The organism is Romboutsia sp. (assembly GCF_056995035.1).
Genome location: NZ_JBXKIW010000046.1, coordinates 1 through 57,671 on the forward strand (window position 1 = coordinate 1; position 57,671 = coordinate 57,671).

At 30.1% G+C, this 57,671-nt stretch carries 52 protein-coding genes and 1 tRNA gene (1 of these 53 running past the window's edge); 6 read left to right on the plus strand and 47 right to left on the minus strand.

What is annotated here, in order from left to right:
- Nucleotides 1–84: 84 nt before the first annotated feature.
- Nucleotides 85–750 (minus strand): HEAT repeat domain-containing protein, encoded by a 666-nt coding sequence (locus AC11VW_RS06020; RefSeq protein WP_484300496.1) that lies wholly within the window; start codon nucleotides 748–750, stop codon nucleotides 85–87.
- An 8-nt stretch (nucleotides 751–758) separates the two neighbouring features.
- Nucleotides 759–2,042: a GTPase HflX gene (gene hflX / locus AC11VW_RS06025; protein ID WP_484300497.1), complete on the minus strand. Its 1,284-nt coding sequence runs from the start codon at nucleotides 2,040–2,042 to the stop codon at nucleotides 759–761.
- Between the two features lie 139 nt (nucleotides 2,043–2,181).
- Here hflX and AC11VW_RS06030 point away from each other — a divergent pair, with 139 nt between their 5' ends.
- A complete protein-coding gene (locus AC11VW_RS06030) occupies nucleotides 2,182–2,445 on the plus strand; it encodes a cysteine-rich small domain-containing protein (protein ID WP_484300498.1) in 264 nt (87 codons plus the stop codon).
- Between the two features lie 35 nt (nucleotides 2,446–2,480).
- On the opposite strand, the gene AC11VW_RS06035 is transcribed toward AC11VW_RS06030, so the two are convergent.
- The 4 genes from AC11VW_RS06035 to AC11VW_RS06050 all read right to left on the minus strand — a co-directional run bounded on the left by AC11VW_RS06035 (nucleotide 2,481) and on the right by AC11VW_RS06050 (nucleotide 6,712).
- The gene (locus AC11VW_RS06035) at nucleotides 2,481–3,116 is read right to left on the minus strand and encodes a TIGR01906 family membrane protein (RefSeq protein ID WP_484300499.1); all 636 of its coding nucleotides are present in this window, start codon (nucleotides 3,114–3,116) and stop codon (nucleotides 2,481–2,483) included.
- 87 nt (nucleotides 3,117–3,203) lie between these two features.
- Complete coding sequence (locus tag AC11VW_RS06040; RefSeq protein WP_484300500.1) at nucleotides 3,204–4,754, minus strand: ABC-F family ATP-binding cassette domain-containing protein; 1,551 nt, start codon at nucleotides 4,752–4,754, stop codon at nucleotides 3,204–3,206.
- A gap of 386 nt (nucleotides 4,755–5,140) precedes the next feature.
- On the minus strand, nucleotides 5,141–5,848 hold the full coding sequence (locus AC11VW_RS06045) for a zinc dependent phospholipase C family protein (RefSeq protein WP_484300501.1): 708 nt from the start codon (nucleotides 5,846–5,848) through the stop codon (nucleotides 5,141–5,143).
- 57 nt (nucleotides 5,849–5,905) lie between these two features.
- Nucleotides 5,906–6,712 carry an N-acetylmuramoyl-L-alanine amidase gene (locus AC11VW_RS06050; RefSeq protein ID WP_484300502.1) on the minus strand — a complete coding sequence of 269 codons (807 nt, stop codon included), beginning with the start codon at nucleotides 6,710–6,712 and terminating at the stop codon, nucleotides 5,906–5,908.
- A gap of 730 nt (nucleotides 6,713–7,442) precedes the next feature.
- Here AC11VW_RS06050 and AC11VW_RS06055 point away from each other — a divergent pair.
- Nucleotides 7,443–8,276, plus strand: coding sequence for a SpoIVB peptidase S55 domain-containing protein (locus tag AC11VW_RS06055; protein WP_484300503.1), 834 nt, complete (start codon nucleotides 7,443–7,445; stop codon nucleotides 8,274–8,276).
- 45 nt (nucleotides 8,277–8,321) lie between these two features.
- On the opposite strand, the gene yunB is transcribed toward AC11VW_RS06055, so the two are convergent.
- Nucleotides 8,322–9,020: a sporulation protein YunB gene (yunB, locus tag AC11VW_RS06060; protein WP_484300504.1), complete on the minus strand. Its 699-nt coding sequence runs from the start codon at nucleotides 9,018–9,020 to the stop codon at nucleotides 8,322–8,324.
- 438 nt (nucleotides 9,021–9,458) lie between these two features.
- Between yunB and AC11VW_RS06065 the strand changes: the two genes are divergently transcribed.
- Nucleotides 9,459–12,128: a transglycosylase domain-containing protein gene (locus tag AC11VW_RS06065; RefSeq protein ID WP_484300505.1), complete on the plus strand. Its 2,670-nt coding sequence runs from the start codon at nucleotides 9,459–9,461 to the stop codon at nucleotides 12,126–12,128.
- A 130-nt stretch (nucleotides 12,129–12,258) separates the two neighbouring features.
- Here the strand turns inward: AC11VW_RS06065 and spoVAE are convergent, their stop codons facing one another.
- The 11 genes from spoVAE to AC11VW_RS06120 form a co-directional block, all read right to left on the minus strand.
- Nucleotides 12,259–12,621: a stage V sporulation protein AE gene (gene spoVAE / locus AC11VW_RS06070; RefSeq protein WP_484300506.1), complete on the minus strand. Its 363-nt coding sequence runs from the start codon at nucleotides 12,619–12,621 to the stop codon at nucleotides 12,259–12,261.
- Between the two features lie 6 nt (nucleotides 12,622–12,627).
- Nucleotides 12,628–13,644 carry a stage V sporulation protein AD gene (gene spoVAD, locus AC11VW_RS06075; RefSeq protein WP_484300507.1) on the minus strand — a complete coding sequence of 339 codons (1,017 nt, stop codon included), beginning with the start codon at nucleotides 13,642–13,644 and terminating at the stop codon, nucleotides 12,628–12,630.
- 12 nt (nucleotides 13,645–13,656) lie between these two features.
- Complete coding sequence (spoVAC, locus tag AC11VW_RS06080) at nucleotides 13,657–14,097, minus strand: stage V sporulation protein AC (RefSeq protein ID WP_484300508.1); 441 nt, start codon at nucleotides 14,095–14,097, stop codon at nucleotides 13,657–13,659.
- A gap of 4 nt (nucleotides 14,098–14,101) precedes the next feature.
- Nucleotides 14,102–14,518, minus strand: a complete 417-nt coding sequence (locus AC11VW_RS06085; RefSeq protein WP_484300509.1) for a stage V sporulation protein AB — start codon at nucleotides 14,516–14,518, stop codon at nucleotides 14,102–14,104.
- An 8-nt stretch (nucleotides 14,519–14,526) separates the two neighbouring features.
- Nucleotides 14,527–15,114 (minus strand): stage V sporulation protein AA, encoded by a 588-nt coding sequence (locus tag AC11VW_RS06090; protein WP_484300510.1) that lies wholly within the window; start codon nucleotides 15,112–15,114, stop codon nucleotides 14,527–14,529.
- 136 nt (nucleotides 15,115–15,250) lie between these two features.
- Nucleotides 15,251–16,015 carry a SigF/SigG family RNA polymerase sporulation sigma factor gene (locus tag AC11VW_RS06095; protein WP_484300511.1) on the minus strand — a complete coding sequence of 255 codons (765 nt, stop codon included), beginning with the start codon at nucleotides 16,013–16,015 and terminating at the stop codon, nucleotides 15,251–15,253.
- A 26-nt stretch (nucleotides 16,016–16,041) separates the two neighbouring features.
- A complete protein-coding gene (gene spoIIAB / locus AC11VW_RS06100; protein WP_484300512.1) occupies nucleotides 16,042–16,470 on the minus strand; it encodes an anti-sigma F factor in 429 nt (142 codons plus the stop codon).
- 12 nt (nucleotides 16,471–16,482) lie between these two features.
- Nucleotides 16,483–16,818 (minus strand): anti-sigma F factor antagonist, encoded by a 336-nt coding sequence (gene spoIIAA / locus AC11VW_RS06105; RefSeq protein ID WP_484300513.1) that lies wholly within the window; start codon nucleotides 16,816–16,818, stop codon nucleotides 16,483–16,485.
- A gap of 89 nt (nucleotides 16,819–16,907) precedes the next feature.
- A complete protein-coding gene (locus AC11VW_RS06110) occupies nucleotides 16,908–18,878 on the minus strand; it encodes a molybdopterin-dependent oxidoreductase (protein WP_484300514.1) in 1,971 nt (656 codons plus the stop codon).
- A gap of 124 nt (nucleotides 18,879–19,002) precedes the next feature.
- Nucleotides 19,003–20,652: a DEAD/DEAH box helicase gene (locus AC11VW_RS06115; RefSeq protein ID WP_484300515.1), complete on the minus strand. Its 1,650-nt coding sequence runs from the start codon at nucleotides 20,650–20,652 to the stop codon at nucleotides 19,003–19,005.
- A gap of 130 nt (nucleotides 20,653–20,782) precedes the next feature.
- On the minus strand, nucleotides 20,783–21,742 hold the full coding sequence (locus tag AC11VW_RS06120) for a calcium/sodium antiporter (RefSeq protein WP_484300516.1): 960 nt from the start codon (nucleotides 21,740–21,742) through the stop codon (nucleotides 20,783–20,785).
- Nucleotides 21,743–22,056: 314 nt separating this feature from the next.
- On the opposite strand from AC11VW_RS06120, the gene pflB reads away from it, so the two are divergent.
- Both pflB and pflA read left to right on the plus strand, forming a co-directional pair.
- On the plus strand, nucleotides 22,057–24,288 hold the full coding sequence (pflB, locus tag AC11VW_RS06125; RefSeq protein ID WP_484300517.1) for a formate C-acetyltransferase: 2,232 nt from the start codon (nucleotides 22,057–22,059) through the stop codon (nucleotides 24,286–24,288).
- 374 nt (nucleotides 24,289–24,662) lie between these two features.
- Complete coding sequence (pflA, locus tag AC11VW_RS06130; protein WP_484300518.1) at nucleotides 24,663–25,403, plus strand: pyruvate formate-lyase-activating protein; 741 nt, start codon at nucleotides 24,663–24,665, stop codon at nucleotides 25,401–25,403.
- Between the two features lie 136 nt (nucleotides 25,404–25,539).
- On the opposite strand, the gene thiI is transcribed toward pflA, so the two are convergent.
- Nucleotides 25,540–26,712, minus strand: coding sequence for a tRNA uracil 4-sulfurtransferase ThiI (thiI, locus tag AC11VW_RS06135; RefSeq protein WP_484300519.1), 1,173 nt, complete (start codon nucleotides 26,710–26,712; stop codon nucleotides 25,540–25,542).
- Between the two features lie 114 nt (nucleotides 26,713–26,826).
- Complete coding sequence (locus AC11VW_RS06140; protein ID WP_484300520.1) at nucleotides 26,827–27,978, minus strand: cysteine desulfurase family protein; 1,152 nt, start codon at nucleotides 27,976–27,978, stop codon at nucleotides 26,827–26,829.
- Nucleotides 27,979–29,078: 1,100 nt separating this feature from the next.
- Between AC11VW_RS06140 and AC11VW_RS06145 the strand changes: the two genes are divergently transcribed.
- Nucleotides 29,079–30,074, plus strand: a complete 996-nt coding sequence (locus AC11VW_RS06145; protein ID WP_484300521.1) for an asparaginase — start codon at nucleotides 29,079–29,081, stop codon at nucleotides 30,072–30,074.
- Nucleotides 30,075–30,165: 91 nt separating this feature from the next.
- Here AC11VW_RS06145 and AC11VW_RS06150 read toward each other — a convergent pair whose 3' ends face one another.
- The 27 genes from AC11VW_RS06150 to cooS form a co-directional block, all read right to left on the minus strand.
- A complete protein-coding gene (locus AC11VW_RS06150; protein WP_484300522.1) occupies nucleotides 30,166–32,208 on the minus strand; it encodes an ATP-dependent helicase in 2,043 nt (680 codons plus the stop codon).
- A 442-nt stretch (nucleotides 32,209–32,650) separates the two neighbouring features.
- Nucleotides 32,651–32,741, minus strand: a tRNA-Ser gene (locus AC11VW_RS06155).
- A 300-nt stretch (nucleotides 32,742–33,041) separates the two neighbouring features.
- Entirely contained in the window at nucleotides 33,042–33,896 is an 855-nt protein-coding gene (locus AC11VW_RS06160; protein ID WP_484300523.1) for an ABC transporter ATP-binding protein, read from the minus strand.
- Complete coding sequence (locus AC11VW_RS06165; RefSeq protein ID WP_484300524.1) at nucleotides 33,896–34,978, minus strand: FecCD family ABC transporter permease; 1,083 nt, start codon at nucleotides 34,976–34,978, stop codon at nucleotides 33,896–33,898. Before AC11VW_RS06165 ends, AC11VW_RS06160 begins: the two co-directional genes overlap by 1 nt.
- Nucleotides 34,978–36,006, minus strand: coding sequence for an ABC transporter substrate-binding protein (locus AC11VW_RS06170; RefSeq protein WP_484300525.1), 1,029 nt, complete (start codon nucleotides 36,004–36,006; stop codon nucleotides 34,978–34,980). Before AC11VW_RS06170 ends, AC11VW_RS06165 begins: the two co-directional genes overlap by 1 nt.
- A gap of 155 nt (nucleotides 36,007–36,161) precedes the next feature.
- Nucleotides 36,162–36,452, minus strand: a complete 291-nt coding sequence (locus tag AC11VW_RS06175) for a hypothetical protein (protein ID WP_484300526.1) — start codon at nucleotides 36,450–36,452, stop codon at nucleotides 36,162–36,164.
- A 622-nt stretch (nucleotides 36,453–37,074) separates the two neighbouring features.
- Nucleotides 37,075–37,383, minus strand: coding sequence for a DUF8180 domain-containing protein (locus AC11VW_RS06180; protein WP_484300527.1), 309 nt, complete (start codon nucleotides 37,381–37,383; stop codon nucleotides 37,075–37,077).
- A 13-nt stretch (nucleotides 37,384–37,396) separates the two neighbouring features.
- Nucleotides 37,397–37,813 (minus strand): DUF3842 family protein, encoded by a 417-nt coding sequence (locus tag AC11VW_RS06185; protein ID WP_484300528.1) that lies wholly within the window; start codon nucleotides 37,811–37,813, stop codon nucleotides 37,397–37,399.
- A 59-nt stretch (nucleotides 37,814–37,872) separates the two neighbouring features.
- Nucleotides 37,873–38,061, minus strand: coding sequence for a CooT family nickel-binding protein (locus tag AC11VW_RS06190; protein WP_484300529.1), 189 nt, complete (start codon nucleotides 38,059–38,061; stop codon nucleotides 37,873–37,875).
- A gap of 240 nt (nucleotides 38,062–38,301) precedes the next feature.
- A complete protein-coding gene (locus AC11VW_RS06195) occupies nucleotides 38,302–39,117 on the minus strand; it encodes a lipoate--protein ligase family protein (protein ID WP_484300530.1) in 816 nt (271 codons plus the stop codon).
- Between the two features lie 4 nt (nucleotides 39,118–39,121).
- Nucleotides 39,122–40,066, minus strand: coding sequence for a LipS2 family lipoyl synthase (gene lipS2 / locus AC11VW_RS06200; protein ID WP_484300531.1), 945 nt, complete (start codon nucleotides 40,064–40,066; stop codon nucleotides 39,122–39,124).
- The gene (gene lipS1, locus AC11VW_RS06205; protein ID WP_484300532.1) at nucleotides 40,063–40,929 is read right to left on the minus strand and encodes a LipS1 family lipoyl synthase; all 867 of its coding nucleotides are present in this window, start codon (nucleotides 40,927–40,929) and stop codon (nucleotides 40,063–40,065) included. Before lipS1 ends, lipS2 begins: the two co-directional genes overlap by 4 nt.
- A 3-nt stretch (nucleotides 40,930–40,932) precedes the next feature.
- Entirely contained in the window at nucleotides 40,933–42,861 is a 1,929-nt protein-coding gene (gene acsV, locus AC11VW_RS06210) for a corrinoid activation/regeneration protein AcsV (RefSeq protein ID WP_484300533.1), read from the minus strand.
- A 215-nt stretch (nucleotides 42,862–43,076) separates the two neighbouring features.
- Nucleotides 43,077–43,451 (minus strand): glycine cleavage system protein GcvH, encoded by a 375-nt coding sequence (gcvH, locus tag AC11VW_RS06215; RefSeq protein WP_484300534.1) that lies wholly within the window; start codon nucleotides 43,449–43,451, stop codon nucleotides 43,077–43,079.
- Nucleotides 43,452–43,474: 23 nt separating this feature from the next.
- Nucleotides 43,475–45,601: an acetyl-CoA decarbonylase/synthase complex subunit alpha/beta gene (acsB, locus tag AC11VW_RS06220; RefSeq protein ID WP_484300535.1), complete on the minus strand. Its 2,127-nt coding sequence runs from the start codon at nucleotides 45,599–45,601 to the stop codon at nucleotides 43,475–43,477.
- Between the two features lie 114 nt (nucleotides 45,602–45,715).
- The gene (gene acsE / locus AC11VW_RS06225) at nucleotides 45,716–46,528 is read right to left on the minus strand and encodes a carbon monoxide dehydrogenase/acetyl-CoA synthase methytransferase subunit (protein ID WP_484300536.1); all 813 of its coding nucleotides are present in this window, start codon (nucleotides 46,526–46,528) and stop codon (nucleotides 45,716–45,718) included.
- 50 nt (nucleotides 46,529–46,578) lie between these two features.
- Nucleotides 46,579–47,955, minus strand: coding sequence for an acetyl-CoA decarbonylase/synthase complex subunit gamma (gene acsC, locus AC11VW_RS06230; RefSeq protein WP_484300537.1), 1,377 nt, complete (start codon nucleotides 47,953–47,955; stop codon nucleotides 46,579–46,581).
- A gap of 29 nt (nucleotides 47,956–47,984) precedes the next feature.
- Nucleotides 47,985–48,929, minus strand: coding sequence for an acetyl-CoA decarbonylase/synthase complex subunit delta (acsD, locus tag AC11VW_RS06235; protein WP_484300538.1), 945 nt, complete (start codon nucleotides 48,927–48,929; stop codon nucleotides 47,985–47,987).
- A gap of 19 nt (nucleotides 48,930–48,948) precedes the next feature.
- Nucleotides 48,949–49,719, minus strand: a complete 771-nt coding sequence (locus tag AC11VW_RS06240; protein ID WP_484300539.1) for an ATP-binding protein — start codon at nucleotides 49,717–49,719, stop codon at nucleotides 48,949–48,951.
- A 59-nt stretch (nucleotides 49,720–49,778) separates the two neighbouring features.
- Nucleotides 49,779–51,170: a dihydrolipoyl dehydrogenase gene (gene lpdA / locus AC11VW_RS06245; RefSeq protein WP_484300540.1), complete on the minus strand. Its 1,392-nt coding sequence runs from the start codon at nucleotides 51,168–51,170 to the stop codon at nucleotides 49,779–49,781.
- 47 nt (nucleotides 51,171–51,217) lie between these two features.
- Entirely contained in the window at nucleotides 51,218–52,099 is an 882-nt protein-coding gene (locus tag AC11VW_RS06250) for a methylenetetrahydrofolate reductase (protein ID WP_484300541.1), read from the minus strand.
- Between the two features lie 35 nt (nucleotides 52,100–52,134).
- Nucleotides 52,135–52,809: a methylenetetrahydrofolate reductase C-terminal domain-containing protein gene (locus tag AC11VW_RS06255; RefSeq protein ID WP_484300542.1), complete on the minus strand. Its 675-nt coding sequence runs from the start codon at nucleotides 52,807–52,809 to the stop codon at nucleotides 52,135–52,137.
- Nucleotides 52,810–52,835: 26 nt separating this feature from the next.
- Nucleotides 52,836–53,708, minus strand: a complete 873-nt coding sequence (locus AC11VW_RS06260) for a bifunctional 5,10-methylenetetrahydrofolate dehydrogenase/5,10-methenyltetrahydrofolate cyclohydrolase (RefSeq protein WP_484300543.1) — start codon at nucleotides 53,706–53,708, stop codon at nucleotides 52,836–52,838.
- Nucleotides 53,709–53,781: 73 nt separating this feature from the next.
- Nucleotides 53,782–54,414, minus strand: coding sequence for a cyclodeaminase/cyclohydrolase family protein (locus AC11VW_RS06265; protein WP_484300544.1), 633 nt, complete (start codon nucleotides 54,412–54,414; stop codon nucleotides 53,782–53,784).
- Nucleotides 54,415–54,504: 90 nt separating this feature from the next.
- The gene (locus AC11VW_RS06270) at nucleotides 54,505–56,184 is read right to left on the minus strand and encodes a formate--tetrahydrofolate ligase (protein WP_484300545.1); all 1,680 of its coding nucleotides are present in this window, start codon (nucleotides 56,182–56,184) and stop codon (nucleotides 54,505–54,507) included.
- A 150-nt stretch (nucleotides 56,185–56,334) separates the two neighbouring features.
- The gene (locus AC11VW_RS06275; RefSeq protein WP_484300546.1) at nucleotides 56,335–57,114 is read right to left on the minus strand and encodes an ATP-binding protein; all 780 of its coding nucleotides are present in this window, start codon (nucleotides 57,112–57,114) and stop codon (nucleotides 56,335–56,337) included.
- A gap of 228 nt (nucleotides 57,115–57,342) precedes the next feature.
- On the minus strand, nucleotides 57,343–57,671 hold the end of the coding sequence (cooS, locus tag AC11VW_RS06280) for an anaerobic carbon-monoxide dehydrogenase catalytic subunit (RefSeq protein WP_484300547.1). 1,591 nt of this gene lie beyond the right edge of the window; 329 of the gene's 1,920 nt are visible here — the last part of the coding sequence; its start codon lies off the right edge, out of view; it ends in the stop codon at nucleotides 57,343–57,345.

The following is a 57,671-nucleotide window of genomic DNA, read 5'->3' on the forward strand; positions in this document are numbered from 1 at the left end:
TTTTTATGTTAAATTATGGAGATACACCATAGGTAAATAGTTAATTTGTTAATTATATGTTAAGATTTTTATGTTTATGTTATGTTATTTATCTAAATTTTCTAACATGTCGATAGCTTCTTCATAAGCCCTTAACACATAATCTTTTTCAAATTGCTTTTTACTTTTAAGTTGTCTTAACATTCTCAAACTATTTTTATTTCCTGTCTTAGCAAGTGCCTTTGCACAGTACTGCCTAGTTTGCGGATTTGTATCATAAAGACCTCTTTGCAAATAGTCTCTACTACTTGGTGATTCAATTTTTCTAAGCGCTGAGTAAGTTATTCTTCTTACATCTGAGTGTCTATGGCTAGTGAGTGGGTGTAGTAAATTTAAAAACTTATCGTCTTTTAATTCACCTGTTGCCCAAATTAAAATCATTAAATCTTCAGCATTTTTTTCAATAAGTATTCTCTTGTAAAGTTTTCTCTTTAAATCTAGCAATCTTTCTGAATTTAAACTATTCATAAATTCAAGCCTATCAGATTTATTTAATTCTAGAAATTTATCTATAACATCTTTAGATAATTCTACTTTATCTTTAAGCATTGCCTTTATTTCTAGTTTAGCCATTATTAATTGATCATTGATTTCTGAAGTTGACATATTCCTTATTTTACTGATTTGATATACTGTTTTTGATTCTTTGTATAGAAGATATGTTATGTAATAATCTTCTAAGTTGTCTATATTATCCCAACTTATATTCATACTATTACCTACTTATCTAATACATACTCTTTATATATATTATAATCTTCTTCTGCTAAATTTACATTAAGCATTATTCCATTTTCTACATATTCAAAGTTTGCTACATTATATTTATCTTTAACTCTACTAAATATATCCCCTCTTTCATAGGGTAATAAAAGTGTTACTGGATATGTATTTTCCATTATAGCATTTTCTACAAGCTGTAATAATTCATCCATATTTATACCTTTTTTAGCTGATATATATATTGTATCCTCAGTAGTTTTAGGGTATATATCTAATTCTAATCTATCTATTTTATTATAAACAAGTATAGTTTTTTTATCATTTGCGCCTAATTCTTTAAGCACAGTCTCTGTAGTTTTCTTTTGAAGCTCATAACAACTATTAGTGGCATCTATTACATGGAGAATTAAATCTGCATAATGAACCTCTTCTAACGTTGCCTTAAATGCTTCTACTAAATCATGAGGAAGCTTACTAACAAATCCAACAGTATCTACTACTAAGAATTCTTTTTTATTTGGTAAAAGTGCTTTTCTAAGTGTTACATCTAACGTAGCGAAAAGCATATCTTTTGCTAATACTTCTTTTTCTTTCTCATAATCTTTATGTGTTTTTATCATTTCATTTAATAAGGTAGATTTTCCTGCATTTGTATATCCTACAATTGCAACTATAGGTATATTTGATTTTAAACGTTGAACTCTTTGAGTCTCTCTAATTTTTTTAACCTCTTTAAGTTCACGTCTAATATCTGCTGCTTTGTTAAGTATATGTCTTTTATCTATTTCTAACTTTTGTTCTCCTGGTCCTCTAGCACCTATACCCGCACCAGTTCTACTCATTGCTCCACGCATTCCAGAAAGCCTAGGTAGTCTATATTTCAACTGAGCTATTTCGACTTGAAGCTTCCCTTCCTTAGTTAATGCCCTTTGAGCAAATATATCAAGTATTAAAGTAGTTCTATCTATAACTTTTATTCCTACCACTTCTTCTATATTTCTTATGTGTGCTCCTGATAATTCATCATTGAAAACTACCATCGTAGCATCTAACGATTCACAGTATGCTTTTATTTCTTCTACTTTTCCTTTTCCTATATAAAATGCTGCATCTCTTGTTTGCTTGTTTTGAATTAAACTTCCTACTACTTCAGCACCTGCTGCTTTTGCTAGTTCTTTTAATTCATCCATTGATTCATTTATGTCTATATCATCAATTTTTCTTGTTATAGATGTTATATTAAGACCTACAAGCAATGCTCTTTCTCTTTTTTCTTCCATTATTAACACCTCATTTTTTAATACCTATGTAAATTTTTTATGTTATGCCTATACTTTCGTCACTATTTTTTTTATTATACCACTAATGTAAATATTTAGTATAATTATATTAGTTTCATAAAATTAGGAGGTAAATGATATGAGTGAAAATTATAAATTCTTCAATCACAAAACTTGTGAATATTTCCCTTGTCATAAAACTAATAAACCTGAAGATTTTAATTGTTTATTTTGCTACTGCCCTTTATATGCTTTAGGTAAAAACTGTGGTGGAAACTTTCAATACAGTGAAAAGGGCATTAAAGACTGCTCTAAATGTATGCTTCCTCATAATAAAAATAACTATGAATATATTATGGGTAAATTTCAAGATATTATTAAGATTACCAACAAAGGAGATTAAAATTCACTTTGCATAATATTAAAAAAGAGAGCATATTACTGCTCTCTTTTTTTTCTCAACAATCTATATATACTATAAATTACCACGCTAGATAGTAATGTAAGAACTATTATCATAAGTCCAGCATGAAAGAAAAATTGTTCAGGCAGCATAGTTATAACAGGATCTATTCTTGGATCAAATATCCAATAATCATTGCTAAACATCAATTTATGAAAAATCACAAAACTGTCTTCAAAATTTATTATTATCGGTAATGCTAAAAATATCGGTATACTGATTAAAGCTTTCCATGTTGTATTTAAAAAATCTATTTGTTTATTTTTTATATTTATAAATAAACCTATAATTGAGATAATAAAGCATAGATTAAATAATTTATTTAAATTTTGAAAAATAGCTCTAACTTCTTCAAAGTGTATTTTTCCTTGAGGTGATGATTTTATAGTTGGCATTTCAAAATTAGCCTCATCTTTACTTAAATTATAATCTATTAAGTAATCATAGTTTAACCTTATTTCTTCTTCTGATAGATTTGATAATTCAGGTATATTTAACTTACCTATATCATAGTAATAAATTTCTTTAAATCCTACAGTAAATTTTATTACTCCGATTATTATTAATATGCTAAAACATACCGAAAATATTATATTTAAAATTTTTTTCATCTATACAGTACCCCTAGATTTTTCTACTTATTTTTTAATAATTCTTCAACTTATTTCTATATATATTATTTATTTTATTACCTATGATTATACTATCTTCGTAGTAAAATCTTCTATATTCCAAACGTCATCAACTATGTCCATATAGAACTCAGGTTCATGGCAAACTAAAAGAACTGTTCCTTTGAATTCTCTTATAGCTTTCTTTAACTCATCTTTAGCTTCTACGTCTAAGTGGTTTGTCGGTTCATCTAGTACTAGTAAATTTATACTCTTTAGCATAATCTTACATAACCTTACCTTAGCTGCTTCTCCTCCACTTAAAACTCTCATTTGGCTAGTTATATGTTCATTAGTTAATCCACACTTTGCAAGGTATTGTCTTACCTCAAAGTTTGTAAGACCTGGGAATTCAGCCCATACTTCCTCCATAGGAGTGTTGTAGTTTTCTCTTGAGCTTTCTTGTTCAAAGTATCCAACTTCTAAATAATCACCTAATTTAACTTCTCCATCAAAAGGCTTTATTATTCCAAGTAAAGTTCTAAGTAATGTAGATTTACCTACACCATTCATACCCTTTAATGCAACTTTCTTATTTCTTTCTAACGTAAAGTTAAGAGGCTTAGTTAAAGCTTCATCGTATCCTAATATTAAGCTTTCACTTTCAAATACAAATCTACTTGGTACTCTAGCTTCTTTAAATCCAAACGTAGGCTTTATCTTTTCTTTTGGTTTTTCTAATACTTCCATTTTATCTAATTGCTTTTGTCTACTATTAGCCATACCACGAGTAGCAACTCTAGCTTTATTTCTAGCTACAAAGTCTTCTAGTCTCTTTCTTTCTTCAACTTGTCTATCATAAGCTTGTTCTTCTTGACGTTTCTTTATTTCATTAAGTCTTACAAACTCATCATAATTTCCTTTGTATCTATTTAATTCTCCATTTTCCATATGATAAATTACATTACATGTATTGTTTATAAAGTCTATATCATGAGATACTAATATGAAACTATTTTCATACTCTTGAAGATATCTTGTTAACCAGTTTATATGATCTTCATCTAAGTAGTTTGTAGGCTCATCTAATATTAATATCGTAGGATTTTCAAGTAATAATTTAGTTAAAAGTACTTTAGTTCTTTGACCCCCACTTAAATCAGTTACATCTTTGTCTAATCCTATTTCTCCTAATCCCAATCCATTTGCAACTTCTTGGATTTTAGCATCTATCATATAGAATCCACTATTTTCTAATATAGTTTGTATTTCTGCAGTTTCTTCTAATAATTTTGTCATTTCATCATCATTAGCTTCACCCATTTTATCATACATACCTATCATTTCTTGTTCTAAGTCGAACATTGATTTAAATGCTTCTCTTAATATGTCTCTTATAGTATTTCCTTTACTAAGTACTGTATGTTGATCTAAATAACCTACAGTAGCTCTTGATGACCAATTTATATTACCAGCATCCGGCATAAGCTTTTTTGTTATTATATTTAAAAAACTTGATTTCCCTTCTCCATTAGCACCAACTAATGCTATATGTTCACCTTTTCTAAGTCTAAATGAAACATTTTCTAGTATAGTTCTCGATCCGAAACCATGACTTACATTTTCTACTACTAGCATTCTTCCACCTCTTTGTTAATTTTTATTGTCTGTATATTCTATATTATAATATATTCTTTTTTAACTTAAATCAAGTATAGTGGACAACACTTCTTAAGTTTATTATTATATATTTTACTTTTTACAAATTATATCTATAATTTATATAGTAAATATGAATCATAGAACTCTGATATACAAAAAAATAAAATCAGATTATACATGTATTAATGAACTTATAATACATCTATTTTCTAATTTTACTTATATAAATAGTAAATCATTACTGTAAATATTATTAAAAAGACTTCATTTGAACATTTATAATGAAATCTTTTTTGAAGCACGTATACAAAATTTTAAAATGAATATAATTTCCTATGTGCTATAAAAAATATATACCCTTCTTATATATACATCAAATCTTCAAAGAACATTATCATACAACCAGCGGTAGTTTTTTGGGATAGTGTGATACTCTTAACTGCAGTTAAATAAAACTTAGTATTTAAATCTGTTATATTTCTATACATATAATCTATGCTAAGCGCATGCATAGAATTATAGTCTGCATACTCTTCTATACTATTTAGTATTACCGGTTTTTCATGTGATTTAAATCTTTTTATTTTTCTATAATTTGACTTTACGTAAACTTCAAACTGTCTATGATTATCTAATAATCTTCCCTTAGCATGCTGTGGAATTGTTAAATCTTGTATTATATGACATGCTGCTCCAAAGAAAAACATACTTCTTTCATAATTATCCATTACATAATATTTCAATGCTTTATTGTAATAACTTTTAGCTACTGTCATTGCATTATCATCATATCCATATTTACCTTTACCCTCTTTAGGATTATAAAAGTGGTGATATGATTTAAAATCTTGATCTGCCCAAACTAAACCCTGATTAATTTGTGGTAGATATTCCTTAAACAACTTATATTCCTTCTCGTATCCTTCATTTTTTAATATGTCTATTGAATTTGCTTGGATAAATAAGTGCACTTCACAAGTTGTCTTAATTATACTTTTTTTTATTGGATTTACTGCTTTAAATGTGCTTGCTAATGCTGTTGCATAGGCACTCTCTAGTTTTTTTTTCATTGTCATCACCTAATTTATTTAGTCATAAAAATCTGATTCATTCCTATCAGCTACAACCTACAAGCCATTCTCATTGCTCTTTTTAGCTGTTGGATCTATAAAATACTGCTCTACTCCATCTGCAATACTTTGCATTAATTTTCTTTGATAATCAGGATTAGACATCATTTGATCTTCATTATAGTTACTTAAAAATCCCATTTCTACTAAAATCACAGGTACTTTAGACCAATTAAACCCTGTCAAATCTCCTCTTTCAAATATTCCATTAATTTCTATTCCTGACTTTTTCATTTGCTCTTGAACATATTGAGCGCACTTATTACTTTTTTCATATATATTAGATGTATATTTACTGCCCTTAGCTGGTACTAATACTGATGCTCCTGTTTTTGATGAGTTACCTAAGCTGTCTGCATGTATCCTTATAACCATATCTGCATTTTTTTCATTTGCAAGTCTAGCTCTTTCTGCATTACTTATGTTTACATCATTAGTTTCTCTAGTCATAACAACACGATATCCCTTACCTTCTAATATATGTTTTAAAACTATAGATGCTTCTAAATTTAATATATATTCTGGTTTTTTAGTTGCTACTCCTGTAGCGCCTGACGACACTCTTGCCTTAGTTTGTGATGAACCTGGTGCTACAGCTTCTGGATTACTATCTCCCTTTTCTTGATGCCCTGGATCTATGCATATTAATAAACTTTTATCATCTTCTGTATTGTTCTTATTTTTATTAATTGCTTTATTAATTAAATTAGTACTTTTATAAATATTTGTAACTGGATTTGTAGTGCCTATAAGTATTATTCCCATAGCAATTATAACTGTAACTAATAGCCTATATTTTTTCATATCCATGCCCCTTTCATAGTAAATAACTTTTTAAAATCGCAAAATATTTCAATAAAACTTTATTTTATATTTTAGAATAGAATTTTGTTATTAAATCCTTTTTATATTATTTCCAATATTTATATTTTTATTTAATTTTGTTACTATAATTCTTATTTTCTAAAATTTTTATTTTCTAAAATTCACATATATATTTATATACGTCCTTTATTACGATATATTTATAAGATATAATTATAATAATTGAAACAAAATAAAACACTTAATTAATAACTCTATTAATTAAGTGTTTTTATTTTTTTTACATACTTTCCATTTATAAACTTTTCTATGTATCATATTTAATATAAAAATATTATTGTTTTTGATTGAACCTATGATATTTTTATATTTTCATATTTTGTTTGTATATTATAGTCTTATATTTCTAAGTAATTTATTAATTATTCCTTTATGTAAACTACGGTTTTAATGTTTCAGTTTTCCAAGCATCAAAAATAAATTACTGTAGAAAATAGTATTACAACACCGATAAATCATTTAAGTATTGACAGAAAGAAGGTGTTTTACTATTTTAAAACTATCTTATTCTAAAAGACAAAACTTAATAAAATTAAAATGTATTTTAATTATATCTTTTTTATTTTTATTATATTTTTTCTCTAATGATTTAATTTATGCACAGTCTAATCAAAAACCTGATTCAAATTATTTGATACCTATTGGTAATGTGCTACAGATTGATGCTGAGTTAAATAATATAATAGTAAGAAATTCTGTCGAAGGATTACCTTTTACTTTAGGAGATGCTATATTAAGTATTGATAGTATACCTATTAGTAACTATGGAGAGTTTTGTGATATCTTATCTAAATTCTCCATTGATGATAAAATATCAATTCTAGTAGGTCGAGGAAATCACCAATTTACAATAAGTACTAATAAAGAAGATTTAGAAAAAGTTAATTTTAATAACTTATTATGTGGGTTTGCTACTTTAACTTATATAAATCCAGATACAAGTGAGTTTGGTGCTGTTGCACATCCTATAAGTGTTGGTACTTCTAAAAAAATACCAATAAAAAATGGTCATATTTCTACAACTACAGATTTAAATATACAAAAATCATGTAATGGCAATGTTGGATCTATAAGTGCTAAAAGAAAAGATGTTATTGGTAGATTTAATACTAATACTGACTTTGGTATAAAAGGTAAAATAGTAGGTTTTGATACTTCTAATTTAAAATCGTATAAAGTAGCATCTTTAGATGAAATCAAATTAGGTAAAGCACAAATACTTTTACAAACTAATTCATCTAATTGTGAGAAATTTGATATACAAATTGTAGATATTAATAGGCAAAGGTCTCCACAATCAAAAACTTTTAAAATTAAAATAACAGATAAAAATTTATTAATACAAACTGGTGGCATAGTTCAAGGAATGAGTGGAACTCCTATAATTCAAGATAATAAAATAATAGGTGCTATATCTCATGCTGTTGAAAATGATCCTACACTAGGATACGCAGTTTTCATTCAATGGATGATGGCAAATTAATAGTTATTAAAAGTCAGTTATGGCAATTGCCATAACTGACTAAATTTATTTTGTATCCTTTATTTGTGATCTGGGTAGTACATTTAATACTTCTTTTTCTGGTATATTTACATAACTATTTGGTACATCTCCTACAATTATAGTTTCACATATAGGTATTTGTACTTTCACTTCCTTAGTTGATGTAGTAAGCGGTATTACTACTTTTACTTGAGTTTTTGCTTCTAAGTAAATTCTATGTCTCGATTGATTGATACCTGAAGACTCAAAATCAGTCTTAAAATCTACAGATACAGTTCCGATAGGTTGTATTGATACTTTTAATTGAGGTCCATATTTAGCCAATATAGGACTTCCTAAAGCTGTTCCTATTGGTATATATGAAGTTGTAGTTTTTACTTGTTTTAATTCTTCTTGAATCTGTAGGGCTACATCAGCTGCTATTTTATTCATCATTATAGTATTTGCTTGAATCATTGTTATTTTTCCCTCAGAATCTATTTTTGTATGCATTAAATCTGAATAATTTATTTTATCTTTAACTATTTCTCCAACAGCTTTATTTATAGATCTGTTTGCAAGTTCTAATGCCTTAGTTTCTGCTAATACAGTTATCGTTGGCCTTAGACTATGATCTACATATATAAAACTGCCTATGAGTACAGACAACCCAAATATCATTGAGAATATAACTATGATTTTATTAAAATTATTATCGTTATAATCCATTCCTCTCTTTTTCATAAATTCCCCCTTAATATTTTATGTAGTAACTATTAAGGATTTGCTTTTTTAATAAAAATAAAAATTTTTTATTATATTATTTTTATTTAATATTTCTAATAATATCTTCTATAAACAAACTATCACATATTTTTTATATTATTAGATAAAAATAATCACTATAGGATTAGAATAAACTCTTATTTTAATATTCAAAGGAGTATATTATATACTTATTATATTATAAAGAGATTACACAATATGTATATAATATATAATCTCTTAGGATTAAAATAAATATATTTATTTTGTTTTAACATTTATATTCTCCATTTATATAGTATTTTTTTTTATTTAGCATATATATAAAGTGTTACATTATATTCATTTTTATTATGTGATTAGAAAATTTTATATATATGTGGTATAATATTGCATTAAGTAAGGAGGTTAGACTTAATGAGTAATGATAACGATAAAAATAAAAATAAAATTAGACGAAAAACGGTGAGTTCTTCTAATAATAAGACTAGTTCTTCTAATAATAGATCTAGTTCTTCTACTCCAACCAATATAAATCGTTCTAAATCTAGCAAGAAAAATGACAAATTTAAATTCCTTAGAGTCACAGGTATACTATTCCTAGTTTTATTAGTAGTAGGTACCGCCGGGGGAACAGGTTTAGTATTTGCTTCACTAAAAAATGTAGAACCAGTTACTAAAGCTTTTCTAGACGAAAAGACTTATCAAACAACTGAGATTAGATATTCTACAGGTGAACTTTTATCTAATGCACCTAGTATAAACAAAAAAAGCCCTGTCGCATTAGATAATATATCTAGTTACTTAGCAAAAGCTGTTATTGCTATAGAAGATGAGCGTTTCTATGAACATAACGGTGTTGATATTAAAGGTTTACTAAGATCTGTAGTTAGAACTTTAGCTGGTAATAAACAGGGTGGTAGTACAATACCTATGCAGGTATCTAAAATGTTATTAACATCTACAGAACAAAGTATACCTCGTAAGATTAAAGATATATACTATGCTTATGAGATGAGTAAAACATTGACTAAAGATGAGATACTTGAAGTTTATTTAAATAATTTCTTCGTAGGTAAAGGACTTGCTGGTGCTGAAGCTGGTGCTCATGGATATTTTGATATATCTGCTAGTGAACTTACACTTGCTCAGTCTGCACTACTTGCTGGGTCAACTAAAAACCCTTCGAAATATTCAGCTTATATGACCGCTAAATTAGAAGGAAATGAGACTAAAAAAGATGTAGAAAATAAACTATTGTTCTTTATAAATACACCTGATGATAGCCTTGATGATCCTACTGCTACAGAGCTACAAATGGTAGAAAATTTAAATGATTGGGATCTTATCCCTAGTAACGATACATATAAACAGTTACAATCAGGAGTTATGGTTGTTAGAAAAGCTGCAAATAATCCTGATGCTAAGAAAAGACAAGAAACAGTTTTAAGGAAAATGTTAGAAGTTGGATCTATAACTCAAGCAGAATTTGATGAAGCTGTTGCAGAAAAAATAGAAATAAAGCTTCCTAAGTCTCCAGATAAAGTAGCTTCTTCTGTTGAAGACCTTATAGAATATGATGTTATAGATGCTTTAATTGCACAAGGAAACACTAGAGATGAAGCTTATAATATGTTTTATAATGGCGGATTAATAATAAATACTACTATAGATCCTAAAATGCAAGATGATTTAGAAGAAGAGTATAAAAATAATAATAACTTCCCTGGTCACCACGTGGGTGCTGATGGAATGAGTCAACCTCAATCTTCAATGGTAATTCTAGACTATAGGACTGGTGAAATTAAAGCATTAGTTGGTGGTAGACATATTACGGGAAGAAAAACTTTAAATAGGGCTACTACACCTCAACAACCTGGTTCAACTATTAAGCCTTTATCAGTTTATACTCCTGCTATAGATACTTTAAAAATAACTCAATCTACAGCACTTAGTGATTCTAAGGGTGGTTACAAGTTTAATCAAAATAATAGATGGAATCCTAATACTACTACTGCAGGTAGTGGAACTATGAGTTTACGTAAGGCACTTGCTTACTCTTCAAATACAATAGCTATAAAAACTGCTGAAAAGTTAGGTAGTGATTATGAAGAGTGTATTGATGTAATGATGGATTACTTAAAGAACTTTGGTATATCAACAGTGGTGGATAGTAAAACGGCCGATGCTGGTAGCAACGACAGAAGATTCCCTTCTTTAACACTTGGAGGTATGACAAAAGGTATATCTCCACTTGAAATGGCATCTGCTTATGGTACTTTAGCTAATGGTGGTGTTTATATTGAACCAATAATGTTTACTACTATAACTAGTTATGATAGACAGTTAATAGTAAAAAATACTCCCGAAGAACATAAAGTTGTCGATCCTGAAGTAGCTTATGTTATTACTGATATGTTAAGTGCAGTTGTAACTGAAGGTCTTGGTGGTAAGGCATCTATTTCTAACGGAATGCCTGTTGCTGGTAAAACTGGTACTACTAATGAAGCTCTGGATGTATGGTTCGTAGGTTACACTCCTTACTATGTTGGTGCAACTTATATAGGGGATGATGCTGGTAGAAAAAATCCTAATACAGGTGAGACTATTGCTCGTAGAAGCATTTCTGGTGGTAGTGGAACTGCTGCTCGATTATGGTCTAAAGTCATGACACAAGTACATGAAAACTTAACAGTTACTAAATTTAAACAACCTGATAATGTATATTTTGCAAGAATTAATTTAATAGATGGTGGAAGATCATCTGGTGGTTCTAGTGCTGCTTTCATAGATGGAACAGCTCCAGATAGATATTCTTCACAACCATCTGCTCCACAAAAAACAAAAGAAGAGGAAGTTCCAAGTACTCCTGATACAGGAGATGGAGCTACTCCACCTCCTGATACTGGTGTCGGCGGAACTACTCCACCTCCTGATACTGGTGGCGGCGGAACCACTCCACCTCCTGATACTGGCGGCGGCGGAACCACTCCACCTCCTGATACTGGTGGCGGCGGAGCTACTCCACCTCCTGATACTGGCGGCGGTGGAACTACTCCACCTCCCGCTGGGGATACAGCTCAATAATTATAAGTATAAAAAAGCTAACTATTTTTAATTAATAGTTAGCTTTTTTTATTTAATCTTTCTTTAACTTTATAATCCTAATTAGTATTTTTATATCTTTTTAAATGTAATTTTTGTACTTTATTTAATCTTATGGTTTTGCTTTAGGCGTGAATACCACTGCCATTACATATCCAAAAAATATGGCTGCTGCTATCCCTCCTGCTGTAGCTGTTGTTCCGCCTATAAATATTCCTAAAAAGCCATCAGTCTCAATCGCTTTTATTACTCCTTTTGCAAGAGAATATCCAAACCCTATGATAGGAACTGTGGCACCCGATCCTCCAAATTCAACTATAGGTTCATAAACACCTAAAAAGGTTAAAATAACTCCACTAGTTACATATGTAACCATCACATATGGAGTCTGCATTTTAAAGTAATCCATAAGAATCTGAGCAATTAAACAAATTATTCCTCCAACTAAGAAAACTTTTATATAATCTATTAGCATTTTAAATCACTCCTCATTAACTATAACCACTGCATGTGCAACACATGGGATTGTTTGTTTTTGTAATGTACTTGTAGGAGATAACAATGCTCCTGTTGATACTAACATAACTTTATTAAATTCTTTTTTAACTAACTTATCGTAGACATATCCAGCAAATACTGTTGCTGAACATCCACATCCACTTCCTCCACAATGTACATCTTGTTCCTCTAAATTAAACATTTCGATACCACAGTCAGTATAAACCTTCGATATATCAATTCCTTTTTGTTTCAATAGATCTTCTGTTATTTGTTTTCCTAGCTTACCTAAATCTCCAGTTATTATTAAGTCAAAGCTATTTGGATCATCTTTTGTATCATTGAAATATGAATATATAGTGTCTATAGCTGCTGGAGCCATAGCTGCACCCATATTATTACCATCATCAAGTCCTTTATCTATTACTTTTCCTACTGTTACATATTTTACTTTTGGCCCTTTGCCATTAGGTGCTATAAGCACACTCCCTGCTCCAGTTACTGTCCATTGAGCTGTCATAGGCTTTTGATTCCCTAATTCTAGTGGGAATCTAAACTGTCTTTCTGCTGTGCAATAGTGACTAGATGTTCCTGATAAAATCAAATCTGCAAAACCACCATCTATAAGCATTGAACTTAAACACATTCCCTCTGCCATTGTAGAACAGGCTCCGTATATTCCAAAAAATGGTATACTTAGTTCTCTAGCTGCAAAAGAAGCTGGAAGTAATTGATTTATTAAATCTCCACCTAAAAGGTAATTAACATCTTCTAGTTTTTTGCCTGCTTTCTTTACTGCTTTATTCATTGCAGTCTCTACCATTTTACTTTCAGCTAACTCCCATGATTTCTCTCCATATAAATCATCAGTTAAAATCAAATCAAAGTAGTCCTTAAGTGGGCCTTCACCTTCCTTTGGCCCTACAACAGAAGCTGCAGCTATTATAGTTGGTTTATTCTCTAACTTTACGGTTCTTGTTCCTATTCTTTTACTTTTCACACTTCCATCTCCTTATTTTACAAGAGTAAAAATATAATATACAAACCCACATAAAATAGATGAACCTATCCCATATACTAATACTGGGCCTGCTATTTTAAATAAGTTTGCTGCTACCCCAAGCACATAACCTTCTCTTTTATATTCCATTGCTGGAGATACTATTGAGTTTGCAAATCCCGTTATAGGAATTATAGAACCTGCACCTGCCCTCTTACCTATAAGATCATACACACCTAAACCTGTAAGAAAAGCTCCTATAAAAATCAATGTAATCGATGTTGCAGTTGCAGCTCCTAGCTTATCTAGTCCTGCCATATTCATATATAAATCATTTATTCCTTGACCTATTACACAAATAAGCCCTCCTACTATAAATGCTAGTGTATAGTTTTTTAAATACTTAGGTTTTGGACTTATTTCATCTACATATTTTTTATAATCTTTGTCCACCTTTTTAACCTCCTTTAATTATTGTCCATCCTATAAATGAACCTACTACTTTTCCAATTAGCATAGATACTATTACATATTTTAAGCATATTATAGGTATTTTAAGCCTTCTTGTTACTATTGGAATATAATCTAGTACTTCTGTAAGTCCAGAGCTTAAAAACCCTACAAATACTCCATAACCTAATCCAAATATTATTGTACCTATTTTACCTATGTTGAAATGTAAATTTTGAATAGATATAAAGCCTCCTAATAATGTACCAATAACAAGTAATACCTCATAAAGACCTATATACTGTTTCGTTTTACTTACTTGTGCCATTCTAGGTATAATTCCTACTAATATTAATATGGCAACTACACCAGCTCCAACCATTATGCCTGATGATAATCCAAATAAAATCAAAAATCCTTTCACACAATACCTCATAGCCTTTTTCTTAATTGATCTTCAATTTCTTTATTCAAAGAAACCATCTTCAAATCCAATGGGCTAGGTTCTCCCTTTGAGTATGTAGGTATGAATTTATTAAAAAATAGAGCTACACCAATACCAATTCCTATAGAATAAGGCAACTGAAAATAAGGCATGTCTGATTTTGCATTTTTTGTTATTGCATTTACCATCATAAATTGAGATTGGGCCATATTAACATCTGCATGAAAGTTCATTATTCCCATTATAGAACCCATTAACACTACTATGGATACTATAAATACTCTTATATATTTTGTTTTATCTTTTTTATAATTATCAAAGAATATTATAATATCATCTGGTTTTAAAAAATCAAGATGTAGGTCTGGGAATTTTTCATTAACAGCTTCTATAACCTCACCTAAATGTATTACATCATAATTAGAAGTATTATTCTGGTACTCTCTTAGACAAATATTATTTATTTTACTTGCATATTCTTTAGGATATACAGCATAAATGTCTTCTAAATAAACAATTGATTTCTTTGTATTAAAAGGTTTTATAACTTTAGATGTTAAGTAAATATATTCCATTCATAATACCTCCTTGTTTCTTATTATTTGCTTAATAAAAAAAAATAAACCCCTAATTTATATAGGATTATCTATATAAGTTAGTGATTTATTTTTTAATTCATTAGGATTTTAAATATTGTTTATAATTTAAAATCTAGCTAATATATGATTTTAATTTTGATAATACTTTCTTTTCTATCCTAGATACCTGTACTTGTGAAATATTGAGTAACTCTCCAATTTCACTTTGCGTTTTATCCTCAAAGTATCTAAGCATTATAATTTGTCTTTCTCTTTTTTCTAGTTTTCCCAATACTTCTTTAAGTAAAAGATTATCAATTACTTTTTCTTCTTCACTTTCGCCTTTCATGCTTATCTTATCTATTAAGCATATTGGGTTACCCTCTTCTTCATGAATTACACTATGTAAGTATTCTACTGAAAAATTAGATTCCATAGCTATTACTAAGTCTTCTTTTTCTACATCTAGTTCTTTTGCTATTTCTTCTATACTTGGGTCTCTTCCTAGTTTTTTAGTTAATACTTCACTTTGTATTTTAGCTTTTATAGCTATTTGCTTAAGAGATCTTGAAACCTTAACCATACCATCATCTCTTAAATATCTTTTTATTTCACCTAAAATCATAGGTACAGCATAAGTTGAAAATTTAACATTAAACTTAGGATCAAATTTATATATAGCTTTCATAAGTCCTATTGATCCTAATTGGAATAAATCATCCCTATCATAACCTATATTTAAAAACTTTGTAACAACACTTCTAACTAAACCTAAATTATTAGCTATTAAAATTTCCTTAGCCTCTTCCTCTCCGTGTTGAACTTTATCTATTAATCGTAATGTCTCTTCATGGCTAAGTAATACTCTTTTTTCTTGTTTTGTTGCAGTTATCCCCATAATAAAACCTCTATTCTTTTTGGACTTTATTTAGGTAAGTTTATTTTTTTTGTCATAACAATTTTAGTTCCATCATTTTTTATTGAACTTACCGCTACACCATCCATAAAACTTTCCATCACAGTGAATCCCATACCTGATCTTTCAAGTTCTGGCTTCGATGTGTAAAGTGGTTCCATAGCCATTTGAATATCTTCTATACCATTACCTCTATCTTCTACTACAATCTTTATTTCATTTTCTTCTATCTCACATCTTAAATATACAAATTTAGATTCATCTTCATCATATCCATGTATGATAGCATTAGTTACCGCTTCTGATACTGCAGTTTTTACATCTGCTAATTCATCTAGTGTTGGATCTAGTTTTGCAGCAAAAGATGCGACTATAACTCTTGCTAAACTTTCATTTTCAGACTTGGCAGAAAATTTCACTTCCATAATATTACTCATAATATATCCCCCTTACAAAGAACTTACTACTTCTTCATATGTATCATAAATGCCTATTATCTTGTTCATCCCTGATAAGTCAAAGATCTTTTTAACTCTTGCATTTACGTTTACTACTGATACTTTTCCACCATCATTGGAAATTTTTTTATATCGTCCTATAATTACACCTATACCTGATGAATCCATGAAATTGATATTTTTAAAATCAAATATTATATTTCTAACTGACTTTGAAATTAGTATATTATCTATTTCATCTCTGACTTCATTAGTTATATGGTGATCTAGTTCTGTAGACATAAATTCTATTAATAGATTTTTTTGGTCTAAAGAATATTTTATCATTAGTCTGCCCCCTTACTATCTTCAAAAGTATTAACTTCTTAAGTTATAACTTCTCTTAACTCACTACTTTATCCTTCAATGAATTTTAACTACTTTTGTTTTATTATGTCTACGAAAGTTTCATTATAAGTAACTTGACCACCCATATCAGATATTCCACTGTTTGTTATGAAATTTGGATTACCATGTTTTTTCCACCATCCTGCATACATCTTTACAATATAGTCGCTTACATTATTATCGATATTCATTTCTACGCTTATTATATTATTTTTAGATTTCAGGTTTACAACCTCATTATTCTCTATATTTAAGTTTATTGCCATATTTTCATTAATATATGCTTGTGACATTCCTTTTTTATCCATAATATGTTGACTAGCTATTGCATCTCTAGCATGATTAGTCAATAGTCTAAACTTATTCTCTTTTTTTGAGCTTATGTATATAGGTGTTCCACTTAATCCATCTGTTTTAGCTTGTTTTGAATATAATTCATATTTTTTAGATAAAGTTTCAAATTCTTTATCTTCCCATGCTATAGTATTATGTATTGTAACATAGTCATTTTTAATTTTTTCTAAATCTATACCATATTTATTTAAAGGTTCTACTACTTTTGCTAAATATTCAACTTTTGATACTTTCGGATATTGTTTTAATTCCATGTTAGTTGCTAATTCTCTAAAGAAATAATATTCATCCATTAGTTTATTTTTAGGTTCTACAGCCTTTTCATTATAAGTTATATATGGATTAGTCATAGAACTAAAAATAATATCTTCACTCTCTAGTGTATTTGTACATGGTATAAATAAATCACAGGCCTTAGCTGTGTCTGTCATGAACATATCAAAGCATACTTTAAACTCTATTTTCGATATAGCCTTTTCTAATTCACTAAGATCAGCTAATTGATTTAATAAGTTACTTTTTGTTATAACTGCCATTTTAACAGGTATTTCATCTTTTCTTTCATCCAAGGAACTATTAATAAATCCACTTATTTTACTTACATAAAACGCTCTATTATTTGCATATTTTTCACTATTGTAAGGATCTAAGTTCAATACCTTTGGATACACCATATTTGCATAGTTTACTCCGCCTCCACTAAATCCTATTTGTCCTGTAATTGCAGCTAGAGCATCTATTGACCTTATTGTATTTCCACCATTTTTATATTTTTGCATTCCATATCCAATATAAATTGTGCTATATTTTTCACTATATAATTTTACCAATTCTATTATTTCTGTTTCTTCTACCCCACACTCACTTATTAAGTACTCTAAATCTAAAGTATCAATATAACTTCTAAATTCTTCAAATCCAAGTACGTAAGAACTTATAAAATCTACATCATATAAACTTTCATCAATTATTACTTTAGCCATAGCTAACGCTAGAGCACCATCTGTTCCTGGATTTATTCTTACATATTTATCTGCTACCTTTGCAGTTGAAGTAAATATAGGATCTATAACTATCAATTTGCTTCCATTTTGTTTTGCTTTATTTATCATTTGCATAGTATGTATAGTTGTATAAGATGGATTTTTACCCCATACAAATATATTTTTACTATTTAAAATATCATCTATTGAGTGTGCTCTTACATGCCCAAAATCATATTTTTGAGCTCTTATACCCGCACTCCAACAAGGTCCTCCTTTTGCAACACTTGCACCTCCATAAAAGTTGAAAAATATCTCTCCAATACTTTTTAAGATAGAACCATTACCATATTGTTCATAATACATGATCGATTTTGTTGAGTATTTTTCTTTATAATAATTTAATTTCTTCGATATTATTTCTATAGCTTTTTCAAAACTAATTTCATGCCACTCACCATTAATTTTTAAGAGTGGAGTGTATATTCTATCCTTATGATTTAATCTATCTAAGTGAGCTTTTCCCTTTTTACATATAAAACCTTTAGTATATGCGTGATTCTTATCACCTTCTATTTTTAATACGTTACCCTCTTCTACATATACATTGAATTTACAGGCGTCAAAACAGTCTAATGTACATCCATGACTTAATTTTTTCATGTAAGTTCCACCTCCTACGTATAATTATTACTCTTATATTAATTTTAACTTAATTTTTTGTAAAGACTATATTATTTTTAACGCAAAAAAGGCATGATTAAAATTAATCATACCTTTTTATTAATTAGTTCTTTTTCTTGTTAGCTTGTTCTATGTTTATTCTATTACCTTTTATTTGTATATCTTTCATTTTTTCTATAACTGCTTTTGCATTTTCCTTAGGAACTTCAACAAAAGTATATTTATCATATATATCTATTGATCCAACTAATTTACCTGGTATTCCAACTTCACCAGCTATAGAACCCACGATATCCTTAGCTTGAACTCTTTGATTTCTACCTACATTTATAAATAGTCTAACCATTCCTTCTTGAGCACCTGTAGTTCCTCTACGTTCTCTACGCTCACCACGTTCTCCACGGTCACTACGTTCTCTACGCTCTCTTGGCTTTTCTTCAACTATTTCTTTCTTATCTTCACCTAAAGCTAATTTTAAAAGTGCAGCAGCTATATCTACTGTACTATAATCCGCTTCAGAATCAGCACATAAGCTTTCTATCCATTGTAATTGCTTTGTTAAGTGTCCAGCTTCTATAACCTCTTTAACTTGGCTAAAGAATGCATTAACTTTCTTTTCTTCAACATCTGCTATTGAAGGTATTTCATGTTTAGCTAATTTACTCTTAGTATATCTTTCTATATCTCTCATTTTTCTCATATCTTTACCAAATACGAAAGTAAATGACATACCGTGTCTACCAGCTCTACCAGTTCTACCGATTCTGTGTACATAGTACTCTTCATCTTGTGGTAAATCATAGTTAAATACTGCCTCAACATCATCAACATCTATACCTCTAGCTGCAACGTCTGTAGCTACTAATATATCTATTGTTCCGTTTCTGAATTTATCCATAACTATATCTCTTTGAGTTTGCTTTAAATCCCCGTGTAATGCATCTGCAAAGTATCCTCTAGCTTGTAAATCACTAACTAATTCATCTGCTAATCTTTTTGTGTTACAGAAAACAACAGACAATTTAGGGTTATAAACATCTACTAATCTACATAATACTTCTAATTTATTAGATGATCTAGTTTCTATATAATATTGCTTTATGTTAGGAACTGTAAGTTCTTGTCTAACAACTTTTATATGTTCTGGGTCATTTTGATATTTTCTAGTTAAATCTAGTATCCCCTTAGCCATTGTAGCTGAGAAGAAAGTAGTTTGTCTTTCTTCTGGAGTCTTACTTAATATCATCTCTATATCTTCCCTGAATCCCATGTCTAACATTTCATCTGCTTCATCTAATATAACCATTTTTACTTTATCTAACTTTAATGTTTTACGGTTTATATGGTCTATTACACGTCCTGGAGTACCTATTACAACTTGAACTCCACTCTTTAATGATTTTATTTGTCTATCTATTGGTTGTCCACCGTAAACAGGTAAAGTTCTTACTCCGTGCATATATTTACCTATTTTCTTTATCTCAGAAGAAACTTGTATAGCAAGTTCTCTAGTTGGACAAAGTACTATTGCTTGTAAGCTTTTATCATTTTGGTCTACCATTTCTAGTATTGGTATACTAAATGCAGCTGTTTTTCCCGTTCCTGTTTGAGCTTGTCCTATAACATCTTTTCCTGATAAAATCACAGGTATAGACTGTGCTTGTATAGGAGATGGTTCTTCGAATCCCATTTCTATTACTGCTCTTTTTATATCGTCGTTAATTGGTAAATCTTCAAATTTTATTGTGTTCATATATTGTTTCCTTTCCGTATCAAATTTTCCTTGATCTATCCATTATATAATATTTTTAGGTAATATGCAATTAGTATTTTACCCCTCAAATATGTATAATATTCACGACGATATAAACTTAATCTTGATTTTATAAATCAATATACATTAAAGATAGTGTTGCTATATATGTAAAATATATTGTAAGCATTAATAGTCCTTGCCATCTATATAGTCTATTCTTTTTAATAGTAGGCAATATTAATGTAAGTAATAATAATATCATAAATGGAAAATCCACTTTCATTGTCTGTGATAATATAGGTATATTATTTGGTATGGCTGAAATTCCAATTACAGAAACTATATTTAATATGTTAGCACCTAAAACATTTCCTACTGATATTGCATGATGTTTTTTCTTTATTGCTGTTATAGCTGAAACCAATTCTGGTAAAGATGTTCCAAGGGCGATAACTGTAAGGCTAATTACTCCTTGTGGTATTCCTAAAACCTGTGCTATCTTAACTCCATTGTCTACAAGTAGTTTTGATCCTATTACCATCATCGCCAGCCCAGTTATAAAGAACATACCTATTTTTAATCCTTCTACAAATGCATTATTCTTTTTATTTCTCATTGCTTTATTATTTTCCTTATTATCATCTGCAACACTCTTATAATTGGTATACATATATATACCTAACATTACTAAAAGTATAATTCCATCTTTTCGATTTATATTTCCATCTAATCCTAATAATATCATCGTTATTACTGATATCATGAGTAAAGTAGACTTTGAGAAAAACATTTTTTTATCTACTTTAAATGGACTTATAAATGCTACTAGTCCTAAAACCAGACCGGTGTTACAAATAATTGAACCTATCGCATTACCTAAACTTATAGTTGTATGACCATCTATCGATGCAAATAAAGATACTGTTAACTCCGGTAATGTTGTTGCAAAACTTACTATTGTAGCTCCAAGCATCAATTCAGATATATTAGTTTTCTTTCCTATTATTACTGTGTAGTTTATAAATATATCTGCTCCCTTGGTAATTAGTATAAAACCCATCAAAAACAGTAATACTATAATGAACATAAAATCCCCCCCCCTATATATAAATAGATATTCAAAATTTATATATATATGCTATAGGTTTTTTTAGTTTTACATTAAAAATTTATTGTGTTTTTGTTTAAGCATATAGTGAGGGGGTATCTATATAAATATAAGACGTTAAGATAAAAGTTAATTCTCTTAAAATCGACAAATTTTTAAACAAATATTGTATACAAAATACTAACTTTATGATATGATGGTCTTGTTTAAAAAATATCTAGCTAGATTTTATATATATAACATTAATTTTACAAATAAAATTTAAACCTGACTTAACTAAGGAGGCTATTCAAATGAATGCATGGCAAGGATTTAAAGAAGGTAGATGGACTAAAGAAATAGATGTTAGAGGGTTCATCCAAGCAAACTACACTCCATACGAAGGAAATGATTCTTTCTTAGCTGGAGCTACTGAAAATACTAAAAAATTATGGGATAAAGCTATGGTTTTATTCAAGCAAGAAAGAGATAATGGCGGAACTTTAGACGTTGATGTTAATACTGTATCTCTAATAAATGCTTACGGAGCAGGTTACTTAGATAAAGATTTAGAAACTGTTGTTGGTTTCCAAACTGACGCTCCATTAAAAAGAGCTGTTATGCCATTTGGTGGTATAAAAATGGTTGAAAGTTCTTGTAAGTCTTATGGATATGAATTAAATCCTGAGATAAGTGAAATATTCTCTAAATATAGAAAAACACATAACCAAGGTGTATTCGATGCTTATACTGCTGAAATGAGAGCTGTTAGAAAATCTGGTATAGTAACTGGATTACCTGATGCTTACGGTAGAGGTAGAATAATAGGAGATTACAGAAGAGTTGCGTTATATGGTGTTGATAAATTAATACAAGATAAAAATCATCAAAAAGATACTTTAGACGTTTGTACTATGGATGAAGCTGTTATAAGATCAAGAGAAGAAATATCTGATCAAATAAAAGCTTTACAAGAATTAAAGAACATGGCTATGACTTACGGATTCGATATATCTAAGCCTGCTACTAACTCTAAAGAAGCTGTACAATGGTTATACTTCGGATACTTAGGAGCTATAAAAGATCAAAACGGAGCTGCAATGTCATTAGGTAGAACTTCTACTTTCTTAGATGTATACTTCGAAAGAGATTTAGCTGCTGGAACTATAACTGAAGAAGAAGTACAAGAAATAATGGATCACTTCATAATGAAATTAAGAATGGTTAAGTTCTTAAGAACTTCTGAGTACAACGATTTATTCTCTGGAGATCCAACTTGGGTAACTGAATCAATCGGTGGTATGGGTGTTGATGGTAGAACATTAGTAACAAAGAACTCATTCAGAGTTTTAAACACTCTTTATACTCTTGGAGCATCACCAGAACCAAACTTAACAGTTTTATGGTCTACTCAATTACCAAAAGGATTCAAAGATTTCTGTTCAAAAGTATCTATAGATACAAGTTCTGTTCAATATGAGAACGACGATTTAATGAGATCTTACTGGGGAGATGACTACGGTATAGCTTGTTGTGTTTCTGCAATGAAGATAGGTAAGCAAATGCAATTCTTCGGAGCTAGAGTAAACTTAGCTAAAACTTTATTATACGCTATAAACGGTGGGGTTGATGAAAAATCATTAGCTCAAGTTGGACCAAGATTCGAACCAATAACTTCAGAATACTTAGATTATGATGAAGTAATGGCAAGATTTGAACCATTCACTGATTGGTTAGCAAACTTATATGTAAATACATTAAACGTAATCCACTACATGCATGATAAGTATTCTTATGAAGCATTAGAAATGGCTTTACATGATAGAGATGTATTCAGAACTATGGCTTGTGGTATAGCTGGTTTATCAGTATGTGCTGATTCATTATCTGCTATAAAGCATGCTAAAGTTAAGACTATAAGAAACGAACAAGGTATAGCTGTTGACTTCGAAATAGAAGGCGAATACCCAATGTACGGAAACAACGATGATAGAGTTGACTCTATTGCTTGTGAATTAGTTGAAAGCTTCATGAACAAAATAAGAAAGAACAAAACTTATAGAGATTCTTACCATACTCAATCAATACTTACAATAACTTCAAATGTTGTTTACGGTAAGAAAACTGGTAATACTCCAGACGGAAGAAGAGCTGGACAACCATTTGCTCCAGGTGCTAACCCTATGCATGGAAGAGACAACAGTGGTGCATTAGCTTCATTAGCTTCTGTTGCTAAATTACCATACGAACATTCTCAAGATGGTATATCTAACACATTCTCTATAGTACCAGGTGCTTTAGGAAAAGATATGTCTGAAAGAGTTAACAACCTATCAGCAATGATGGATGGATACTTCGGAGATGGAGCTCATCACTTAAACGTTAACGTATTTGATAGAGCAACTTTAGAAGATGCTATGGAACATCCAGAGCAATACCCTCAATTAACTATAAGAGTTTCAGGATACGCTGTAAACTTCATCAAGTTAACTAGAGAACAACAAATGGACGTTATAAACAGAACATTCCACGGAAAAATGTGCTAATTATAGAGTCTAAATTCTTACATCAGACAGTTTAATAATCAATAATCAAAGTATATAATTTTTTAGAGTGTAAGTCTCATCAACTTACACTCCTTTTTTTATTTTAAATTTCAATTTTTATTACTCCTTGCCCACTATAATATTTATTTCTTTTATATATAATTTAACTCAATAAATAATTAAATTCTCAAAATTTAAAGTTTCAACGTTGAAGTTTTTGGATATAATATAAAATATTAGAAGTTAATCAGTTCCATAGTTTGTGTAGACATTGTATGGATAATATCATATAATATATTTGTAATTCATTATTGTATACAGTATATTATATATTTAAATAAATTAATTTAAAATCAACTTATGAGGTGAACATTATGATTAAAGGAAGAGTACATTCAATAGAAACATTTGGGACAGTTGATGGTCCTGGAATAAGATTCATACTATTTATGCAAGGATGCCAATTAAGATGTAAATATTGCCACAATAGAGACACTTGGGATACTAAAGGCGGAAAAGAATATACAACAGATGAAATAATCAATCAAGTACTTAAATATTCTTCATATATGAAATTCTCCGGTGGAGGTATAACTGTATCTGGTGGTGAGTCTACATTGCAACCTGAGTTCTTAACTGAATTATTTGCTAAGGCTAAGAAAAATAAAATACACACTTGTCTAGATACTTCTGGATTTGTAAATATAGATATAGTAGATCCAATACTTGATAATACTGACCTTGTTTTACTTGATTTAAAACATATGGTAGAAGAAAAATCTAAAGACTTAACTGGTGTTGGAATTGAAAAGTCATTAAAGTTAGCTAAGCACTTAGATGAAAGAAATATACCAGTTTGGATAAGACACGTTCTTGTTCCTGGTATTACAGATGATCTTGAGAACTTAGAAAAATTAGGACAATTTGTTTCTTCTTTAAATAATGTTGAAAGATTTGAATTATTACCTTATCATACTCTAGGTGTTCACAAATGGGAAAGTATGGGTATAGATTACGAACTAAAAGATGTTGAAAATGCATCTTCTGAAGATATTGAAAAAGCAGTAAAAATAATAGAAAAATTCGGTGTTAATGTATTTAATAAAGCAAAATAATTATTAACATATCAAAAAGGAAGTCTAATTTAATTGGACTTCCTCTTTTTATTAATTTTATGACTTAATTAATAATTATTAAAAAACTAGTCATGCATTTAATCTGTACGATTAGACTATTAATTATTTTATCTAATTAAAACTCTAAATCTTCTACTTCTATATTATCTATTGCATCTTGTATTAATCTTTCAATATCTAAGACACTTTCTGATTTTTCTATTCTATCCAATCTTGGTTTAGTTACTGGTTTCTTAGGAGAAAATACTGTACAACAATCTTCTTCTGGTAATATAGATGTTTCAAATGTTCCTATTTTTTGAGCTATATCTATTATTTCTGTTTTATCCATAGCTATAAGAGGTCTAAATACAGGTATATTTACAGATGCATCTGTACAAGTTAATCCTTGTATCGTTTGAGATGCTACTTGCCCTATACTTTCTCCTGTAACTAAAGCTTCACAGAATCTCTTCTCTGCCACTCTTTGTGCTATTTTCATCATGAATCTTCTTGATATTATAGTCATTTCTTCATCTTTACATTCTAGTCCTATAGCTTTTTGTATCTCTAACATATTAACTTTGTGTAATCTAACCCTTCCACAATACTTAGCTAATATTTTAGCTAAATCTCTTACTTTTTCTTGAGATTTTTCACTTGTGAATGGGTAGCTATGGAAATGTATTGCTTCTAATTCCATACCTCTTTTAGCAACCATCCATGACGCTACAGGACTATCTATTCCTCCAGATAATAAAGACATTGCTCTACCATTAGTTCCAAGAGGTAATCCTCCATATCCAGCAACAGTATCACTATATGCCATAACATGATTTTCTCTTAATTCACACTTTATTTTAATGTCTGGATTTCTAACATCAACTGCTATTCTATCTTTAACTTGAGATACTAAATATCCACCTATATCTAAGCTCATTTCTTGAGAAGTTAATTCAAAACTTTTATCTCCTCTTCTTGATTCAACTTTGAAAGACTTAGCACCTTGTTCTATTTTTTCTTCTAACATTTGTAGTGCTAATTCTTTTAATTTATTATAATCTTTTTCAGCTCTTATAGCTGGACAAACTCCTACTATACCGAATACTTTCTTTACTTCTTCTATTATTTCTTCATAATCATAGTTTTCTAAATCTACATAAATTCTTCCATATTCTTTATATACTTTAAAGTCACCTATTGGCTTTAGCATATTCTTTACATTTTTTATTAACTTATTTTCAAATATGTATCTATTTTTACCCTTTACACCTATTTCTCCGTATTTAACTATTAGTATATTATACAAATGTGTCACCTCTTATTTTTATTTAGTCAAAGCCTAATATATTTAACATTATGTTGATAATTTTGAGCAACGGGCCCGTTTTTTAGGCCATTGGCTGCATGAGCGAATCGAATTTTATCTTCTTCTTATTATCATTCTTAAATCACTTATTGATTCTTTTACTATTTTTACAGCTTCTAATATTTCTTCTTCTGTATTTAAGTCTGATAAACTAAATCGTATAGCTCCTTCTATTTCATCTGGAGTAAGTTGCATTTCATTTAATACATGGCTTCCCTTTTTCTTTGATGAACAAGCAGATCCTGTTGATACATATAATCCTTTTTGCTCTAAATAATGAAGAAGAACTTCTCCTTTTATTCCTCTAAATGAAATGTTTAATATATGGCATACTCCATCTTCTGGAGAATTTAATTTTATATCATCTATATTCTTTACTATCTCATCTTTAAGTAAGTTCTTTAATTTTTCTATTTTTTCTATCTTAGAATCTAAATCTTTACTTATTATGTTTATTGCTTCTCCTAAACCATATATTCCTGGTGTATTTTCAGTACCTGATCTTATTCCTATTTCTTGACCTCCACCTGTTAACATAGGCTTTAATCTATTATTCTCTTTTATGTACATAAATCCAATACCTTTAGGGCCATGGAACTTATGTCCACTTACACTCATAAAGTCTATATTATATCTTGATGGTCTAAAATTAATTTTTGAAAATGATTGCACTGCATCTACGTGTAGATATATTTTTTCACTTAGAGATTTAAGATATTTTCCTATTTCTTGTATAGGTTGTATCGCTCCTACCTCATTATTAACATGCATTATACTAACTAAGCATGTAGTAGGTTTTATAGCTTCTTTAAATTCATTTATATCTATTTTTCCTTCTTTATCAACTTTTAGGTATGTCACTTCAAGTCCTTCACTCTCTAAATCTTTAAGTGTATTTAACACTGAAGGATGTTCTATAGTTGTAGATATTATATGATTTTTTCTTTTTTTGTGTAAATTGACTACACCTCTTATTATAGTATTGTTAGCCTCTGTGCCTCCAGATGTAAAATATATCTCTTTATCCTTGGCTCCTATTGATCTGGCTATATTTTGTCTTATTGACTTTATATTTTTCTCAACTTCAGTACCTTTTCTATGTAGTGAAGATGGATTTGCATAATCTGTATTAAGTGCATAAACTACTTTATCTATCACTTCTTGATATGGTTTTGTTGTAGCACTATTATCTAAATATATCTCCATATATTGCACCAACTTTCTATTCTATGTAACTTTTATATATAAATAGTAACTTTCTAAATTCCTTAGATTATCATTAATCAATTTACTTGTATTTATTGTTTCCAAATTTATAGCTTATTTATCAAAACAATAAAAAAAAATCATATTATACTATATTAATTCTAAATCATACTATATTTAGCATTATTAATGTAAATAATTATAATTTTAAATTCAAAATATTTACATTACAGTTAAAATTCATATCCTTTTATTATACCACTTTCTAATATAATTTTTAACATTTAATGAGTAATATTAACAAATATGTATAATAATTATTACTATATTATATAGTCTATGTATATCAATAAGATATTTTAGATTTTTTTGTAGAATTTTATAATTTTACAATATTTACCTCATAATGTATTGCTTTTTATGTCGAATTTTGATATTATTTATTTAAGGTTATCCCCCTGATAACCTTAGTAAAATCTCTATTCCCAATACCCCTTTTAAATGAGTATTTTTTATTCATTTATAGCCTACTTCACAATCGGAAATGAAGTAGGTTTTATTTTTTTGTTAAATATTTTTATAAAGAGTTTTATTATATAGCTCGGCTATAGTTTTATTTAATCAAAATTCTACAAATAATTTCATTAATATACTTTTTACGTATATAATTAATTAATAATATTTTTTTAAAAAAAACTATTGCTTTTTATGTCGAATTTTGTTATTATTAATACATGGTTATCCCCCTGATAACCTTAATTAAAATCTCTATTCCCAATACCCCTTTTGAACGGATAGACTTTATATCCATTATGTTAAGTTGACAACGGAAGTCAGCTTATCAGAAAAAAAAGAGCTTCCCCGAGCTCTTTTTTTTTATGCATTAATACTTATTCGATTTATATATAACTTATAATCATTAATGCATAATCTTTCCCATGAGCCTTACTTATAGGTTCTTGGTATCTAAATATTAAATCTCAATTAAAAATAATTTGTTATTTCTTAATTTAAAATTTAACACAATAGACCTATATAGGTTTTCTTTGATATAATTTAAATACAATATAGATTAATATATCTTAAAGGAGACTATATATATGATTAAAAAGAAAAAAGTTGCAATAGTTTTTACAGGTGGAACTATATCTATGACAGTAGATAAAAAAATTGGTGCTGCTATACCTACTTTATCTGGAGAGCAAATCATGTCAATGGTAACTAACATTGATAGAGTTGCTGAAGTTGAAGTTCTTAATTTTGATGAAATACCTGGCCCTCATATTACACCGCAGAGGATGATGGAGCTAAAGGATTATGTGAATAATTTACTTATAAGAGAAGATATCGCAGGCGTTGTTGTTACTCATGGCACTGATAGTTTAGAAGAAACTGCTTATTTCTTAGATTTAACTATAACTAGCATAAAGCCAGTTATAGTTACAGGAGCTATGAGAAGTAGTTCTGAGCTTGGATACGATGGTCCTAGCAATTTATCCGCAGCAGTTTGTACAGCTATTTCTAATGAATCTGTTGGTAAAGGTGTTCTTGTTGTCTTAAATGATGTGGTTATGCTAGCTTCTGAAGCTACTAAGACAAATACATTATCATTAAATACATTCCAAGCTTTAGGGTCTGGTCCTTTAGGTATAATAGATTGTAATGAGCTTGTAGTATCTAAAAATGTCAGTTCTAGAACAATTATTGACACTGACAAAGTAGAATCAAAAGTTGCTTTATTCAAAGCTGCAGTTGGAATGGATGCTGATTTTATAAAATTAGCTACTGATAACGGATATAAGGGAATCGTTATAGAAGCTATGGGTAGAGGAAATATACCTCCTCAGATGTTTGAAGGTGTAAAATATGCTAGAGAAAATAATATACCAGTTGTTATAGTTTCTAGATGTCATTCTGGTAGAGTATTTGATAGTTATGGATATTTAGGTTCTGGAAGAGATTTAAGAAACCTTGGGTGTATATTTGGTGGAGATCTTCCAGGTCAAAAAGCTAGGATAAAACTTATGTTAGCTTTAGGAAAAACAGATGATTTAAATGAAATAAAAGATTTATTTGAAAAAGGTATTTATTATTAAATACTTATGAAATTAAATAAATACTTATTAATCAATTTATAAAAACCTCTTTAGAAATCATAATTATGATTTTTAAGGAGGTTTTTCTATTTTATATTTTCCATATCATTCCATTAGCGAGACAAACTTTATAATCAAGTAATCTATCTCCATCTTTAAATCTTACCTTAATAGAGTCTCTTTCTTTTTGTATAATTGTGCCCTCTTTAAATCTCTTATGATATATCTTATCTCCTATGGTTGTATTTTGTATCTCTTTATTAGTTGGAGCTTTTATATCATCAATAAACCTTGATTTAGACACTTTCTTACCATATTTGTTAATCGGGGAACTTATATATAAATTTTCTTCTGCTCTTGTAATAGCTACATACATAAGTCTTCTTTCTTCTTCTATTTGCTCTGTCTTCTTTTTTTCATCATCTATATCATAAGACTTTTCATGCGGAATAGTTCCTTCATTTGCTCCTATTATATATACATTTTTAAACTCTAATCCCTTTGCACTATGCATAGTTGTGAAAATTACACCATCTGTATCTTTTTTGTTTTTGTTGTCTATAAGTTCTGATTTTACTCTTTCTATATGATCCATGTATTCCTGTATAGTTTTAAAATTGGTAGCTGAACTTTCTAGTTCATTTAAGATTTCTACTAGACCATGGGCTTTTATCTTTCTATTTGAGCAGTAATCTAGTATATATCTGTCATAATCTAAACTTGTCCTAATATAAGATATAGCATTCTTAGGATTTAATGTTTTTAAATAACTTAAATCTATTTCTAAATCATTTATAGTCTTTACTTGCTTAGGATGAAGATCACATTTATTTATTAATGCATTTATAAAATCTGATTCTTCTTTTATCATATTTACATTGTCTTTAGAAATATATCTAAAAGGCTTATTTATAATTCTCACCCAATCTTTATTAGCTTTTGGATTTATTCCTATTCTTAAATATGCTAGAATATCTTGTGATGCCCAATGGTCATATATTGTAACTACAGAGTCTTTTACCACAAAAGGAATTCTCATATCCATAAATATATCCACAAGAGCTCTTGATTGTACATTAGTTCTATATATTACTGCAAAGTCAGTATATTCTACGTAGTCTTTTTTTATTTCTTCTAAAATCTCTTTAGCAATGAATACCGCTTCCTCTTCTGAATCCTCTGGAGATACATAATTAACTCTAGCTCCTTCACCTTGACTACACTTTATAACTTTTTCATATCTATTTTCATTTTTTTCTATAAGCCTATTTGCTACATTTATTATTTCATTTTTAGATCTATAATTAATATCTAATAATACCTTTTTAGTATCTTCGAAATACTGTTGAAATTCTAGTAAAAAATCTGGTCTTGATCCCCTAAATCCATAAATACTTTGGTCTTCATCTCCAACTACAAATATATTATTTCTAGGATTAGCTATTAATTTAAGTACCTCAAATTGCACCTTATTTATATCTTGAAACTCATCCACAAGAATATATTTATACACGTTACGAATCATATCTAATGCTGACTTGTTATTTTGTAATAAGTGATATGTTTTTATTAACATATCATCAAAATCAATCTTATTTATCTGATCCTTATGTTCTTCATATAAATTGTAAGTTTTTATAAATTCATCACTACTTAATATTTCAGACTTAAAATCTCTTTTCTCCATTAATTCATTTTTCACATATGATATTTCGTTTATAACTTGACCTACAGTTTCATCATCATCTGCATTCTCTACATTCAGACTCTTAAGAATACCTCTTAAAACTAACCTCTTTGACTTTTCATCAAAGATACTGTCTATGTTATATTTTTCAAAATATCTTAAAATCCTAAAAAATACAGAATGGAATGTTCCATATGTAACCTTATTCATTCTATAGTCTTTACTTAAGCTTAATGCTCTATTTTTCATTTCTATTGAAGATGCCTTAGTAAAGCTTATTGCAAGTATGCTAGTCGGCTTTATCTCTTTATTTACAACCATATTAGCAATTCTATATGTTATTACCCTAGTCTTACCCGACCCAGGACCTGCAAGCACCATACAAGGTCCATCTATATGATTTACCGCTGTTTGTTGATTCTCATTTAATTTATCTACACTTATCATAAACTACCACCTTGAAGTATTATTTGTTATTATATATCCAGTTTTTACACCTTAGAGTTAGATATAATTTGTTATTTATATTAATCTTACTTATGTTTTTAAATATATTTAATTGATAGACTTGAATAATCTAGTTCATGTATAGCTAAATACTATTATAATATAGATATACTAAATCCTATTAAACTCTTTAAAGAAAATTTATCCTTTTATGATTGTAAACTAAAAAACTTAGAAAAATACATAGAAATTAATAGATAAGATATCCTATGCACAAAAGAAAGCGTTGAGTTATGTAAGTAATTCGTATGTAGTCAAATCCTTTGTATAACTATTTAATTCAAAAATAGCTAAAATTCTTATATAAAAGATTTAGCTCCTTAATAATTATTTTTACTATATCGCATAAAAAAAGACTATCGATTAATCGATAGTCTTTTACTGGCGGAGAAGGAGGGATTCGAACCCTCGCACCAGTTACCCAGCCTATACCCTTAGCAGGGGTACCTCTTTAGCCACTTGAGTACTTCTCCAAGTTGTATTTCTTTATAAGTAAATTATACTATTAATATTTAGTTTAGTCAACGCTTAATTTATTAAAAAGTAAATTTATTTCCTAAATTCTCAGTTTAAATCATATAAAACATATATTATATATTAATCAACTGAAAGTAATGTATTTGCATCAGTTACTTCCTTAATAATTTCATCCGTGTTCTATAATTTAAATTTATTTATTATGATTGAAGACGGTTGCGCTAAAACTAAGTCAACAACTAATGTACATACTGTTAGTTAAATATAAAAAGATTAGCTAATATTAGCTAACCTTTTTAGTTTATATGTTCATGATAATGTGCATGCTCACAACTAAACTCATCTTCATGAACATGATCACGTCCCACTCCATTAACATGCTCATGAGTATGCATAAATGAAACTTGTAGTTTTTTATTTATAGGATTAACTCCAACATAAGCATTAACTCCAAACACTTCTTTTAACATTTCTGACGTTATTACTTCTTCTACAGTTCCAAATTTTGTAACTTGCCCATTTTTCATTACTACTAAATAGTCACAATACATAGAGGCTATATTCATATCATGTATAGCTGACAATGTCGTTATATTAAGGCTTTTAACTAAATCCATAAGCTGTATTTGATAACCTATGTCTAAATGATTTGTAGGCTCGTCTAATATCAAAAAATCTGTATTTTGAACTAAAGCTCTAGCAATTAATGTTCTTTGTTTTTCTCCCCCCGACAACTTTGAGAAACTTCTATCACTATAATCATCTAGCCCTACCTTTTTTAGCATATCTTTAACCATTTGTAAATCATTTTTAGAATAATCTTCAAACATAGATTTATATGGATAACGTCCCATTTTTACTATCTGCTCAACAGTAAAATCAAATTGAGAGCTACCTTCTTGTGCTAAGACTGCAATTTCTTTTGCACATTCTTTATCTTTCATACTAGATAATTCCTTATCATCTAATCTAATGCTCCCACTCGATGGTTTATGAAGCCTATATATGTTTTTAAGTAAAGTAGATTTTCCACATCCGTTTGGTCCTATAACACCTATAAACGCCCCTTTAGGAACATCAAAAGAGATGCCTTTTAATATTTCCTTTTTATCTATACTAAATCTTAGATTTTCAACTTGGACTTTTTTCATTAATCCTTTCCTCCGAATTCATAATTTTTCTTAGAAATTAGGTATAAGAAGAACGGTCCACCAACTAATGAAGTTATTATTCCTATTGGTATTTCTATCGGAGGGAAAAGCGCCCTCGCTACAACATCTGATAGTATCAAGAATATTGACCCTACTAAAGATGAAAGTATTATAAGTTTTTTATGGTCACTTCCCGCTATCGTTCTACATATATGTGGAACTACAAGACCTATAAATCCTATAGCACCAGTTATGGCAACCAATGTTGATGTAAGGAATGTAGCTAGTATTAATATTACTGATTTTACAAGCTTTACATTTATACCAAGTATTATTGCATTGTCATCTCCAAGAAGTAATATATCTAAAGATTTAGACATTACAAATGCTACCATCATAACTATAACTAACACTATAAATGGAAGTAATAATACCTCCCATTTTGCACCGCCTAAACTACCTATTGTCCAGAACAATGCACTCTTTGCTTGATTAGAATTATCTGCTGAGTATATAAGTAAGTTAGTAAGTGCAGAGAATATTGTAGATATTGCCATCCCTGAAAGTACCAACCTTGTTGTAGATGTAGTTTTACCCATTTGAGTACCTATTGCAAATACTAAAACTCCAGATATCATAGAACCGATAAATGCTCCAGTAGTTATACTATTTATTCCAAGTGTAGATATTCCACCAAGTACTATAACTGCAACAGCACCACAAGATGCTCCAGAAGATATACCTAATATATACGGTTCTGCTATTGGATTTTTTGTCACACATTGCATAAGCACACCGCAAATAGCAAGACCCGCTCCACATATAGCTCCTAAAAGAACTCTTGGAAATCTTATTTCCCATATTATATTCTCAAACATAACATTCCAATTCATTTCAAACATATTTTCATTTGACAGCTTATTAAGTAATACCTTGTAAACTACTCCAGGTTCTATATATGTACTACCTACAGCTATTGCACCTATTATTGCAGCTAGTAAAACAACGCTAAGTGCTAAAGTCCAAAATAAGAAACCTTTCTTTTTAGAAAGGTTCTTAGTATTTTGTGCTACTACTTCCATTACTTACTTTCTCCAAAGAAGTATCCATGCATTTCTTCTACAAGTTTAGCATTTCTAATACCTGGAGATAAATCTGCTAATTTTACAACATGTATTTTATTATTTTTTATAGCTGATACATCTTTAAGTGCTGGATGGCTCTTTAAAAAATCTATTTTATCTTGAACTGGTTCCCCTGCCATAAAATCAGTTACTAATATAACTTCAGGATTCTCTGCTACTATACTTTCCCAAGAAACATTTATATATGGCTTATCTGCGTCCTTACCAAATACATTTTTCCCTCCTGCAAGATCTATTAAGTTATTTGCAAGCCCTGCACCTACTATCATAGCATCATTTTCACCTGAATCATAAACCATCATCTTAACTCTGTCTTCTTCTTTAATGTCTCCAACTTTATCAGTCACAACTTTTATATCACTTTTCATTTTATCTATAACTTCTTTAGCCTTATCTTCAACTCCAAATATCTTTCCTAATAACTCAAAATCTTCATAAACTGTTTCTACTGTTGCATCTGCTGTATAAGCTTTTGCCATAAACGGAGTTATATCTTTTTTTATAAGTTCATCAGGTGCTCCTGTAGTTTGTTCACTTATAGAAGAGTCCCATCCACTAACAAAGTCTGCACCAGTAGCCATAAATCCTTCTTTTGATACAGAGTGATTTTCTCCTATTTCAAGTTGAGGTATCTTATCATATTCTTCTTTAAATTCTGGTAATATTGGATTATCTAAAAGAGCAGTTCCAGTTATTCTATCCCCTAAATCTAAAGCCAGTAGCATCTCAGTCATAAATTGCGATAATGTAACTGCTTTTTGACGTGGAGTCTCTACTTTAACGTCATAATCTTTCGCTGCATCTGAGTATACAAACTCTACTGGTTTGAAGTTACTTGCTTCAACCTTAGTTTCTGTTTTTTCACCATTTTCTTTGTTTTTAGATGAACACCCTACAACATTTAAAGTTAATCCTGCTATTGCTAATACTACTAAAAATCTTTTTAAACTTTTACTTTTTACCATAATATTTTCCCCCTCAAATTTTCGTATTGCTTGATATTTACATAAAATAAAAAACCATGAAGTTATATAAGGGCACAATAAATACTCCTCTTAAAATATAAACCTTCATGGTTTTGATTTAATTTCTTAATTAAATTATTTTCATTATCTAATTCTTATGCATGAGTATGTTCATGGTCATTTGTGTGAGCATATCCATGTTCATGTGTGTGTCCGTGGTCATGGCTATGAGTCCCTGTAAATCCATCTTCATGATTGTGGTCATGTCCTTCACCATTTGTGTGGTCATGTCCTTCACCATTTGCATGGTCATGTTCATGTCCGTGGTCATGTGTATGTACATGATCTTCATGATCATGACTTCCACAACAATCGTCTCCTCCGTTTCCACAACATCCATTTATATGTGGATTATGGTGAAATCTAAAATTATTTCTTCCTAACATAGTCGCCCCTCAAATGTATGATAAGCGCTTTGAAATGCTTCGATATCTCTTTACCAATTTAGTATACATTCCAAAATTTTCCAAGTAAATACCTTTTATACTTTACAGAAAATTTAATTTTATACAAAATAATAGATTTTTATATTTTTTTTAGTATTTTTCTATTTCTTTTTTATTGAATTTATCTTATTGTATTTCTTTTTAAAATAAAAATATAATAAATTATTTATTTTTATTTAATTGTAAAATCTTTTATATTTATATGATATTTTGTCTTATATTTTAAGTTGAATAATCTATATATTTATTTTATACTTTAATTGTTAGTACATATTGATATAAATTAAGTATTTGAAAATACTTGTAGAAAGTCAGAAGACTCCATTCTTCTGGCTTTTTTTATTTCTATTATGAAAAGTTAACATTTTAGTTTATATTCTACTTTCCCCAAAAGTAAGAATCTTACAGATTTTAAAGATGAGCTAAATGCTCATCTTTTTTCTTTTCAAGTTTATATATTGGAATTGAAATGCCAACGAAAGTTTATGCTATCAAATTCTTAGTATATAAAAAAGAGGATAGATTTTTAATAATTTAATCTATCCTCTTTCTTATTATATATTTACATATGTTTTTTAGCTTCTAGTAACATCTCATTAGCTTGTTTCATATATTCAATAGCCTTTTCTATGCTATTAGCTGTTTCTTCTTTTCCTATAGCTCTAGCTTTATCTACCCACTCTCTAAATCCTTCTTCATGAGTTTCATTGTGATTTACCCAGTGAAGTAATAATATTTTCAAAGTTTTTTCATCTTTATTTTCTATACTATCTCCGTGAGAATGTGGATGTACATGGTCATGTGCATGTCCATGTTCGTGGTCATGATCATCTGCGTGATGGTATCTTACTGTATCATTATTAAATAACATTATTTTTCCCCCATTATTTTATATTAAATTCCTTTTTAATTACTTTTATAGAATCTTTAACAAGTAATGCTAGAGGTTTATTTTCTAGCCCTACTAACTCTATGTTTTCTGGCATTATTGGTAACAGTATCTTCAAAGCTTCACAATCTGCTACAGCTTCACTTATTTTACACGTTACTTCTCCCATCATAGAATTTGGCATTACTGCTGATATAGGTGCCACTACTATATTTGCTTTTTTTACTGATGTTATAATGGCATTTTCTCCTGTTGCTCCTTTGTTAGCATGAGCTTTCATCATTGCACTAGTTGCAATTGAATTTGTACCCAATGCATATATATCTATGTATGTAGGTAATTCTTCTCTCAAATTGGATACTACCTGAGCACCTATTCCTCCACCCATTCCATCTATTACTGCTATTATCATATGTTTCTTCCCCTAATATCTCTTTTAGTCATTTTTATTAATTGTAAAGTTTATAATTACTACTCTTCTGATATTATTATCTTATGGTCCATTAATCTTATTTCTTTTATCTTTCCATCTACTATTTTTTGATCTCCTAATAAATCTGTTAAATAAACTTTTCCTTCAAGCGGATCTACACTTACTACGTTCTCCATAACTCTTTCTAATTTATCATCTTTTAATACATATGCTGCTGATTCACACATACTGATCCCCTCCATAATTTTCACTTTATTTGTTTTTTAGTATTATTTTTTATATTATTTAATTGTTTATCTTTCTTAAATTCTATCAAATAATATTCTTTTAGTAAACGTTTTTTCATATAATCAAAAAGAGGCTTCTTCATGTATTTCAATACATTAAAGAAACCTTCATGATTCCAAAATTTACTATTTATTTATACTTTGAGTATATCACTTTGATTTACATAAAGTCAATTAATTTTATCTTTTTTTGTTATACTCATCACTTACATATTTTTCATATAAACTTTTTGTTATGTTACATTCATACTCAGTTAAATCCTCTTCTATAAACTCCACATTAAAATGTTCCTTTATTCCTTGGATTAAGTTTTTTTCAAGTTCATCTACATCTAATTTTATATTAGTTTCATTTTCTATTCCACTAGCTTTTTTAGCCGTAAAGTTTATTAATCTCTCTTTTCTTTCTAGACTTTCTGTTTTTATAATCTCAAACAGTTTATTTACATCAAAATCTAGTATTATAGAACCATGTTGCAATATAATTCCATCTTTTCTACTTTGAGCACTTCCTACTACTTTCTTTTTATTAATAGAAATTTCATAAGATGCATGTGCATTAAAACATGCAGCTGATAAATTTTCTCTTTCTATTTTTTCCCCTTTATTTAACTCATCTGTATATACTCCACATAAATTTAAACCTTTTACTAAACCTTCACTTATAAACTTATATGATTTAGTTATACTACTATCCATCAGAGGATTATTTTCTCCAACTATTATGCTATATGTTAATTCATTGTCGTGAAGTACTGCTCTTCCTCCTGTAATTCGTCTTACACAATCTACATTGAGTTCCATACATTTATCTAAATCTATTTCATCTTCAAGCTTTTGAAAATATCCTATAGTTATACATGCAGGGTCCCAATTATAAAATCTAAGAGTAGGTTTTACTTTACCTTCTTTATGTGCAATCATTATAGCTTCATCAATTGCCATATTCATTGCTCCATTATATGATTTGCTTCTTATTACTCTCCACTTGTCCATATTCCTATCCCCCTAGATTCGTTTCCTTTATAGCAAGTTTTATTTCATCTTCATTTAAACTTCTTGAGTAATTATAAATAGTACTTCCAGGCCTTTCATTATAATAAGGTCTATTACAATTTTTACATCCTCTTATCTCAAAAGGATATCCACTTTCTATATCTTTTCTTATTTCATTATCTAAATTTATATTTTCTACATATCCATTTTTAAAAATAAAATTATCACCTGTATATCCTTTATTTATCATGTACGTCATAAGTTGAACTCTTCTATAACTTTGTATAGGAGGTTGACTTATTTTCTCCATTTTAGTCCCCCTAACAGGAGTAAATGCAAACAAGCTTACAGTTACATTGCTCTCTTTTAAATATATGTACAGGTCATGTATATCCTTATGAGACTCCCCTAGGCCAACGATTATATGAGTACTTATCTTACCTTTATATTTATGAGCCATACTACTTATAAAATCTAATTTTTCTTCGTAATTATTACCTTTTATATTTTCATATAACTCTTTATTTGCTGCATCTATAGCTATTCCTATTTTATCAACGCCATACGAGAAGAATCTTTCAATATCTTCACTTTTTTCAAGTTTAGCAGATAAAGATATTGGAATATTTATTTTATCTTTAATATAAGATATAAATTCTTCCACTGTTTCATGTGCATCATTACTTGCCATAGATTGAATACACATTCTCTTTATATTTTTATCTTTATAACCTTCAAATGCTTTCAAAATATCTTCCTTAGAATATTCAGGCCAAATTACCCTTGAAAGCTTGTCCTTCCTTGCACTACTTTCTGTTGACTGAGAACAAAATGCACATTTATTGCTACACTGGTCTCCAATCATTATATATGCAGTTGTCGGAGGTATATCACTTTTCTTATTTAATAATCCAAGCTCTATTGCAGTTCCCAAAGATAATCTAATCATAGTACACAACACTCCTTAGTTTCTAATGTATTCATATTCATCTCTATTGCTTTGTTCTTTGCACTTCTAGAGGGTAGTACTATCTTGTTAACTCCACACATTAGTGCTAACTCATCTAAATCTTTTCTATATTGCCCTCTAGGTCTCATACATCCTAAATTAATTTCTGTATTAGGTAGATTAATTCTAGCTTCACAAAGAACATCTGCTACTTTATCTAAATCTGGCGGACTTACATTTTCATATTCAGTATTTTTTGTTGGTATTAATACTATGAACGTGACTTTCTTAGGTGAATTTTCTGATAAATAATTTATGATTTCGTACTCCCCTTTGATTTCTCCACCTTTTAAACCTATGCATATATGTGGTGCAACTTCTGTATTTTCTTTTATACTTTCATATACTCTTATATAATCGTCTTTTGTTTTATCAATTTTGTATACTTCTTTTATAGTGTCTTTATCGAATACTAAATCAAAAGATACTATATCAATATACTCACATACTGTTTCAATAGTTTCTTTACTCATGAGACCTAAATGAGCATTTAATTTATATCCTTTTTCTTTAAGCTGCTTTATTGTGTCTAGATGTCTATTTATCGGAACATCTCCTTCAAAACTGCATCCTCCACTTAATAGTATACTAGTTATATTTTTTGATTCTATTTTAGTATCATAATCATCTATAGGTGTCATATTTTTCAAGTAGTTCCCATTACAGTGGGCACAACTTAAATTGCATCTATCATTAGTAGTACTAATAGCTAATGTTTCATTTGGGTATGAGAACTCTATCTTATTTCCAAAATTACTATTTTTAATGCCCATAGCTCTTTTCATTTTAGAAGTTAATTTCATAGTTTACCCCTCCAATAATGTCTTAACAGTAGGGAATTGTTCTATATTTGTATGAGGTAAGAAACATGCTGATATAAATTCATCCATATAAGACGGATAGACACTTAGCTCAACATACGTCATTTCATTTCCTATCTCTTTTAACTTATTTTTTGCACCCTTGCTTATTAAAGCAAGATAAGCACCAACTAAAGAACTGTTTCCTATATACGAAAATTTTTCTCTATCTATATCTGGAAGTAATCCTATTAGAATTGAATTTTCAATATCTAAGTTATTTCCTATTCCTCCAGCTATATAAACTTTGTCTATAACGCTAAAATCCATCCCTAAGCTTTCTATAAGAGTTGCAGCACCTGAATATATTGCTCCCTTTGCTCTTATAAAATTATCTATATCAATTTCAGTTACTGTTATATCATTTTCTAAGTTATGCTCTTCTTTAAATGCTAATACATATTCTCCTATTTCATATTCATTAAATCTAACTCTTTCATTTTTTAAATCTCTATGTATCTTCCCTCTTCTGTCTATTATTCCTGTAAGTAACATTTTACATATTAAATCTATTATTCCTGAACCACATATCCCTAGAGGTTCACTATCTCCTATTATTGTAAGTTGTGGTTTTAAAGTTTCTTTATCTATATTAACTTTTTCTATAGCACCATTTGACGCCCTCATTCCACAACTTATTCCTCCACCTTCAAATGCAGGACCTGCAGAACAAGCACAACTCATCATATAGTCTTTGTTACCAAATACTATTTCACCATTAGTTCCTAAGTCAATAAATAGTATGTTTTCTTCAGTTGCCCAAATGCCTGCTGATAATGCTCCGGCTGTAATGTCTCCTCCTACATAACTTGCTACAGATGGAGCTAGGTAAACGTATGCACTATTATTAACATTCAGTCCTATATCTTCGCCCATTAGCTTTGGTGATTTTAAAAATGGTGGTATGAATGGTTCTTGTCTTAAATAATCTGTATATACTCCTAAGAACAAACTAGACATAGTTGTGTTTCCTGCTATCACAAGAGTTACTACATTGTCTTTATTTATATCGTTTCTTATGTATAGAGACTCTAGTAACGGATTTATTGTTTCATCTATTACTGCTTTATTTAATTGTTCTAATCCGTTTTTCTTTGTTGAGTATATTATTCTATGTATAACATCTGCTCCATATTTTATTTGTGCATTTCCTGACGATGCTTTATCTACAACTTCTTTAGTATATAAATCTACTAAACAAACTACTACTGAAGTTGTACCTATATCTATAGCAACTCCATAAAGTTTATCTTCTGTGTTACCTTGCTCTATATTTAATATTGTTATTTTATTTTTCTTTTTTACATAAGTTATTGTTACTTTAAAATTACTTCCTCTAAATATTACAGGGAGCTTTCTAAGTAATTCTAGCTTGAAATCTATTTCATCAAATCCTAAATTATTTCTTACATGTCTTTCTAATCTATCTACATCACTTATACTATCATCGATAGTCGGCTCATCTAGCTCTATATAAGTTTTAACTATATTTGTTTTGAATTCAAGATTGTGTGTTTCTATTATATTTTTAGCTCTATCAAAAATTTCCTTATCCTTCTTCTTGTCACTGCCTTCTATTTTCATACCATGCATAGACGATGATAATTTAGAAGGAACTTCTATTTCTATATCTTCTATTACATTCGTATTACATGCTAATATGTATCCCTGTTCCCATTCTTCATCTTTTATATGTAGTGTTTTTTTAGTATCTACTTTTCCTTTTAATAATTTTACTTTACACTTTCCACAAGATATATTTCCATTACATGGTGCGTCTATAAATATATTGGAATTCCTTGCAACTTCTAATAATTTATCCCCTTTGTTACAGTAAACTTCTTTATTGTGTGACTTAAAATTAACTTTTATCATATCCATTCCCCCCAATACTTTTTTCTAATATAATTTTACCATAAATTAACTTATAAGTACTTAAATTCATCCTATTATAAATCCTTTTTAATATTTATCCTTTATTAATTTATTAAATGTATATGTTATAATTTTATAAATTTAAATACCTATACTAATCAAAAAGAGTATAGTAGATTTGTGTGCGATCAAATCTACTATACTCCTTGTTTATACTACTCTAATCCTGCTTCATAAGCATCAGCGCTTAATAAATTTTCTACTTCATCAGCATCTGATAACTTGATTTTTACTATCCATGCATCATATGCATCTTCATTTATATATTCTGGTTCATCATCTAGCTTTTCGTTTATTTCAACTACTTCTCCAGATATAGGAGCTATTAAGTCAGATGCAACCTTTGAAGATTCAACAACTCCAAATTCTTCACCTAAAGTTAATTCATCTTCAACTTCTGGCATTTCAACAAACAATACTTCTCCTAATTGATCTTGAGCAAAATCAGTTATTCCTATATAAGCAAATTCACCTTCAACCTTTACCCAAGTATGTTTATTTGAATATTTTAAGCTTGGTATAACTTTCATATTTATCCCCCTAATATTCTAAATTACATTACACATTCCATAGATAATGCTGGATGACCTTTTTCTTCTAAGAAAGCTAATACTCCCTCAGAATCATTAGCTATAGTTTCATCACATATCATATCTGTGAAGTTTTCTATACCAGTCAGTTCTAAAACACTAGCATTTAATTTTTCAGCTACGTATTCTTTTAATTCTTTTGGCATCCATACTATTCTTTCTGGTCCACCTTCAGCATAAGCAAACTTTTTAGAAGATATAAAGTATCTTCCATGACCCATGAATCCTGGAGTTTGAACTCCTCCACCTGTCATAGAAGCAAGTTCACCGAATGTCATACCAACTGGAGTTATTCCTGAGAATTCTCTGTTAACTATAACGAATCCGTTTGCTTCTGGCATTATACCACATATACATTCGAAGCATCCACATGAAGTCATAGGATCTTCTAATATAGAATATAATGTAACACTTTCAACAGCACCTTGAGATATTTCAGATACTGTTTCATTAACTGATGCCCATATTCCTGTTCTGTCATCTAAACATTCACCCTTAACTATTGGTTGGCATGGTCCTGTTGGATCTAATTCTTTAGTAGCTTTAGCATCTAACCAGCTAACAGCTCCACAAAGTCCAAGTCTTTCAGGAGTAACAACACAAACGTGTGCTGGAGCGAATGATTGACAAAGGTTACAAGAATAGAATTCTTCAACACTTTCATCAACTAATGAAGCTAATCTTTCATCTCTCTTACCGTATCTAGTTATAGCTTCACCTTTTAATGCAGATACTTTCTCAGGATCTGTTATTATTGTAACTTCGCACTTATCAACAACAGATTCAAATTCATCTAACATCTTAGCATATAAAACTTCTCCTATATGTTCTAATCTAAATCCTTTTTCGTAAGCATCTTTAGATATTCTTATCCAAGACATATCTCTTTGACCAACGTGCATTATACCTTCTATATAGTTTAAGAAGTAATGTAAACGTCTTTCTAAAACTGGTTCAAAGTCGTCTTGCATTGTTTTACCAGCTATTTTAACTACTATTGCAAGTGGTAATCTTACAATACCATCTGCTTCTATTTCATCTATATTTGGACCAACAACTTCTATTTTGTGGTCTTCAACTTCACTCATTTCTTTCTTAATAACTAATTCCCAAGCTTCAGTTTTATTTCCACCAAACTCAGCAAACATGTCGTTCTTTCTTATTCTTTCACCTTCAAATGCAGCTGCAAATGATACTGGTATTGGTATTTCAGTAACTTTTATTTTTATTCCCCTAGCTTCTAAAGAAGTAGCTACAAACTTGCTATAATCTTTTTGAGTTAATAAGTTCATTGGAACTTCTAAAACTGTTTGATCAGTTATAACTGGGAATCCTAAAGCTATTGCTCCAGCTCCACAAGATACAATTAATTCACTTAATGGTCCAAATGCATTAACAAATGCAGGAACTCTCTTAGCAGTATACTCTAATAATCCTGGTAAATCTCCTGGAGTTAATCCTCCGAATATTAAAGCTGCTCTTACTGCAACTGATACTACGTGTATAACAGAAGTTACATCATATCCTAATGGTATAACTCTTAGTTCAAGACCCATCTTAACCCCAGCTTCTGTAGCTTGATCTATTACGTTTCCAACTAAGAAAGTTAATAAACCTTTAGATTGGTAGTCTTTTATAACTTTAGCTGCAGTTTCAGCATCTGGACATTCTCCAAGTACAACTGCAACCCCTGGTATATCTCCAGTAACTAGAGGTACCCCTAGTGATCTTATTATAGGGTCAGTTATATGACCTGCACAAGGCTCACTATATGGAGCTTCCATAGTTGAGTATTTTAATGCTTCTATAACTTCAGCTGCAAGAGCTGTAGCTAAACCAGAATTAAAAGCATGCTCTAATAAATGCGTTCTATTTATTAAACTTTCTATTATTCCAAGAGCCACTTCTAAATCAGCTAATGAATTCATCTTTTGTCCTGTAGCTGCATATATACATGGTAATGAATATGCTGTGTCAGGGAATGCCACCTTATGGTCTCTTCCATGTTTTTCTATCGCTTCACTTAATAACCCTTTAGCTAGTGCTAAAGCTTGATCTGATCCATTAAAAATCGTATTATATAAATTCACTCTACTTCCCCCTTTTAAGCTTCTTATATATTTTTATAGTACATAGAAAACTATGCTATATTTAAAGTTTATTAAGTATAGTTTCCTATATGTACTTCAAACGTTATTTTGGGATTATGCGTTAAATACAAATCCACCTTCGTTTAATTCTAAGTAAGAATCTGCGTATAAAGAAGCTCCATTTATTATGTCACAAGACTTTATAGTTCTCATTAATTCTTCATCACATGGATTTATTATAGCTGAGCTAAATCCATTTGCCATTGCCATAGCTAAGAATGCACTGTCTAAAATAGGTCTTATATGCTTTGGACATCCATTAGATACATTAGATAATCCTCCTGTAGTTAATAATCCCATTTCAGTCATCATTCTTATAGCTTCTAAAACTTCTACTTGCTTATCTTGCATTCCTTTTATAACTAAGCATAATGGGTCAAATAACATATCTTCTGGTTCTAATCCTGCCATTAAACCTCTTTCTAACATTTCTTGGCAGTAAGCCATACGCTCATCATTATCTCTTGGAATACCTTCTTTAGCACATAAAGCTATAACTTTAGCTTCATATTCCCCTGCTAAATCTATTAAATCTATTCTTCCACCTGCATCTGCAGAGTTTATTATTGGTTTTTCATGAGTTCTATCATATACTTTAAGACCAGCTTCTATAGCTTTTCTATTAGCAGTATCAAGTGCTAATGGAACATTGTTAAATTCTTTTTGAAGTAATTGAACTCCCCAAGCCATTAACTCTTCTCCATCTCTTTCTGCAGGTCCTATGTTGAAATCTATATAGTGAGCTCCAGCTTCTAATTGCTCTTGAGCTCTCTTTAATATTGGTGCTGGATCTCTTTCAGCTAATGCTTTTCTTATTGCTGGTGATATACAGTGTATTCTTTCACCTATAATCATAAACTTTTCCATTGTATTTATCCCCCTTTTTGTTTTAGATAGTCTAATAAGTTGTAAACTATTTAAGCGTTTGCTAAAGCTTGATCTTGCTTAGCTTTGTATTCTCTTAAGAACTTAGGTAATTCCATAGATTCTTCTGTACCTATCACTACATTCCATCCTGGTAAGCACTCTTCTATATCACCTTTAAGAACTGCAACTTTACCTGGTATTATTAAATCTCTATTCTTAGTCATTTCACCAACATTTGATTCTTTTATAAAGTTAGCTATTGAACTTCCGCCAAACTTACCTGCAGACCAAGCTGTAAGAACTGAGTATCCTCCAGCATCTGGTATTGCTAACCATACTGGTACTTTAGATCTTTCTACGTCTCCTGATACTATGAAGTAAGTTAATGCAAAGTCAACAGTAACTATTACTGGTGAATTTTCATCTGGGTTATTTATTGGATAAATTTTTGGTTCAACTCTCATTGGTTTTTGTGGGTCAGTGTATATGTTTTGTCTTAATGCAAATAATGATAATGCTTTTGCATAATCTATATCATCTATTACTATTATAGAACCATACTTAACTGTAAACATTGATGATAATGCAACTTCCATCATTGGTTTTTCCTTTGATAGTTTGTTTGCAAATACTATTGATGGGTATCCAAATGTTCTATCTTGCTCTTTTAAAGCTATTCTTCTAACTTGAACAGCATTCGTAAATGTATCTTTTATATTTTCTCCAGTTACATCTAATATTAATTCTCTATATCCTGCAGCTTGAACTAATTCAACTGTAGCATATAATTCTTCTAAACTAGATGCTTTAACTCCTAGAGCTAATTTATCTTCTTTAACTACTTCTATCATTTCTTTGTAGTTCTCTTTAGTAGCACCATATACTACTGGTTTTTTATCTTTTAATATTTCAACCGCTTCTTTAGCTATGTCTGCATCTTCACATACTAATATGTAAGCTAAATCTAATCCGCTATCTTTAACTCTATTTACTACTCTTAAGAATCCTTCTTTATTTTCGAAGTATTCTATAAGTGCCATTTCAGCTTTCATTTCTTCGCCTATTCTTACATAGTCAACAGCTTTTATGTTAGCTAATTTAGCATCTACTTGTTCATCAGTCATACATTCACAGAATGCTACAGCGTATCTGTTTCTGTTTACTAAAGTTTTTTCATGTCTGAATAATACAGTTTCTGCTCCTAATTCATATTCAGAATTTCCAGCTCCAACTTTTATACCTCTCATTAATGGTGCAGTCGCCTCTGATAATTTTGCTAATGCATCATCTGACATATGTGGACACTTACTTACTTCTACAGCTCCTGAAGCAACTTTCATACAGAAAGCCATACAAGTTGGAAATCCACAGTCCTTACAGTTTTTCTTTGGTGTTAATTTAAATATATCTAAAGCTTTTAATGCCATGATTTTTTCCCCCTAACCTTACAATTTAATTAAGCTAATGCACTAACTAATTCTTTTACAGTTTCTATTGATTCTGGATGACGAAGTATAACTGCATTTGCCCCACCAACTAAAGAACTTACTGCAGTTGATATTTCCATTGCTATACCTCTTTTTTCTACACATCCCCAAGTTGGTTCATCTTCTACACTTGCTATAGATTCTTTAACATTCCAAGTTTCAAATGAAACAGGAGTTATTATAGGCATTTGTAATGTTTTATCATTTTGACCAAATGCAGCAAGTCTAATTCTATCCATAGTTGATGCAACATACTCATATCCATAACCAACAGCTGAACAACCAACGTTCATAACTACATTTTCAGATTTTACTCCTAATTGACCTAATAATACGTTTAATTGTTTAGCTAGGTTTATATCAACAGAAGATTCCGCTGATATCTTGTGGCTATAAGCCATAGTAGCTGCTGCTCCTACTGCTTTATAGTTATCTTCAGTAGCTGATAAGAATAAACAGTTATGTCCATCTACAGCTTGAGCTACTTTTTCAAATAACTTTCCATCTTTTTCATGGTTTCCACATCCAGCTATTACTATTGGTAAACTAACAGCTTCAGCTACTTGTTTAACTACTTCAGCACATTCCTCTGGAGTTTTGTTTAATCCATTTGGATCTGCACTTTCAAGCTTTAAGCATATGAAATCTGCACCTGTATTTTCTTCAACGTGCTTAGCCCATTTAACTGGACAATTAGCAACTTCTTTATACATTTCTTTGAATGAATCAGTCCATCCATCTGGATAAACATCACTTATTTCTATTCCTACTTTTTGAGTGTTTCCAGCTTCTCCATCAAAGCTATAGAAAGGTAGCACATTTTCTCCACCTATTTTTATCGTTTTTTCTCCTGTTCCTACTTCTACTTCTGATATCTTACCAGAATATTTTTGAACAGACATCTTAAATGCCATAGTTTTTTCCCCCTTAAGCCTATTTTAATTCTAATTTAGCTATTATATTACTTATTGCCACTTTAGATTTTGAATCCTCAGGTAATTTAACTAGCGGTATGCCTGAAGAGTCATATTCATATATCATTTCATCCATAGGTACTACACCTATAAGATTTAGATTATGCTTATCAATTTCCTCTTTTATGCCTTCATTTAATATTCCATTAGGTACTTTATTCACTATTAAGTATATTTCTCCTACACTTAATTTAAGATCTCTCGCTAAATCTCTTATCCTAGCAACAGCTTGAACACTACGTCTTGAGCAGTCACTAACTAATAGAAGTTTATCTATATGTTTAGTAGTTTTTCTACTTAAGTGCTCCATTCCAGCTTCATTATCTATAACTAAATATTCATAAGCATCTGATAGTTTATCAGTTTGTTCTCTTAATATACCATTAACATAGCAATAACAACCTTCACCTTCAGATCTTCCCATTACTATTAAGTCATATCCTTCGCCTTCCGATAAGCAAGTATTCAATCTATACTGTAAATATTGAGCTTTAGTCATACCTCCTGGAAATGAATTTCCTTGTTTTTCTCTATTACTTACTTCTTCTCTTATTGCCCCTATTGTTGTATCTACATCAATACCTAATACTTCATTTATGTTGGCATTAGCATCAGCATCTACAACTAATATAGGTCCTTTTTTATTATTGATTAAATCATTAATTAAAAGCCCTGTAAGACTTGTTTTACCAGTTCCACCTTTTCCTGCTACAGCTATATTATATCCCATCCTAAGATTTCCCCCTTTGTTTAGTCAAGACAGAGCTTTTAAACTTTACTCTTATCTTTTTATGCTTTTGCTAATTTAGGAGCTGCATGAATACATTCTCCATGTACATCGTGAAGAGCTTCCATTAACCCTTCTGATAACGTTGGATGTGCATGTATAACATCTCCTACTTGCTCTACAGTTAATCCTAAATGTACAGCAAGAGATAACTCTGTTAATAAGTCTGTAGCGTGAGGACCTACTACTGAAGCTCCTATTATTTTGTCATCTTTATCTGCAAGAACTTTTATAAATCCTTGGAAATGACCTATAGCTTGAGCTTTTCCTAGTGCTCTAAAGTCAAATTGACCTACATGATACTCACAACCTTCAGATTCTAGTTGCTTTTCTGTTTTACCAACTCCAGCAACTTCAGGCTCTGTATATACACATCTTGGTACAGCTGTATAATTAACAACTTTCGACTTTCCGAAAGCGTTTTCTACAGCAATCATTCCTTCTTTAGAAGCAACGTGTGCTAAGAATGGAGTATCTATTAAATCTCCTATTGCATATATACCTTCTACATTAGTTTCAAGGTTTTCATTTACTGCTATCTTGCCTCTTTGCATCTCTATCCCTAATTCTTCAACTCCAGAGCCTGCAAGATTTGGCTTTCTACCTACTGCAACTAATGCATATTGAGCTTTTACTTGTTTTCCATTAGAAAGTGTTGCCACAACTTGATTGTCTATTACTTCACAAGTTTGAACCCCAATACCTGTTAATACTTTAATTTTATCCTTTTTGAACTGTCTCTGCAACTGTTTTGCGACATCTTTATCCTCAAATGGTAATAATTGTTCATTCATCTCCACTATAGTTACTTCTGTTCCTAAAGTTCTTAAGAATTGACCAATTTCGCAACCTATTACACCACCACCAACTATTAACATAGATTCTGGTAATTGTGTTAATCCTAAAACCTCGTCACTAGTAATTACAGTTTTTCCATCATAAGGGAACATTGGTGGCACTATTGGAACTGATCCATTAGCTAATATTATTTTATCAGCATTTATCATTTCCTTTGAACCATCTTCCTTAGTAACTTCTACAGTATTTTTATCTACTAGTTTACCAAATCCATTAACTAAGTTTACTCCTCTTTTTTCAAATAAGAATTCTATTCCACTTATTAATTGGTTTACTATTTTATCTTTTCTAGCCATTATAGCTGAGAAATCTGCTTTAATTTCACCCTCTATATTGATTCCGAAATCTTTAGCTTCTTTTATATTCATTAACATAGAAGATGATGCAAGTAATGCTTTAGTTGGTATACATCCTACGTTTAGGCAAGTACCTCCAACTCTTCTTTTCTCTATTACTGTTACTTCTGCACCAAGCATAGCAGCTTTTATAGCCGCAACGTATCCGCCTGGACCTCCCCCGATAACTGCTATTTTCATTTACTATTCCTCCATACTTAAATTAATCATTCGAACTTCAATTAATCTTATAATCCAGCAGCATCTAATATAGCAGGAACATTTTCTTCTGCTCCTATTGCCATTATATGAACACCATCACATAAGTCTTCATCGATTAATTGTTTGATGAATTCTCCTGCCATTTTTATACCTTCAGATGCCCAGTTTTCTTTTCCTGCAGCTCTTAATCTTTCTATTTGCTCGTCTGGAACAAATATACCTGGAACATTTGCATTCATAAACTTAGCCATTCCTGGAGTTTTTAAAGGTATTATACCTGCTAATATCTTACAATCCATATGTTTAGTTGCTTCTCTAAATTCTCTCATTGTCTCTATATCATAAACACCTTGAGTTTGGAAGAATTTAGCTCCAGCATTTATTTTCTTTTGCATTTTTAGTATTTGTAATTCTAATGGTGTATATCTTGGAGTTACAGATGCACCTAAGTAGAATTCTGGAGATCCTTTTAATGAGTTTCCAACTAAGTCAGTTCCCTTCATTAAAGTTTCAGCTGTTTGAAGTATTCCAACACAGTCTAAATCAAATACACCTTTAGCTTGTGGATGATCTCCAACAACAGTATGATCCCCTGTTAAAGCTAACATGTTGTTTATTCCAAATACACCAGCTGATAACATTTCACCTTGTATAGCTATTCTATTTCTATCTCTACCAGTCATTTGTAAAACTGGTTCTAATCCTACATCTTGTAATAACTTGCAAGTAGCAAGTGAAGTTGTTCTCATAACTGCAGATTGGAAATCAGTAACGTTTGCTGCGTGAACTCTTCCTACTAACGGTTTAGCACATTCTATTAAGTGAGAAAGATCAGTACCTTTTGGAGGTGCCATTTCTGTAGTAACCGCAAACTTTCCACTTTCTAATGTTTCTTTTAATAAGCTCATCAAAAAATCCCCCTTTTTTAACCTTCTAAAAACTTTTATGCTTCAGCTGAAGCTTCTTCTTTTTTCTTTATATTTAAGTGTCTTGGATTATTTTGTTTAGAATAATCTTTCATCGGTCTCATTTCTAACATATTATCTAATTGATCTATATCTTTTAATCTATTATAGATTGCTATCCAAGCACAGTCATTTTCTGAACTAACTTCACATTTACCATCTTTAGCTCCACCACATGCACCATTTATTAATCCTTTAGCACACATAGTTACTGGACATATTCCCCCTGTCCATCCAAGTTCACATTCTCCACAAGCCTTACAAGCTTCTTCGAATTCTCCAACTCTCTTCGTTTCCCCTATAAACATAGTGTTGTTTCCTGGATAAACTGGTAATTTTTTTACATTCTTAACTATAGTTTGTGTTCCGTCTCCACAAGCTAAAGATAATATAGCATCAGCTTCTTTTAATTCTTCTTTTAAATTTTTTAAATCTTTTTTAGTTTTTAAAAGATTACAAGCTGGATCTAGCATGACATATCCTAAAACATTTTTACCTTCTGCTTCTAATGCCTCTTTCATTTGAAGAACTTCTTCTTCTCCACCACTTTTACAAGTAGCTGCACATTGACTACAACCAGCTAAAATAATTTTTTGATCATTTTTTAAGAATCCTAATAATTCTTCCATTGGTTTTTTTTCAGAAATTATCATCCCTATTCCCCCCTAAAACTTCTCTCTTATTTGTTATTTTGTAGCTTACAAGCTTTAACTACATGCTTAGCAAGTATAGATGTAGTTACAGAACCTACACCTGCAGGAACTGGAGTTATCATAGATACTTTATCAATTACTCCATTAGTATCAACATCTCCACATAAGTTTCCTTCGGCGTCAACATTTATACCAACATCTATAACAACTGCTCCTTCTTTTACGAAGTCTTCTTTTACCATTTTAGCTCTACCTACTGCAGCCACTAAAACATCAGCTTCAGAAGTTACTTTAGCTAAATCTTTAGTTCTAGAGTGGCATATAGTTACAGTAGCATTTTCATTTAATAAAAGCATCGCAGCAGGCTTTCCAACTACCATCGATCTTCCTAATACTGCTACCTTAGCTCCATTTAATTGAACACCATAGTGCTTTAATATTTCAACTACTGCAGTTGGAGTACATGGTGGGAATCCTGTTGTATCACCTTCCATAACTTTTGCAGAGTTTATTGGGCTGAAACTATCTACATCTTTTTCTGGAGCTATTACGTATTTTATAGCTTCTTCATCTAATTGCTTAGGAAGAGGTCTAAAACATAATATACCATGAACATTACTATCTTCATTTAATCCTTTTAATGTTTTTACATATTCTTCTTGAGTTACATCTTCTGGTAATTCTACAACTTGAGTTTGTATTCCTACACTTTCACTTCTTTTTAATGCTCCTCTTTCATAGGCTAAATCACTTCCATTTGCTCCTACTCTTAATATAGCTAATTTAGGATTTACACCTTCTTTAACTAATTCGTTCACTTCTTGTATTAAATTTTCACTTATTTGATCCGCTACTGGTTTACCTTTTATTATTTGTCCTTTAGTTGCAGTTACTTCCATAGTTCAACGCCCCCTGAAATTTTTTATTTATATAAATATACTATTAAATAGTATCTATTTTCTTACTTAATAATTACTTTCCTAGCGCTTTTTCAACTTTAGAGTATACTTCATCACAGATTTTTACGCCTTCTTGTACTAAAGTATCTACTTCAGTTTTTACTTTATTAACATATTCTTGATCTTTTATAGAATTTATGTTGATAACTACGTTTAATTGTCCACTAAGTATAGCAGCTCTTAAACATTGAACCCCTACTCCTACATCACTTATAGCAAGTTTTGATCCTTTATCAACTAAATCTTCATGTAATTTTATTGCATCAAAGCATACTCTTACTATACTTATTGGTACTTCACAAGCTACCTTTAATGCATTTTCCATTGTTTCTTCTTTTATCTTCTTTTCTTCCTCAGTAGATACAGGAAGTCCATAAGCTTTTGAAAGAGGTAGAAAACACTCAGCATCTTGGTCTATCATGTTTAGTAAATTCTTTTCTATTTCGCCAGCATTTACTAAGATTTCTTTTACACTTTCTTCATACTCAGCGTATTTCTTCTTTCCTATTGTTAGGTTACATACCATACTACCTAAAGCCATACCTATAGCACCTACTAGCGCTGCAGCTCCACCACCACCAGGTACTGCTGATTTAGAAGCTAGTACTTCTACAAACTCAATACAACTTTTTTCTGCTATTTTCATTTTTTTATCCCCCTTGAGTGCTCTAAAGGTATTATATTATGTATACAGTAGGGTGTGGACAAACCACACTCTACTTTTTAATATACTTTATTAGAATAGTCCAGCGATTACTCCATTTTCATCAACATCTATTTTTTCAGCTGCTGGAACTTTTGGAAGTCCTGGCATTTTCATTATTTCACCAGTAAGAGCAACTATAAATCCTGCACCAGCAGAAACATTTAATTGTCTTACAGTTATTGTAAATCCTGTTGGTCTTCCTAACTTAGTTTGATCATCCGTTAAAGAATATTGAGTTTTTGCCATACAGATTGGCATCTTTCCAAATCCTAATCTCTCTAAGTTTTCCATTTCTTTTTTAGCTGCTGGAGTAAAGTTTACTCCATCTGCTCCATATATCTTAGTAGCTATTGCAGTTATTTTTTCTTCTATACTTAATTCATCTTCATAGCAGAATTGGAAGTCATTCTCTTCTTCTTCTATTAATCTTAGAACTTCACTAGCTAATTCAGTTCCACCTTCTCCACCTTTTGCCCAAACTTCAGATATAGCAACATTAACACCTAATTCTTGGCATCTTTCTTTTACTAATTTAAGTTCAGCCTCAGTATCAAGAGGGAATTGGTTTATAGCAACAACTGCAGGTAATTTAAATACTTGAGTTATATTTTCAACATGCTTTAATAAGTTTGGAAGTCCTGCTTCTAGAGCTTCTAAATTTTCGTTATTTAATTCAGTTTTAGCTACTCCACCATTGTATTTTAATGCTCTTACTGTAGCAACTATTATAACTGCAGCAGGCTTTAAATTAGCCATTCTACATTTAATATCTAAGAATTTCTCAGCACCTAAATCAGCACCAAATCCACCTTCAGTTACTACATAATCTGCAAAATGCATAGCCATTCTAGTAGCTATAACAGAATTACATCCATGAGCTATATTTGCAAATGGTCCACCATGAACAAATGCAGGTGTTCCTTCTAATGTTTGAACTAAGTTTGGTTTTAATGCATCTTTTAATAATGCAGCCATAGCTCCATTAGCTTTTAATTGTTCCGCCGTTACAGGCTCTCCATCGAAGTTGTAACCAATTATTATTCTACCTAGTCTTGCTTTTAAATCTGTTATATCACTTGCTAAACAGAATGCTGCCATTACTTCAGAAGCAACAGTTATATCAAATCCATCTTCTCTTGCTATTCCATCACCTCTAGAACCTAAACCATCAACAATATTTCTTAATTGTCTATCGTTCATGTCAACACATCTTCTCCAAGTGATCTTTCTGCTATCTATTCTTAATTCGTTTCCTTGATGCATATGGTTGTCTAGCATTGCAGCTAATAAGTTGTTAGCCGCTCCTATAGCATGGAAATCTCCTGTAAAGTGTAAGTTTATATCTTCCATAGGTACAACTTGAGCGTATCCTCCACCAGCTGCTCCACCTTTAACACCAAATACTGGTCCTAGAGATGGTTCTCTTAAAGCAACCAATACATTTTTACCTAATTTTGCTAAACCATCAGCTACACCTATAGTAGTAGTAGTTTTTCCTTCTCCTGCTGGAGTTGGATTTATAGCTGTAGTTAATATTAACTTAGCTTGTTTACCACCATTATCTTTTTTTAATAAGTTGTAGTCTACTTTAGCTTTATATTTACCATATAAATCTATATCGTCTTCACCTAACCCTAATTTTTTAGCTATCTCTCTTATATCTTGAGGTTGAGCCTCTTGAGCTATTTCAATATCAGATTTGAATCCCATAATTAAATCTCCTCCCAAAAACTAAATATTTTAATAAATTTATGTGACACTTTGTATATCTATTATTTTATTTGGAAATACTGGATGTATAATGGTATTTTTAGAGCTAACCATCAAGGTTAGTTGATGGTCAGCTTACTTGTTTTTTAATTACAGATTTTGTAATTGTAATAACTTCTCCTGTATTGCTTTTACCTGTTCTCTTGTTACTTCACTTGTGTCATATGGAGATTGATTTGCTCTATCAGAATTTATAACATCTTGATTATAATAAATAAATCCTAATGCTTCTCCTTCTTCTAAGTTGGAGATTATAAATTCTTCATCTTCTTTATTTCTAATTTTATTACCTACAACAAATACTTTTTTAACACCAATATCATTACCTAATTTTTTAACTTTTCTGTAAGTCTGTAAACTTCTTTCACCTGGTTCAACAACTACTATAAAAGCATCTACACCTTCAGCAGTTCCTCTTCCTAAGTGCTCGATTCCAGCTTCCATATCCATAACAACTACATCTTTATTTTGTAGTATTAAGTGAGAGCATAGTCTCTTTAATAGTACGTGTTCTGGACAAACACATCCAGATCCACCTGAGTCTACAGTTCCTAATGTAAGTAATCTAACACCATTATATTCTTTGCAGAAGTTTTCTGGTATATCATCTACTTTAGGGTTTAATTTAAACATTTTACCAAATGATCCTATTGATGCAGCAGTTCTATCAGATACAAAATTTTTCATTTCTGATATAGGAACTATTGAATCGTATACTTCTTTTGGAAAACCTAGTGCTAAAGCTAAATTAGCATCAGGATCGGCATCTACAGCAACAACTCTATACCCGTCTTTCGCAAACATTCTAGATAACATTGAAGAAAAAGTCGTTTTACCCACTCCACCTTTACCAGTTATTGCTATTTTCATTATTATACCACCTTTTGTCATTTACAACTTTATTTTAAGTCGTTCATTTTATGTTTTATGTTGTTTTTTTATCATTTGAGTTGCATTTTATCATAATACTTTAAATTTTTAGTTTAATTTATATTTTCGCATAAAAATTAAACTATATTTAGTTATTCTTTTAACCAATTTTATTCAATACCAGCTTTTCAAAGTAGTATGCATAGTTTTCTAATTTATATATAATTATTAAGCTTCAACTGGAACCATCATTTTTTCTTCTACTAAGTTTTCGAAGTGAACACGTTTCTTTTCTATGTCACTTATTATAGTAGCAGCTAATTCATGGCAATTTTCATTAACTGTAAAGCTTGCTCCTACTTTATCTTTTAATCCTTCAGTTAATATTTCTACTGTTCTTGATGAACCAGCTACTGGAGGCATTACTCCTAAATAAGTATCTATACCAGATGCAACAACGTAACATCCTATAGCTATTGCCTTTTCAGACATCCATTCTGGAGCTATACCTACTACTGGAAGATCACTCATATCCATATCTAAGTATTTAGCAGAAG

Bases quoted from the DNA above. Each gene is read 5' to 3' on its own strand.
- AC11VW_RS06020 (WP_484300496.1), bottom strand. From the start codon at position 750: ATGAATATAAGTTGGGATAATATAGACAACTTAGAAGATTATTACATA.
- hflX (WP_484300497.1), bottom strand. From the start codon at position 2,042: ATGGAAGAAAAAAGAGAAAGAGCATTGCTTGTAGGTCTTAATATAACA.
- AC11VW_RS06030 (WP_484300498.1), top strand. From the start codon at position 2,182: ATGAGTGAAAATTATAAATTCTTCAATCACAAAACTTGTGAATATTTC.
- AC11VW_RS06035 (WP_484300499.1), bottom strand. From the start codon at position 3,116: ATGAAAAAAATTTTAAATATAATATTTTCGGTATGTTTTAGCATATTA.
- AC11VW_RS06040 (WP_484300500.1), bottom strand. From the start codon at position 4,754: ATGCTAGTAGTAGAAAATGTAAGTCATGGTTTCGGATCGAGAACTATA.
- AC11VW_RS06045 (WP_484300501.1), bottom strand. From the start codon at position 5,848: ATGAAAAAAAAACTAGAGAGTGCCTATGCAACAGCATTAGCAAGCACA.
- AC11VW_RS06050 (WP_484300502.1), bottom strand. From the start codon at position 6,712: ATGAAAAAATATAGGCTATTAGTTACAGTTATAATTGCTATGGGAATA.
- yunB (WP_484300504.1), bottom strand. From the start codon at position 9,020: ATGAAAAAGAGAGGAATGGATTATAACGATAATAATTTTAATAAAATC.
- AC11VW_RS06065 (WP_484300505.1), top strand. From the start codon at position 9,459: ATGAGTAATGATAACGATAAAAATAAAAATAAAATTAGACGAAAAACG.
- spoVAE (WP_484300506.1), bottom strand. From the start codon at position 12,621: ATGCTAATAGATTATATAAAAGTTTTCTTAGTTGGAGGAATAATTTGT.
- AC11VW_RS06090 (WP_484300510.1), bottom strand. From the start codon at position 15,114: ATGGAATATATTTACTTAACATCTAAAGTTATAAAACCTTTTAATACA.
- AC11VW_RS06095 (WP_484300511.1), bottom strand. From the start codon at position 16,015: ATGGGGATAACTGCAACAAAACAAGAAAAAAGAGTATTACTTAGCCAT.
- spoIIAB (WP_484300512.1), bottom strand. From the start codon at position 16,470: ATGAGTAATATTATGGAAGTGAAATTTTCTGCCAAGTCTGAAAATGAA.
- spoIIAA (WP_484300513.1), bottom strand. From the start codon at position 16,818: ATGATAAAATATTCTTTAGACCAAAAAAATCTATTAATAGAATTTATG.
- AC11VW_RS06110 (WP_484300514.1), bottom strand. From the start codon at position 18,878: ATGAAAAAATTAAGTCATGGATGTACATTAGACTGTTTTGACGCCTGT.
- AC11VW_RS06115 (WP_484300515.1), bottom strand. From the start codon at position 20,652: ATGAACACAATAAAATTTGAAGATTTACCAATTAACGACGATATAAAA.
- AC11VW_RS06120 (WP_484300516.1), bottom strand. From the start codon at position 21,742: ATGTTCATTATAGTATTACTGTTTTTGATGGGTTTTATACTAATTACC.
- pflB (WP_484300517.1), top strand. From the start codon at position 22,057: ATGAATGCATGGCAAGGATTTAAAGAAGGTAGATGGACTAAAGAAATA.
- pflA (WP_484300518.1), top strand. From the start codon at position 24,663: ATGATTAAAGGAAGAGTACATTCAATAGAAACATTTGGGACAGTTGAT.
- AC11VW_RS06140 (WP_484300520.1), bottom strand. From the start codon at position 27,978: ATGGAGATATATTTAGATAATAGTGCTACAACAAAACCATATCAAGAA.
- AC11VW_RS06145 (WP_484300521.1), top strand. From the start codon at position 29,079: ATGATTAAAAAGAAAAAAGTTGCAATAGTTTTTACAGGTGGAACTATA.
- AC11VW_RS06150 (WP_484300522.1), bottom strand. From the start codon at position 32,208: ATGATAAGTGTAGATAAATTAAATGAGAATCAACAAACAGCGGTAAAT.
- AC11VW_RS06160 (WP_484300523.1), bottom strand. From the start codon at position 33,896: ATGAAAAAAGTCCAAGTTGAAAATCTAAGATTTAGTATAGATAAAAAG.
- AC11VW_RS06165 (WP_484300524.1), bottom strand. From the start codon at position 34,978: ATGGAAGTAGTAGCACAAAATACTAAGAACCTTTCTAAAAAGAAAGGT.
- AC11VW_RS06170 (WP_484300525.1), bottom strand. From the start codon at position 36,006: ATGGTAAAAAGTAAAAGTTTAAAAAGATTTTTAGTAGTATTAGCAATA.
- AC11VW_RS06175 (WP_484300526.1), bottom strand. From the start codon at position 36,452: ATGTTAGGAAGAAATAATTTTAGATTTCACCATAATCCACATATAAAT.
- AC11VW_RS06180 (WP_484300527.1), bottom strand. From the start codon at position 37,383: ATGTTATTTAATAATGATACAGTAAGATACCATCACGCAGATGATCAT.
- AC11VW_RS06185 (WP_484300528.1), bottom strand. From the start codon at position 37,813: ATGATAATAGCAGTAATAGATGGAATGGGTGGAGGAATAGGTGCTCAG.
- AC11VW_RS06190 (WP_484300529.1), bottom strand. From the start codon at position 38,061: ATGTGTGAATCAGCAGCATATGTATTAAAAGATGATAAATTAGAAAGA.
- AC11VW_RS06195 (WP_484300530.1), bottom strand. From the start codon at position 39,117: ATGGACAAGTGGAGAGTAATAAGAAGCAAATCATATAATGGAGCAATG.
- lipS2 (WP_484300531.1), bottom strand. From the start codon at position 40,066: ATGATTAGATTATCTTTGGGAACTGCAATAGAGCTTGGATTATTAAAT.
- lipS1 (WP_484300532.1), bottom strand. From the start codon at position 40,929: ATGAAATTAACTTCTAAAATGAAAAGAGCTATGGGCATTAAAAATAGT.
- acsV (WP_484300533.1), bottom strand. From the start codon at position 42,861: ATGATAAAAGTTAATTTTAAGTCACACAATAAAGAAGTTTACTGTAAC.
- gcvH (WP_484300534.1), bottom strand. From the start codon at position 43,451: ATGAAAGTTATACCAAGCTTAAAATATTCAAATAAACATACTTGGGTA.
- acsE (WP_484300536.1), bottom strand. From the start codon at position 46,528: ATGGAAAAGTTTATGATTATAGGTGAAAGAATACACTGTATATCACCA.
- acsC (WP_484300537.1), bottom strand. From the start codon at position 47,955: ATGGCATTAAAAGCTTTAGATATATTTAAATTAACACCAAAGAAAAAC.
- acsD (WP_484300538.1), bottom strand. From the start codon at position 48,929: ATGGCATTTAAGATGTCTGTTCAAAAATATTCTGGTAAGATATCAGAA.
- AC11VW_RS06240 (WP_484300539.1), bottom strand. From the start codon at position 49,719: ATGGGATATAATATAGCTGTAGCAGGAAAAGGTGGAACTGGTAAAACA.
- lpdA (WP_484300540.1), bottom strand. From the start codon at position 51,170: ATGAAAATAGCAGTTATCGGGGGAGGTCCAGGCGGATACGTTGCGGCT.
- AC11VW_RS06250 (WP_484300541.1), bottom strand. From the start codon at position 52,099: ATGAGCTTATTAAAAGAAACATTAGAAAGTGGAAAGTTTGCGGTTACT.
- AC11VW_RS06255 (WP_484300542.1), bottom strand. From the start codon at position 52,809: ATGATAATTTCTGAAAAAAAACCAATGGAAGAATTATTAGGATTCTTA.
- AC11VW_RS06260 (WP_484300543.1), bottom strand. From the start codon at position 53,708: ATGGAAGTAACTGCAACTAAAGGACAAATAATAAAAGGTAAACCAGTA.
- AC11VW_RS06265 (WP_484300544.1), bottom strand. From the start codon at position 54,414: ATGAAAATAGCAGAAAAAAGTTGTATTGAGTTTGTAGAAGTACTAGCT.
- AC11VW_RS06270 (WP_484300545.1), bottom strand. From the start codon at position 56,184: ATGGGATTCAAATCTGATATTGAAATAGCTCAAGAGGCTCAACCTCAA.
- AC11VW_RS06275 (WP_484300546.1), bottom strand. From the start codon at position 57,114: ATGAAAATAGCAATAACTGGTAAAGGTGGAGTGGGTAAAACGACTTTT.